Origin of the sequence: Streptomyces macrosporus (assembly GCF_039533145.1) — a bacterium.
In the GTDB taxonomy this organism is placed as follows: Bacteria; Actinomycetota; Actinomycetes; order Streptomycetales; family Streptomycetaceae; genus Streptomyces; species Streptomyces macrosporus.
The window spans coordinates 4,669-60,786 of record NZ_BAAASZ010000006.1; the positions used below are offsets into that span (position 1 = coordinate 4,669).

A 56,118-nucleotide genomic window follows, 5' to 3' on the forward strand; every position below is an offset into this window, starting at 1 on the left:
CAGGGCGCACACCAGCCTCCGCATGGCCCCAAGCCTGCCATCCGCCGGAGGCGCCCCGGACCGGCGACGGTCACCGTCACACGGCCGTCGGCGTCAGCCGACGTTCGGCACCAGGCGGGGCCGCTGCGAGGGCTCGGACTCGTCGGGCGGTCCGAACGTCCCGGACGTCCGGGAGTCGTCGCCCCGCTCGGGGGCCGTGCCGCAGAACTCCGCCTTCCACACGGTGTCCAGGGGCCCCCAGGTGGTGTTGGCGTTGAACGCCATCGTGTGGTCGCCGTCCCGGGTGGAGAGGACGAAGGAGAGCGAGCCGTGGACGGACCCGTTGTGGCCCCACACCTCTGTCCCACACGGCAGTTCGTCCTTCATGATGCCGAGCCCGTAGCGCTCGATCTCCTCCTGGCCGGTGGGGACGGTGGTGAGCATCTCCGCCATGCTCTCCTCGGAGAGCAGCCGGCCGTCCAGCAGCGCCCGCAGGAAGCGGTTGAGGTCGTCCACGGTGGAGATCATCTCGCCCGCCGCCCAGGCCCAGGAGGGGTTGACGTCGGTCACGTCGACCCACGTCACCTCCTCGCCCTCGGCCAGCAGGCCGTAGCCCCGGCCGTGCGGGCGCGGCATCGTCGCGCGGGTGCCCGGCAGCACCGTGGAGCGCAGGCCGAGCGGCTCGATCACGCGCCGCTCGACCTCGTCGGCGTAGGAGTTCCCGGTGACGGCCTCCACGACCATGCCCGCCAGGACGTAGTTGGTGTTGGAGTAGCTCCAGTCCGTGCCCGGCGCGAAGACCGGCTCGTGCTCCATGGCGATGCCGACCAACTCCTCCGGCGTGAAGGTGTCGTAGCGGTGTTCGAAGAAGCCCGGGCCGAACATCCTCTCGGACAGTTCCGCGTCCTCGGTGTAGTTGTGGATCCCGCTGGTGTGGTTGAGGAGTTGGCGGACGGTGACCTCCCGGCCGTCGTGCCCGTTGCCCCGCACCAGACCGGGCAGCCACCGCTCCACCGGATCGTCCAGATCCAGCCGTCCCTCCTCCTGGAGTTGCAGGAGGACGGCGGCGACGAACGTCTTGGTGATGCTGCCGATCCGGAACCGGTCCGGACGCAGCCGGGGGCGTTCCGTCTCCGCGTCCGCCACCCCGGACGCCCCGGTCCACGTGCCCCGCTCGTCCCTCACCTGCCCGAGGACGCCCGGGACGTACGCCTCCAGGAAGGCGTCCATGGCCTGCTGGGTCCGCGTGTGGTGCCTGTCGTGCCGCCGGTCGGTCTCGGTCGCGGCGCCGGCGGCGGGCGCGGTCGTCAGCACCACGGCGCCGACCGTCATCCCGACGACCATGCCGCGGAGTCTTCTCCGGCTCATGCGTGTGCCCCTCTCGTTGTCGGTGGTCCGTCCGTGCGGGTGGGCCGCACCCCTGAGGACCGCCGGGCGCCTCGAACCGTTGATCCACTCCCGTCCGGACGGATCGAATCCGGCCATGCGCCGCCCGTCGAGCCGGGTGACGGGCATCACGTCGCAGGTCACGACCGCCGTCCGAGAGGATGTGCGAATGCGTTTCCTCTTCGTCGGCGACTCCATGACCATCGGCGGTGCCGGTGAGCACACCTGGCGCCACCGGATGTGGCGGCACCTGGAGCGGACGTGCGGGCCCCTGGGCGAGGCGTACGAGATCGTCGGCCCGCGCGACGCGCTGTACGACAAGGCGGCCGACGCGCCCGTCTCCCACGCCTACGCCGACCCGGCCTTCCCCGCGCCCGCCCGCCGCCACCTCGCGGGGTGGGGCGAGGGCTGGCTGCACATGGCGCCGCTGATATCCGAGGCGGTGCGGGAGCACCGCGCCGACACGCTGCTGATCTTCCTGGGCCTGATCGACCTGGGCTTCTACACCGACTCCGGGGCCACGGCGGCCACCGTCCGCCGCTTCTTCGCCGAGGCCCGCTCCGCCGACCCGCGGCTGCGGGCGGTGGTGCTGCCGGTGGTCCCCAACGTCCGGGCCCGGCACGACGCCTTCTTCGCCGCCGAGTGCGAGCGCTTCAACGAACTGTTGGCCAAGGCAGTGGCCGAGCTGTCCACGCCCGCCTCACCGCTGCTGTTGGCCTCCCCGCCGCGCGACTGGGACCTCGACCGCGACACCTACGACGGCACCCACCCCACCGCCTCCGGCGAGCACCGCATCGCCGCGGCCTTCGCGGAGGCGATGCACCAGGCGTGGGGGGTCGGCGGTCCGTACGCGGCGGCCGACGCGGCGTGACCCGCCGCCGTGCGCCCTTGCCTTGAGCGCACTCCACCGCGTTGGCTGGGACCATGAAGTACACGCAGCTCGGACGCACGGGTCTCAAGGTCAGCCGGCTGGTTCTCGGCACGATGAACTTCGGCCCCCAGACCGACGAGGCCGACAGCCACACCATCATGGACGCCGCGCTCGACGCGGGCGTCAACTTCTTCGACACCGCCAACGTCTACGGCTGGGGCGAGAACAAGGGACGCACCGAGGAGATCATCGGCACCTGGTTCGCCAAGGGCGGCGGCCGTCGGGACAAGGTGGTGCTGGCCACCAAGGTGTACGGCAACATGGGGCCCGACGGCGAGGTCTGGCCCAACCACGACAAGCTGTCGGCGGTGAACATCCGCCGGGCCGTGGACGCCAGCCTCAAGCGGCTCCGGACGGACCACATCGACCTCTACCAGTTCCACCACGTGGACCGGGACACCCCGTGGGAGGAGATCTGGCAGGCCATGGACGTCCTGGTCCAGCAGGGCAAGATCGTCTACGCCGGGTCGTCGAACTTCGCGGGCTGGCACATCGCCCAGGCCAACGAGGCCGCCGCCCGCCGCGGCAGCCTGGGGCTGGTCAGCGAGCAGTGCCTGTACAACCTGGTCGAGCGCCGCGCGGAGATGGAGGTCGTCCCGGCCGCGCAGGGGTACGGCCTGGGAGTCATCCCGTGGTCGCCGCTGCACGGCGGTCTGCTGGGCGGCGCGATCCGCAAGGAGAGGGAGGGCGGCGGCGCGCGCACGACCTCCGGACGCTCGGCCGACGCGCTGGCGAACACCAAGGTCCGCGAGCAGATCCAGGCGTACGAGGACCTGCTGGACAAGCACGGCCTGGAGCCGGGCGAGGTGGCCCTGGCCTGGCTGCTCACCCGGCCGGGCGTGACGGGCCCGATCACCGGCCCGCGCACGCTGGAGCAGCTCTCGTCCGCGCTGCGCGCGGTGGAGCTGGAGCTGAGCGAGGAGCTGCTGGCGTCGCTGGAGGAGATCTTCCCCGGCCCGGGTCCGTCCCCGGAGGCGTTCGCCTGGTGAGCCGGACGCGCCGGTGAGCCGGACGGACCGGCGGACCGGCGCGTCCCGGAGCCCGCGGGCTTCCGCGGGCAGGGTGAGGGTGAAGGGCGCCCGGCGACGGGCGCCCTCGCCGTCCTCCGGCGCCGGGCGCGGCGGTCGGTCAGCCGAACACGGCCGCCAGGACCACCACGGCGAGCATCAGCACGAGCGTGCCGCTCACGATGCGGGTACGGGTCTTCGGATCCACGTCCCCAACGGTAGCCCGCCCGCTCAGCCTCCCAGCGGCCAGGTCGCCAGCGTCTCGTACCGGGGGTGCTCGCCCGGTACCCCGGAGGAGGGCAGGAAGCTGCGGACGAGGACCACCTCGCGCGCCTGCCAGTCGCTGCCGGAGAAGTCGCCCAGGGCCGCCGCGTACGGGCGCAGGTCCACGCGGCGGGCCGTGCGGCCGGCGCGGGCGACGGTCAGGTGCGGCTTGTAGGGGCGGTCCTCGGTCGGCACCCCGGCGCGGCGGACCGCCGCGGTGACCGAGTCCGCCAGTCGGCGCAGGGCCGTGCGGTCGCCCTCGACCCCGATCCACAGGACCCGGTCGCCGAAACGTCCGCCTCCGGCCAGACGGAGGCCGAAGGCGGGATGGTGCCGGGCGGCGCGCGCCAGGCGTTCACGCAGGTCGGGCAGGAGCGCCTCGTCGACCTCGCCCAGGAAGGCGAGGGTGAGGTGCCGGCCCTCGGGTCCGACCCAGCGCAGTCGGTCCGCGTCGGGCAGGCCCCTCAGCCCGTCCACCGCCTCCGCCAGTTCGGTCAGGACGGGGGGCGGCGGCAGGACGGCCGTGAAGAGTCTCATGCCAGTACTTTCCTGCGATGGTCCCTGTCCTCACCGGGAACGGCGGACGGGGAGGCGGGTGGAGCGGACGCCGGGGCGGCGGCCGGGGCGGTGGGGGACGCGCAGGCCCGGGGCTTCCCGGCGCCCCCTATGCTCTCCTGCCCTTTCCCGCGCGTCACCGGCACGAACGCCACGACGCGCCGACCGCGCCGAAAGTCCACCCTCAGGCGCAGGCCGCTGATCCGGGCCAGGACCAGGCCGGTGGCGACGGCGGCCACGGCGGAGATCAGACCGCCCGACAGGAAGCCGATCCGGGCGCCGTGACTGTCGGTGATCCAGCCCATGAGCGGACCGCCGAGCGGGGTGCCGCCCATGAACACCATCATGTACAGGCTCATCACACGGCCGCGCATCGCCGGGTCGGAGGCGAGCTGGACGGTGGCGTTGGCCGTCACGTTGAACGTCAGGCCCATGGCTCCGATGGGCACCATCAGGGCGGCGAAGAGCCAGAACGTCGGGGAGACGGCCGCCGCCAGCTCCAGCACGCCGAAGATCAGCGCGGCGCCGACCATGACCCGCATCCGGCTCGTGCCGCGCCGGGCGGCGAGCAGCGCGCCGGTCACCGAACCGATGGCCATCAGGGTGTTGAGCAGGCCGTAGGTGCCCGCGCCCTCGTCGAAGACCTCGTCGGTGAAGGCGGTGAGCCAGATCGGGAAGTTGTAGGCGAAGGTGCCGACGAAGCCCACGAGCGTGATCGGCCAGATCAGGTCCGGCCTGCTCCTGACGTAGCGCAGACCCTCCCGGAGCTGCCCCTTGGCGCGCGGGGCGGTCTCGACGCCGTACAGCTCGGCGGGCCGCATCATCAGCAGGCCGACGATCGGCGCGATGAAGGACAGTCCGTTGAACAGGAACGCCCAGCCGCTGCCCACGGCCGTGATCAGCACACCGGCGACGGCCGGGCCGATCAGGCGGGCGGACTGGAAGTTGGCGCTGTTGAGCGAGACCGCGTTGGCGAGCTGGCGTGGACCGACCATCTCGGAGACGAAGGTCTGCCGGGCGGGGTTGTCCACGACGGTCGCCAGTCCCAGGGCGAAGGCGAGCGCGTAGACGTGCCAGACCTGGACGTGGCCGCTGAGGGTCAGCGCGGCGAGCGCGAGGCCGGTGAGGCCCATCGCCGACTGCGTGATCAGCAGCAGCTTGCGCTTCGAGTAGCGGTCGGCGATGACGCCGCCGTACAGCCCGAAGAGCAGCATGGGGAGAAACTGCAGCGCGGTGGTGATGCCGACGGCCGTCGCCGACCCGGTGAGGCTGAGCACCAGCCAGTCCTGGGCGATGCGCTGCATCCAGGTGCCGGTGTTGGAGACGAGCTGCCCCATCGCGAACAACCGGTAGTTGCGGATGCGCAGCGAGCTGAACGTCGAGGGCTTGGGTTCGGCGGCCTCGACGGCGTTGTCGGTGTCGGTGTGGTTCGTGTTCTCGTCAGGTGCGGGTGCGGAGTGTGCTCCGGGTCCCGAACTCAAAACGCTTTCGCCTCCTTGCCGGTGCGACTCCTTGTTCACCGTTGTGTTCGTCGTTGCGTCTGCCTTTGCGTCTGCCGTTGCGTCTACAGTTGCGCGAGCTTCTCCAGGACGGGTGCCGCGGCGCGCAGCCGCGCCCACTCGTCCTCGTCGAGCCGGCCGACGAGTTCCGCCAGCCAGGCGTTCCGCTTGCGGCGGCTCGCCTCGAGCACTTCTTCGGCCAGCTCTGTCTGGGTCACCACCTTCTGGCGGCGGTCGCCCGGGTGAGGCTCCAGTCGGACGAGGCCCTTGGCCTCCAGCATCGCCACGATGCGCGTCATCGACGGCGGCTGTACGTGCTCCTTGCGCGCCAGCTCGCCAGGGGTGGCCGAGCCACAGCGGGCGAGGGTGCCGAGGACCGACATCTCGGTCGGGCTCAGCGACTCGTCGACGCGCTGGTGCTTGATGCGGCGTGCGAGACGCATCGTGGCGGAGCGGAGGGCGTTCACCGCTGCGGCGTCCTCACTCCGGGACAGATCCGGCATGATTATTAGCCTAACTCATTACTTTGCCTAAGAACAGGCCCGAGGAAGGCATACGAGGGTGTCCTTCGTCACCCGTATGAGTGAGTCCGTACGGAAAACCGACACGCTGCCCCTCCTTCCCCGTGGACCGTGCCCTCATGGAACCGACAGGATCGAAAGTGCTCAGCCTACGGATGGACGGTACGCCGCTCGACAGGCCCGCCCGTCATGCCGCGCAAAGCGGAACGAGCGTCCGGGACCACGTGGTCCGGACGCTCGTCCGAGTCGACTTCGACGAGCGCTCCACCTCGTCCGTGGACGAGGTGGAGCGCTTCTGCGCGGGCGAATCCGCCTGACCGGTCCCGGCCGCCGGCGGACCGCCCGCCGGCTCACCCGATGCCCAGCACCTGCTCGATCGGGTCGAGCAGGAAGTACACCAGGAAGCAGGCCCCGACGACGTTCAGCAGCCACGGGATCTCGCGGAACCGGCCGGTGGCGGTGCGCAGCAGGATGTAGGACAGCACACCGATGCCGATGCCGTTGGTGATGCTGTACGTGAACGGCATCGAGATCAGCGTCAGGAACGCCGGCACCGCGATGGTGTGGTCGCTCCAGTCGATCTGCCGCACGTTCGACGCCATGATCATGAAGCCCACCACGACCAGCGCGGGGGTCGCCGCGTGGGACGGCACCACGGTGGCCAGCGGGGTGAAGACCAGGGCCAGCAGGAACAGACCGCCGGTCATGACGTTGGCCAGACCCGTACGGGCGCCCTCGCCGACACCGGCGGTGGACTCCACGAAGCAGGTGTTGGCCGAGCAGGAACCGAAGCCGCCGCCCGCGACGCCGAGGCCGTCCACCATCAGGATGCGGCCCATGCGGGGCATCCGGCCCCGCTCGTCGGTCAGCTTCGCCTCCTGGCCGACGCCGATGATCGTGCCCATCGCGTCGAAGAAGCCGGACAGCAGCACGGTGAAGACGAACAGGCAGCCGGTCAGCAGGCCGACCTCCTCGAAGCCGCCGAAGAGGCTGACCTGGCCCAGCAGCGAGAAGTCGGGGGTGCTGACGATCTTCTCGGGCACGTTCGGCACGGCCAGGCCCCACGCCGCGTCGGGGATCTCGGCGACGGCGTTGATCACGACGGCCACGACGGTCATCGCGACGATGCTGATGAGGATCGCGCCCTTGACCCCGCGCGCGACGAGGACGAACGTCAGCGCCAGGCCGAGCACGAAGACCAGCACCGGCCAGCCCTGGAGCTGGCCGCCCTGGCCGAGACCGAGCGGGACGGTGGTGTGCGCGGCGTCGGGGTTGCGGGTGACGAACCCGGAGTCCACCAGGCCGATGAGGGTGATGAACAGGCCGATGCCGATCGCGATGGCCTGCCGCAGCCCGTTGGGTATGGCGTCCATGACGCGCTCGCGCAGGCCGGAGGCGACCAGGAGCATCAGCACGAAGCCCGCCAGGACCACCATGCCCATGGCGTCGGGCCAGCTCATCTGGGGCGCGAGCTGGAGGGAGACCACCGCGTTGATGCCCAGGCCCGCGGCCAGGGCGATGGGGACGTTGCCGATGATCCCCATCAGGAGGGTGGTCAGGCCGGCCATCAGCGCGGTGGCGGTGACGAGCTGGGCGTTGTCGAGCTGGTGGCCGAACTTGTCCTGGCCGGCGCCGAGGATGATCGGGTTCAGCACGACGATGTAGGCCATCGCGAAGAAGGTGGCCAGTCCGCCGCGCAGCTCGCGGCCCACTGTCGAGCCTCGCTCGGAGATCTTGAAGAACCGGTCGACGCCGCTTCCGGGCGGCGGCGTTCCGGTGTCCTTGCCGGGGGAGTCGGGCGTGGCCGTGGTGTCGGTGACCGGAGCGGACATGCGTGACCTTCGATGAGCGGTTCGGGATGCGGTTTGGAGGTTCGCACAAACAGAACCAGCCAAGCCAAGGTGTATTCAGTATGAACGCACCATCGCGGGAAAGGCGATCTCCGCGCGTAGACATTCCGCGGCCCCGTCGTGACCCTCCCCACATCCGCCCCCTGGTTACGCTGGTGCGAGCACCGTGGGACGGCAGGCGGCGCGAGGTGGGAGAGAACCGAAGAAGGGGCCGGACGATGAACCTGAGCAGGTGGACGAACGGCGAGCGCGAGGCTCCCGAACCCCTGGAGGGCAACGTCGTCGCCACGATCGTGGGCGGCACGATCATCTGGTTCGTGCTCTTCCTGGTCCAGCTCCCCTTCTACGGCTGGTTCGCCGACCGCGACCGCACCTGGTGGCTGTGGACCTGCCTGGTCGGCGGCCTCCTGGGCCTGGTCGGCATCTGGTACGTCCGCCGCCGCGAGGAGGCCATCCGCCGCGCCAAGGAGCGGCCGGCCCCCGACGGCGCCACCGGCCCCGACCCCGCCCCGGACGGCACCGCCCTCCCCGACTGACGGCCCGGCCGGGTTCCCCTGATTTCTCCCTCGGGAAACCCGCACGTGGCGCAGAACACGCCCACCGCGCCGCGTTCGCCCGTACTGTCTTGGGCCATGACCGAACGGGCTGAGACCACACGCGGCGCCGTGGAGCCGCACGACGGCACGGCGCCGGCCGTGACGACCCTCGACGCGGACGCGAGAGGCGGGACCGGACGGGACACCGCCCCGCGGTCCTCCGGCCTCACCGCCGCCGAGGTCGCCGAACGCGTCGCCCGCGGCGAGGTCAACGACGTTCCCGTCCGGTCCTCCCGCTCCACCGCCGACATCGTCCGCGCCAACGTCTTCACCCGCTTCAACGCCATCATCGGCGTGCTGTTCGCGATCATCCTGGTCGTCGGCCCCATCCAGGACGGCCTGTTCGGCTTCGTCATCCTCGCCAACACCCTCATCGGCATCGTCCAGGAGCTGCGCGCCAAGCGGACGCTGGACAACCTCGCCGTCATCGGCGAGGCCAAGCCCACCGTCCGCCGCGACGGCGCGAGCGCCGAGGTCCGCACCAACGAGATCGTCCTGGGCGACCTGGTGGAGCTCCGCCCCGGCGACAAGGTCGTCGTGGACGGCACCGTCACCGAGTCCGACGGCCTGGAGGTGGACGAGTCCCTGCTCACCGGCGAGGCCGACCCCGTCCACAAGCGGCCCGGCGACACGGTGATGTCCGGCAGCTTCGTCGTCGCCGGCAGCGGCGCCTTCACCACCACCAAAGTCGGCCGCGAGGCCTACGCCGCCCAGCTCGCCGAGGAGGCGTCCCGCTTCACGCTCGTCCACTCCGAACTGCGCAGCGGCATCAGCCAGATCCTCAAGTACATCACCTGGATGATCGTTCCGGCCGCGATCGGCCTGGTGCTCAGCCAGCTGCTGGTGGAGGACAACGACCCCGACGAGGCGATCCGCCGCATGGTCGGCGGCATCGTGCCGATGGTCCCGGAGGGCCTGGTCCTGCTGACCTCCATCGCCTTCGCGATCGGCGTCATCCGGCTGGGCCGCAAGCAGTGCCTGGTCCAGGAACTGCCCGCCATCGAGGGCCTGGCCCGCGTCGACACCGTCTGCCTGGACAAGACCGGCACCCTCACCGAGGGCGGCATGGACGTGGCCGAGGTCCGCCCGCTGAACGGCGCCGATCCGGCGCGCGTGCAGCGGGTCCTCGCCGCCCTCGGCGGCAGCGACCCGCACCCCAACGCCAGCCTGAAGGCCATCGCCGACGCCCACCCCGCCGACGGCGCGGCCGGCTGGGAGTGCACCGGCACCCTGCCGTTCTCCTCCGCCCGCAAGTACAGCGGCGCGGCCTTCGCCGAGCCCGACGGCACCCGCGGCACGTGGCTGCTGGGCGCCCCGGACGTGCTGCTGACCCCCGACGACCCCGCCCTGGCCGAGACCGACCGGCTCAACCGGGAGGGCCTGCGCGTCCTGCTGCTGGCCCGCACCTCCCACGCCCTGGACGACCCCGCCCTGGCCGCGGACCCCACCGCCACCGACCCCGTGGCCCTGGTCGTCCTGGAGCAGCGGCTGCGTCCCGACGCCTCCGACACCCTGCGCTACTTCGCCGACCAGGACGTCTCGGCGAAGGTCATCTCCGGCGACAACGCCGTCTCCGTCGGCGCCGTCGCCGCCAAGCTGGACCTGCCCGGAGCGGAGTCCGCCGTGGACGCCCGCACCCTCCCCGCCGACCGCGACGAGCTGGCGGCGGCCCTGGAGGACGGCACGGTCTTCGGCCGCGTCACCCCGCAGCAGAAGCGCGACATGGTCGGCGCCCTCCAGTCTCGCGGCCACACCGTCGCCATGACCGGTGACGGCGTCAACGACGTCCTGGCGCTGAAGGACGCCGACATCGGCGTCTCGATGGGCTCGGGCTCGGAGGCGAGCAAGGCCGTGGCGCAGATCGTGCTGCTGAACAACTCCTTCGCCACGCTGCCGTCGGTGGTCGCCGAGGGACGGCGGGTCATCGGCAACATCGAGCGCGTCGCCAACCTCTTCCTCACCAAGACCGTCTACTCGGTGCTGCTGGCCCTGCTGGTCATCTGCTCCCAGGTGCCCTACCCGTTCCTGCCCCGGCACCTGACCCTGCTGGGCGGCCTGACCATCGGCATCCCCGCCTTCTTCCTGGCCCTGGCCCCCAACAAGGAGCGCGCCCGCCCGCACTTCGTGAGGCGCGTGATGCGGTACGCGATCCCCTCGGGCCTGATCGCGGCGACGGCCACCTTCACCGTCTACCTGCTGGCCCGCTCCCACTACACCGGCCCGGACGCGCTGGCGGCCGAGACCAGCGCGGCGACGCTGACGCTGTTCCTGGTGGCGCTGTGGGTGCTGGCGATCATCGCCCGCCCCTACACCTGGTGGCGGATCGGCCTGGTGCTCACCATGGCGGCGGCGTTCGTGGTCGTCCTGGTCACCCCGTTCCTCCAGGACTTCTTCGCCGTCCGCCTCGTCGGCACGGTGATGCCCTGGACGGCGGTGGGCGTCGCGGCCTGCTCGGCGGTGGTGCTGGAGTTCGCCTGGCGCTGGATCGGCCGCCGCTTCCCGGACTGACCCCCGCCCCGAGCGGCCCGCCGCCCCCGGACGACGTCGGCGTCCGGGGGCGGCGTGCGTAAAACCCTTCGCGCGCCCGCGGGGTGCGTTGTTACCGTCCGAGCCGCATCGCGCGGACCCTCCGGAGGAACACGAACGCCATGAGCACGCATCTGATCGGCGGCGGCTGGGACGAGAAGGCCGCCGCCGCCGTCTACGGACCGTTCCTCGCCGAGGCCGGCACCGCCCCCACCGTCGCCTGCCTGGTGCTCGACGAGGGCGACGGCCCGGGGAACGGCCCCGAGTGCTTCGCCCGCTTCGCGACGGTCCTGCGCGCCGTCGACCCCTCGTGCACGCCGGTGCCGGTCCTGGTGCCGCTGGGCGGCGCGTTCGACCCGGCCTCGCTGGACGGCGCGGACGCGCTGCTGGTCTGCGGCGGCCTCACCCCCGCCTACCACGACGCCCTGGCCGACTGCCTCGACGCCCTCACCCTGCGCGTCCTCCGGGGCCTGCCCTACGCGGGCTTCTCGGCGGGGGCGGCGGTCGCCGCCGAACACGCGGTGGTCGGCGGGTGGCTCTCCGACGGGGTGCCCGTCTGCCCGGACGACGCCGCCGAGGACCTGGACGAACTGGACGTCCGCCCGGGGCTCGGCCTGCTGCCGGGCGCCGTCGAGGCGCACGCCGCGCAGTGGGGGACGCTCTCCCGGCTGGTGGAGGTGGTCGCGCGGGGGCACGCCCGGCAGGGCGTGGCGCTCGACGAGAACACCCTGCTGACCGTGGACGGGGGCCTCGCCCGGGTCTCCGGCACCGGGCGGGCGCATCTGGTGCGCACCGGGAACGCGCACGGGGAAGCGGTGGTGCGCTCCTACCGGGCGGGCGAGGAGTTCCCCCTGTGACGCTCGCCCACGACGTGGCGGGGGACGGCCCGGCCCTGGTGCTGCTGCACTCCTCCGTCTGCGACCGCCGCATGTGGGACCCGCAGTGGACGCCCCTGGTCGAGGCCGGTCACCGGGTGGTGCGCTGCGACTTCCGCGGCTTCGGCGACACCCCCGCGGCGACGGCCCCCCACCGCGACGCCGACGACGTCCTCGCCCTGCTGGACTCCCTCGGCATCGGACGGACGGCGCTGGTCGGCTCCTCCTACGGCGGCCGGGTCGCGCTGGAGGTCGCCGCCCGCCGGCCGGGGCGGGTGACGGTCCTGGCGCTGCTCTGCGCCGGGCTGCCCGGCCACCGGCCCTCCGCCGAACTGGCGGCGTTCGACGAGCGCGAGGAGGCGCTGTTCGAGGCCGGCGACCTCGACGGGGCCGTCGAACTCAACGTGGCCACCTGGCTCGGCCCCGAAGCCGACGGGACGACCCGGGAGCGGGTGCGGCGGATGCAGCGGCGTGCCTTCGAACTCCAGTCGGCGGCCGAGGACTTCGAGCCGCCCGAGGCGGAGATCGACCTCACGGCGGTCCGGGCCGCCACCCTCGCCGTCTCCGGCGCCCACGACCTGCCGGACTTCCGCGACATCGCCGCCCGTCTGCCGTCCCTCCTCCCCGACGCCCGCCACGTCGAACTCCCCTGGGCGGGCCACCTCCCCGGTCTGGAGCGCCCCGCCGAGGTGACGGCCCTGCTGACGGACTTCCTGCGGGAGAACCGCCACCGGTAGCCGTCCGGAACCGCGACCGGGCCGCCCTCCGGCGCGCGGCGGGCGTCAGCGCGCGAGCACCCCGGCCAGGTACCGCCGCACCGGCTCGTGGAGTCCGTACGGCACCCGCTCCGCCACCTCGGCGTACGCGCACCACGCCACCTCGGCCACCTCGTCGGCGTCCCGCACCTCCGCCGTACCGGACGGCGCCTCGCACGCCCAGTACGTCACGGCCCGTCCCGTCACCGGGTGCGTCCGCTCCCCCAGCGGCGCGACGGCCCGCACCGCCAGGCCCGTCTCCTCGCCCACCTCCCGTACGGCGGCGTCCTCGGCCGACTCCCCCGGCTCGATCCCTCCGGCCGGGAACTGCCACGCCAACTCGCCCTCGGGCACCCGTCGTCGCACCATCAGCACCCGGCCTCCGCGCACGACGACCGCCACCGCGATCCCCGGCCTCTCCTCCGCCGCCACGGCTCTCCTCCTCACGACCCCGCACGACTCCGTCACGACCCCGCACGGCTCTTCACGGCCCCGCACGACGCACGGCCCGGACGGTCCCGCTCCGCCGCCGGCCCGTCGAGGGACCGGGCTCCCCCGACCCCCCGAATGTGGCCGGTTCTTCATGTTCACGGCTCTTTCGCCCGTCTGCCATCGGTCCCACACTGGCCCCATGCGGGGGAACACGAGGGACATCGTGACCGGATTGCTGGTCATCGGGGGGCTCGGCACCGGCTTCGGCTCCATCGGCTGGGCCGTCTTCACCGACGCACCGGCCTGGCACGGATGGGCCGGCGCGACCGCGGGCCTCGTCCTCTTCCTGGCCGGAGGGGCCGTCGCGCCCGAGGTCGAGGAGGAGGCGTCCCCGTCGAAGGACGGGGACGGATGGTGGGCCGACGGCGCGCACGGGCAACGGGCCGGGGGGAAGGACACGTCGGGCGGGTCCGGCTGCGGAGCCGTGACCGGCGGCGACGGAGGCGGCTGCGGAGCCGGTTGCGGAGGGTGCGGCTGCGGTGGCTGACGAACGATCACCCGAAGGGCTTCGCCGGCCGGAACGGGACACATCCGCGCGCGGCGCGGGATAGGACTGATCCCATGACCGCTACGAGTGACGAGCCCGCCGGCCTGCCGTTCCCGATGTCGCAGGCGGACTACCTGGCCACCCTGCCCAAGGCCACCGTCTACGCCTGCCTGTACTTCACCGACGTGCACGGACGTCCCCTCCAGATGCGCTCGGTGTTCAGGAGCCGGCCGTGGCAGCTCCCCGGCGGCAACCTGGACGCGGGCGAGGACCCGCACCGGACCGCCGTGCGGGAGACGTACGAGGAGACCGGTCTGCGGGTGGAGGGGCCGCATCCGCTGCTGCTGGTCCACTACATCCGCGACGATCGGGACAGGGCGCCGCTGGCCAAGATCGGATTCTGTTTCGACGGTGGCACCCTGGACGACGAGCAACTCGCGTCCATCCGGCTCGACCCGAACGAGCACGACCGCTGGGCCGTGGAGGACTGGGCCACCTGGGAGCGGCTGATGGGCCCCGAGGGCTACCGTCGCCTGGTCGCCCTCGCCGAGGCCCGCCGCACCGGACGCGCGGGCGTGCTGGTGAGCGAGCCGATCGTCTCGGACCACGCCTGACCGACGGGCGACCCGCCCGCGGGCCAGGGGCGTTCGGGGCGCGGCGGCGTCCGGACGCAGGGCGCGGCGGTGGTCGGGGCGGGCGGTCTCCCTCTCCTCGGGGACGGAGCCCGGGCGCGCGGAGTGGCGACGAGGCCGCGGTGCCGGCCTCCTCGCGGGGCGCAAAATCCCCTGCGCCGCCCGGGCGTCGAGGGGACAGACTGGCACGGTGGTCGACCTCGCGTACTCCGATCCGTCCCTCGCCGCCCTGTACGACGCCCTCAACCCGTGGGGTCCGGGCGACGACTTCCACCTGCCGTTGGTGATGTCCGCGCGGTCCGTCCTCGACGTCGGCTGCGGAACCGGCCAGTTGCTGCGCCGCGCCCGGGAGGCCGGACACCCCGGCCGGCTGTGCGGACTCGACCCGGCCGAGGCGATGCTCGCCCGGGCCCGGCGGCGGACGGACGTCGCATGGGTCCTCGGCGACCTCTCCACCACGGCCTGGGAGCGGGAGTTCGACCTGATCGTGATGACCGGCCACGCCTTCCAGGTGCTCCTCGGGGACGACGAGCTGCGGACCGCGCTCGCCGCCGTCCGCACCGCCCTCGCCGACGACGGCCGGTTCGTCTTCGAGACCCGCAACCCGGCGGCCCGCGCCTGGGAGACGTGGACCCCGGAGAACGCGGTGGAGGTGACGGACGCCGACGGAGCGGTGGTGCGGGTGGCGCACCGGGTCGAGACGCCGGTGACCGGGGACACCGTCCGCTTCACCACCACGTTCACCGGCCCCGGCTGGGAACGGGTCGGTGTCAGCGAGCTGCGCTTCCTCGACGTGGACCCGCTCGACGCCTTCCTGACCGAGGCCGGCCTGACCGTCGAGGAACGGTTCGGCGACTGGGACCGGAGTCCGCTCGCCGCCCACAGCCCGGAGATCGTCACCGTCGCGCGGAAAAGGTGATGCGGCGGCGTACGGACCGCGGTAAACGTTCGGGGCCGTTTCCGTTCCGCGTCGAAGGTGGAGGGCCCGTGTCGGACGTGTCGCAGGAGCCACGGGTGTACGAGGTCCGGGTCCACGGGTGCGCGACCGTCGAGGAGGCCGTCGCGCTCCAGGAGCCGATCGCGCGGCTGCTGTGCCCGGACGAGCACCACGCGGGGCCGTGCGAGGTGCCGTGGGGGTTCCTGCCGGAGAGTCCGGAAGGGGCCGAGGACGGTGAGGAGGACGGGGACGGTGAGGAGGACGGGGACGGTGGCGCCACCGTCGTGGTCCTCGGCATCTGCACCACCGCCGACCGGGCCGCGGAGGTGGCCGCGCGGGTGCGCTCCCTCGTGGGCGGGGCGCGGCCGGTGACGTGGGGCGAGGGCGACGACCCCGAGCGGTTCGAGGAGCTGGTGGAGCAGTACCGGATCGAGAACGCGCCCCGGACCCCCTGAAGACCTCCGCCGGAGCGGGCCGGGGCGCACGCGCCGGCGCGGCGGCCGGTGGGGCGGCGGTGACCGCCCCACCGGCGGGCGGGGTCAGTCGAACCAGCGGTCCCGGGCCAGTTCGTCCACCCGCGAGGGGTCTTCCAGCAGGGCGGCGGCCTCGAAGCGGCGCGGCCACAGGCCCGCCGCCCAGGACAGCCCCGCCGCCAGGCCCTCGACGGTGGCGGCGTGGAGGGTGCCGTCGGGGGTCAGCCGCCAGTCCAGCTCCACGCCGTCGACGACCAGCTCCTCGTGCTCGACGTACGTCTCCGGGGCGCCGGGCAGCAGGACGCGGACGGCCTCGGGCACCTCGTGGACCTCGCCGCCCTCCGGAGCCGGCGCGGGCAGCGCGTCGCTCAGGCGGCGTACGTCGAGGACGGCCGCCAGGTCGGCGGCGAGCGTCGGCCGCACCGGCAGCAGGGGGCGCCCCGAGGCCAGGGGCAGCAGGTCGGGGGCGTCGGCGACCAGGGCCTCGGCGGCGTCCACGACGCGGACCTCGCCGTCCACCACGGCCCGCAGCTCGTCGGGGAGCGTGACCTCCTCCGGGTCCAGGGTCGCCAACAGGCTGTAGAGGCCGTGGAGTTGGGCGGCGTCCACGGGCAGTTCGGGGTCGGCGAGGCGGCCGAGGAGTTCGGAGGCGCCGCCCGGCTCGGCCAGCAGGGCGGCGGCGGAGGTGCGGATGCCCAGGGCGCGCAGGACCTGCTCGTCCAGGTCGGCCGTGGTCGCGGACGCCTCCTCGTACAGGCCCGCCAGCAGCGGGTCGCCGCCCGCCGCGCGCAGCCCGGCGGGGCGACGGCCGTCCAGCACGGGGTGGCCGCGCAGCCACCAGGCGGTGTAGGGGCGGACGGACTCCACCGAGCCGTCCGGCAGCAGCACCCGCACCGGGGTGGTCAGCGCGTCGCGCAGCGGGGGCCGGGAGAGCATCCGCAGGGCCTGCGGCCAGCGGTCGTCGTCGACGAGGTCCAGGTCGCGGACGGCGAGCAGTTCGGAGGCGACGGGCGGGACCGGGGTCTCGGGGAGGCCGTCGAGGACGTCCTCGCACCACACGTCCACCGCGTCCAGCAGGCCCGCGTCGTCGGGCTCGGGGAAGTCGGAGTCGCGGGGCTCCAGTTCGTCCGGGTCGAGGACGACGTCGGTGGTGCGGACGAGGGCGAAGTCGGCGAGCACCCCGACCGCCGCGAGCGTCTCCTCGCCCCACTTCTCGGCCAACTCGGCGTCGCAGGCGGGCAGTTCGCCCTCGCGGATGACGTTGTCGAACTCGCTGCCGGGGAAGACCAGTTCGGCCGCCGGGACGAGTTCGCCGTCCTCGTCGGGGAGGGCCAGCGCGCCCAGCCAGGGCTCGTCGCCGGGGGCGAGCCGCGCCTCGCGGACGAGGGAGAGGACGATCTCGGCCAGCTCCTCGGGGTCGAGGGGGCCGCCCTCCTCGTCGTCGTACCAGGTCTCGTCGGCGTCCAGCGACGCGGCGACCGCCGCCCGCACCTGCGGGGTGGTGAGCACCGCGCGGGGCGTGGCCGGGGTGGCGCCCAGCTTCTCCAGCAGCGGGTGGGCGGCGTCGGGGTGGGCGACCTTCAGGCCCAGGCGGCCGAGGGACTCGACGCCGACCATGTCCGGCAGCGGCAGCAGCACCTGGCGCGGCCCGATGGCGGTGCGGCCGTCGGCGAGCGGGACGGGCAGGCCGGAGAGCCGGTCGGGGTCGACGCCCGCGAGGGAGTCGTACAGCCGCCACCACCAGCCCGCGTCCCGCTCGACGCCGGCGAGCCGGTCGATCAGCTCGCCCAGCGGCACGCGCGGGACGTCCAGGGTGCGCAGCTCGGCGCGGCGCTCCAGCCCCGCGGGCAGCAGGCTGTGGAACAGCTCGGCCAGCACCGCGACGGTCTCGGCCCCGGCGCCCTCGGCGACCTCCGCGTCGGTGGGGCGCAGCGCGTAGGGCTCGCCGTTCTCGTCCTTCGCGGCGCCGGCCAGGAACGCCACGCGCGGCAGCCGCCGGAGCACCAGGCGGCGCAGCTCGGCGTCGAGTTCGGCCTTCCCCAGCGGGCCGGGCACCAGGTCGAGGGTGCCGGTGGAGACCGGCTCCCAGTCGTGCAGCAGCGTCGCGTAGGTGTCGGCGACGCGCTCCAGCAGGAAGTCCGTCAGCGGGCCGGGCGCGATGTGGCGGCGGGACGGCTCCAGCGGGAAGGACGCGATCAGCAGCGCGGGCAGGCCCTGCGGTTCGTCGGTGGGGGTCGGCGCGTGGACGACGGGCACGGTGCGGGGGCGCACGGGCGCGCCGGAGTCGTCGACGGGAACGGCCCAGGTGACGGACCAGAACGGCCGCGCCCGCTCCTCCAGGGGGCGGTCGGCGAGCAGGGCCGCGTCGGCCCGCCCGGCGTCGGAGGCCACGCGCCAGCGGGTCGCGGCCCCCTCGCCGCCGACGCCGCTGTCCTCGATGACGACGTAGGCGCCGTCCTGGCGGCGGGTGAGGGTGCGCACGCCGCCGTCGGTCTCGATCACGACCTCGGTCAGGCCGGGGAGGGTCAGCAGCAGGGCGTCGTCGACCGCGGTGAGCAGTCGGACGGCCAGCTCCTGGGCGCCCGCGTCGCGCAACGGCAGCACGACGGCGGTGTCGTAGCCCCGCGGGGCGCCGCCCTGCGCGGGCAGCGGCAGCCGCAGCAGCGGCACGTGGCCCTCGCGGCGGCGCAGCTCGTCGGCGAGGTCGGGATGCCCCACGGCCGCCTCGGCGGCGAGCCGGCGCGCCTCGGCCAGGGACCAGCGGACGCCGCCGGCGCGGCTGACGATCGCCGGCTCGTCGCTGACGGCCAGGACGGCGGCGAAGCCGACGCCGAAGCGGCCCACGGGCCGTCCGGCGAACCGGCCTGTGTCCTCGCCGGCCTCGTCGCGCTTGGCGGAGGCGCGCAGGGTGGACAGGGACTCCACCCCGGCCGCGTCCAGGGACGCGCCGGTGTTGGCGGCGACGAGCGCCCCGTCGCGCAGGGTCAGCCGCAGCCTGCCGGGCACCCCGGCACGGGCGGCGGCGTCGGCCGCGTTCTGGGCCAGCTCCACGACCAGCCGGTCGCGGTAGCCGCCGAGGACGAGGTCCTCCTCGGCGTTGGCGTCCTCGCGGAACCGCGCGGCGGAGGCCGCCCAGGCGTCCAGTACGCCACGGCGCAGCCGTGCGGTGTTGAAGGGGTCCGCCCCGTCGTCCGCGCCCTGCACCAGCACCGTGCCGCTCACGTGTCCGTCTCCTCCACTGCCACCGGGTGAGCCTGTCTTCCCTCTATGCGGCGACGGTACTGCGTCCGGCACGCCGGACGCGCGCCGGCCCGCACTGCGGACCGGCGGGGCGACGGCCGGGCCCGCCGTGCCGGCCGTCCGGACGGCCGGCACGGGTCACCACGAGCGACGACCGGAGCGCGAGGCGTCCGAAGCGGGCCGGTCGGCCCGGCCCCGGCTCGCCGGGGAGGCTCTTCCCGACACCCGCGATCCGCGCCGTGCGGAAGGCGGCGACCGGGTTCGTCCGCCCCGGCGACGGTCTCGGAGTCCTCGGGGGCGGCTGCGGGGCGAGGCGGGGTCGCGCCGGATCGGGTCGGGAGTCCGCCGGGCCGGGGAAGCCGCGTGCCCTTCCGACGGCCGGTGGTCAGCCGTCCATGCGGCGGGAGTTCCGTCGCGCGTGCGTGCCGTGACGCGACGTCACATCGTCTCCTCCCGCCCGCGAGCACGGGGAGCACCGGGAGCGACAACGGGAGGACAAAGAAAAAGGAAAGGAGGTCACCCACTCCTTTCCATGCTCAACGTATAGCGCACCGGGGGGCTTGCGGCAAGGCCCCTGTCGTGCCGCAGAATCGCCGACCGAAGCCGAAATCCGGGGACAGGGGGGTCGCGAAATGCGTGTGGTGTTGTCGACGTACGGGTCGCGCGGGGACGTCGAGCCGCTGGTGGCGCTCGCGGTGCGGTTGCGGGAACTCGGCGCGGAGGTGCGGGTGTGCGCGCCGCCGGACGAGGACTTCGCGCAGCGGTTGGACGGTGTCGGCGTGCCGCTGGTGCCGGTCGGCCGGTCGGCGCGCGCACTGACGACCGGGGCGCCGCCGCCGTCGTCCCTGCCCGAGCGCGCGGCCGAGTTGATCGCCGGCCGGTTCGACGCGGTCACCGCGGCGGCCGAGGGATGCGACGTGTTGGTGGCGACCGGCATGACGCCGGCCGCGGCCGGCGCGCGGTCGGTGGCCGAGAAGCTGGGCATCCGCTCCGTGTCCGCGACCTTCCGGCAGCTCACCCTGCCGTCGCCGCACCGCCCACCGCCGGCGTATCCGGGCCGGCCGTTCCCGCCGGAGGTGACCGACAACCGGGTGCTGTGGGACCTGGACGCCCAGAGCATCGACGCGCTGTTCGGCGAGGCGCTCAACACGAACCGGGCGGCGATCGGCCTGCCCCCGGTGGACAACGTCCGCGGCCACGTCATCGGCGACCGGCCGTGGCCGGCGACGGACCCGGTCCTGGACCCGTGGCAGGAGACGCCGGATCTCGACGTCGTGCAGACCGGCGCGTGGATCCTGCCCGACGACCGCCCGCCCGGAACACGAAGCCCCGCACACCCTGGCGATCTGAACCGACAACGGCCACGGGCCCACGTCATGCGGAGCGTTGCCCGCCGTGGCCACCGGGTTCGTCACGCCGGTCCAGCCGCCTCGCCGCGCGCCATGGTCGCGAACGACCTCAGATCGGAGCCGATGCCGTGACCCCCCCGACCACCAGCGTGTTCGACCTTCCCGACCGCCTCTCCGCCAAGGCCGACCCGGCGCTGATCGCCGACGACGAACGGCACTTCGCGGCCATCGCGGAGAGCCTCGAGCAGACGATCGCCGAGGTGTCCGACCGCCTCGACGCCCAGCGCAGAGCGCCCGGCGGCGTGGGCCGGCAGGCGATGGACCGGGACGCGGAGATCCACCGGCTGACCGCTCGCCTGCGCACACTGCGCCGCTTCGGCCTGGACCTGTGCCTGGGACGCATGGTCGGCGCGGACGACCCCGAGCCGTTGTACATCGGACGGCTCGGCCTCACCGACAGCACGGGGCGCCGGCTGCTGGTCGACTGGCGCTCCCCCGCGGCCGAGCCGTTCTTCGGAGCCACCCACGCCAACCCGATGGGCCTGGCAAGCCGCCGCAGGTACCGCTGGACCCACGGCCGGATCGGCGACTACTGGGACGAGGTGTTCACCCCGGACGGGCTCGCCGGGCACGCCGCGCTCGACGACCAGTCCGCCTTCATCGCCGACCTGGGCAGCAGCAGGTCGGCACGGATGCGGGACGTGCTCGGCACCATCCAGGCCGACCAGGACGCCATCATCCGCGCGGGGTCCCGCGGCGCTCTCGTCGTCGACGGCGGTCCGGGGACGGGGAAGACCGTCGTCGCCCTGCACCGCTGCGCCTACCTCCTCCACTCCGACCCCCGCCTCGGTCACCGTCGGGGCGGTGTGCTGTTCGTCGGTCCGCACCGGCCCTACCTGGCCTACGTCGCCGACGTCCTCCCCAGCCTCGGGGAGGAGGGCGTGCAGACCTGCACCCTGCGGGACCTCGTCGCCGAGGGAGCCGCGGCGACGGTCGAGGCCGACCCGGACGTGGCCCGCCTGAAGTCGTCCGCGCAGCTGGTGAAGGCGATCGAGACGGCCGTCGGGATCTACGAGGAGCCGCCCGCCGAGGGGATGACGGTCACCACCGACTGGTTCGACGTCCGGCTGAGCGCCGACGACTGGGCCGAGGCGTTCGACGCGGTGGAACCGGGCACTCCGCACAACGAGGCGCGCGAGCAGATCCGGGAGGAACTGGTCACGATCCTGCTGGACAAGTGCGAGGACGACGTCCCGCCCGACCTCTTCCGCAGGTCGCTGCTCCAGGACGAGGAGCTGGTCACCACCCTCGACCGCGCGTGGCCGCTGCTGGAGGCGGCCGACCTCGTCTCGGACCTGTGGTCGGTCCCCGCCTACCTGCGGATGTGCGCTCCCTGGCTCGGTCCCGACGAGGTTCGGAAGCTCCAACGCGAGGACCCCCGGGCCTGGACGGTGTCCGACCTGCCGCTCCTGGACGCGGCGCGGCAGCGGCTCGGCGACCCGGAGGCGGCGCGGCGCAGGCGCCGGCACGAGGCCGCCGTCGCCGCCGAACGCGAGCGCATGGCCGGTGTGATCGACAACCTGCTCGAAGCCGATCCCGACGGTGAGGGCGCGGTGACGATGCTGCGCGGGCAGGACCTGCGGGACGCCCTGGTCGACGAGACCGCCCTGCCCGGCGCCGACCCGGACCGGCTCGCCGGCCCGTTCGCGCACATCGTCGTGGACGAGGCCCAGGAACTGACCGACGCGGAGTGGCACATGCTGCTGCTGCGCTGCCCGTCCCGGAGCCTCACCATCGTCGGGGACCGCGCCCAGGCCAGGCACGGGTTCACGGAGTCGTGGCGGGAACGGCTGGAGCGGATCGGGCTCGACCGGATCACCCTGGCCTCCCTGAGCATCAACTATCGGACGCCGGAAGAGGTCATGGCGGAAGCCGAGCCGGTCATCCGGTCCGTGCTCCCGGACGCCAACGTGCCGACCTCCATCCGCGGCAGCGGCGTCCCCGTCGTCCACGGGTCCGTTTCGGACCTGGACTCGATCCTCGACACCTGGCTCGCCGCACACGCCGACGGGACCGCCTGCGTCATCGGCGATCCCACGTTCCGGGCGACGTCCCGCGTCCGGTCGCTGACCCCGGAGCTGTCGAAGGGGCTCGAATTCGACCTGGTCGTCCTCGTCGACCCGGAGGAGTTCGGCGAGGGCATCGAAGGAGCGGTCGACCGCTATGTCGCGATGACCCGTGCGACCCGGCAGCTCGTCGTCCTCACCGGCTCCTGACGTCGGTCGGACGAGCGTCCGCCGCCGCCCTCCGGCGCGGCCTCCGCTCCGTGTCCCGCCCGGTCACGCCAGGCCGTTCTCCCGCAGGGCCAGCCACAGACGGCTGGCGACGTCCGGGTCGTCGAGGTCCGCCTCCAGCAGGCGGGTCGCGGTGGCGATGCGGTGGCGGAGGGTGTTGCGGTGGACGCCGAGGTCGGCGGCGGCGCGCTCCCAGTGGCCCCGGTGGCGCAGGTAGGCGGCGACCGCGCCGACCAGGTCCGTGCGGCGGTAGGCCAGGAGCGCGTCCAGCCGGGGGGCGTCGGGCGCGCCGGGAGCGGCCAGGTCGCGCAGGGTGCCGGCGGGGACGTCGGCCAGGGCGCGGCGGAGCGCCGGCATGCGGTGGGGGAGCTCGCCCGGTCCGGCCTCGGGGCCGAGGACGGCCCGCAGGCCCGGGAGGCGTTCGGCGGTCAGGCGGCGCAGCGCGTCCCGCACGGCCTCGGCGTCGCGCGGTGCGACCAGGGCCCAGACCTCGTCCGGTTCGGAGACGGCCAGGGGTTGACGGGCACCGTGGACGGCGGCGGGTTCGAGGACGTCGAGCACGTCGTCGGGGGTGCCGTCCGTCCATCCGGTCAGGCCCAGGGGCCGGACGCGGGGGGCGACGGGGGGCAGGCCGAGGTCGGCGGCCAGGGCGCGGGCCGCGTCGAGGTGGCCGGCCAGCAGCAGCCGGGCCACGCAGCCCCGTGCGGTGCGGGCGCCGGCGGTGTCGCGCCGCCGCTGTTCGCTCTGGAGGGCGAGCAGGGCGCACGCGGTGAGGACGAGCTGCCGGTCGGGGGCCTTCATGGGGCGGGGGCAGCCGGTGGCGACGAAACCGCTCAGCCGTCCCCGTCCGGCCAGCGGCTGGAGGACGACGTCGTCCGCGCCGAGCGGGAACGTCGCCGAGGAGTGGGGGCCGGCGACGCGCAGTCGGGCGACCTCGGCCGCGATCGTCCGGGCGCTGTCCCGGTGTGCGCGGGGCCAGACCTCCACCACCTCGCCCTGGGGGGTGAGGTGGGCCGCCCAGCCCTCGACGGCGCCGGCCAGGGTGCGGACCACGGCGCGCACGGGGTCGGGTCCGGCGGCCGAGCGGACCAGTTCGCGGTGGGCGCCGAGCGCCGCGCTGAGTTCCTCCTGCCCGGCCGCGGCGGTCAGCGACCAGTAGGTGCGCGCGATGGTGAGGAACGGAGTGGGCGCGGGCACGGCCAGCAGCGGCAGCCCGGCGCTCTCGCAGGCACGGACCAGGGTCTCGGGGACGACGCGGTGGACGGGCCCCAGGCCGATGCCGAGCGCGGTGACGCCGTGGGCGGCCAGCCGGGCGGCGTACGCCCGTGCCTGTGCCGTCTGGCCGGTCAGCCCCATGCCGGTGGTGAGCAGCAGTTCGCCGCCCGCGAGGTAGGGGGTGGGGTCGGTCAGTTCGCTGACGTGGACGCCGGTGACCTCGCGCGCGGGCGGTTCGGCGGGCGCGACGGGTTCGAGGTCGGCGCCCAGGAGGCGGACGAGGTCGTCGAGTGCGGGCACGGGCCCTCCCTCGGTGCGAGGCCCGGAGATCCGGAGATTGTGCGGTCCGTACGAGGAGTGAGATTACCGGGCGGTTCGTCCAAGGACTTCCGGGCCCGGGGACTCCTAGCGTCGGGTGGCACCCGGAAACGCCACCCGGAAGGACGCCCCTGATGTCCCCTGATGTCTCTCCCGTCGAGGTGAGCCGCGATCCGCGCACCGGCCTCTCGACCCCCGGGCCGCGGGCCACCGCCCCGGCGGTGCGCACCGAGGAACTCGCCGCGTTCGCCGACTCCGAGACCGCGCTGCCCGAGGCCCCGCACGACGGCACCCCCCGGGGCGTGCCCCGACGGGTGAACGGCGTCCTCGAAGGCGTCGGCGAGGGGTGTCGGGCATGAGCGGCGGACCGCTGGAGGGCGTTCTGGTCGCCGACTTCAGCCGCGTGCTGGCCGGGCCGCTGTGCACGATGACGCTGGCGGACCTGGGGGCGACGGTCGTCAAGGTGGAGCGTCCCGGCTCCGGCGACGACACCCGCTCGTGGGGGCCGCCCTGGTCGGAGAGGTCCACGACGTACTTCGAGAGCGTCAACCGCTCCAAGCTGGGCGTCACCCTGGACCTGGCCGACGAGCGCGACCGCGCCCTGGCCCGGGAGCTGGCCCGCCGCGCCGACGTGCTGGTGGAGAACTTCCGCACCGGCACGCTGGAGCGGATGGGCCTGGGCCACGAGCAGGTCTCCGCCGACAACCCCGGAATCGTGTACTGCTCGATCACCGGATTCGGCGGCGGAGCGGGCGCGGACCTGCTGGGCTACGACTTCGTCGTCCAGGCCGTCGGCGGCCTGATGAGCATCACCGGCGAGGCCGACGGCGACCCGACCAAGGTCGGGGTGGCCCTGGTCGACGTGCTCACCGGCAAGGACGCCGTGATCGGCGTGCTGGCCGCGCTGGCGGACCGGGCCCGTACCGGACGCGGCTGCCGGGTGGAGGTCAACCTGCTCTCCAGCCTGCTGGGTTCCCTGGTCAACCAGGCCCAGGGCTATCTGGAGACCGGCCGCCCGCCGGGCCGGATGGGCAACCGTCACCCGTCCATCGCCCCCTACGAGACCCTGCGCTGCCGCGACGGGCTGCTGGCCGTCGCCTGCGGCAACGACGGCCAGTTCGCGAGGCTGACGGCCGTGCTGGGCGCGCCGGAGCTGGCCGAGGACGAGCGGTTCGCCACGAACGCCGCCCGGGTCGGCCGGCGCGAGGAGCTGGTGGCCGCGCTGGAGGAGCGGTTGGCGGCCGACGACTGCGCCGTGTGGCAGGAGCGGCTGACCGAGGCGGGCGTGCCCGCCGGGAAGGTCGGCACGGTCGCCGACGGCTTCGCCCTCGCCGAGCGGCTGGGGCTGTCCCCCACGGTCGTCCCGGACTCGGGCGGCACGCCCACCGTCCGGCACCCGGTGACCTACTCCACCGGCCTGGTCCGCGAGGCGCAGCCGCCGCCGGGGCTGGGCGAGCACGACGCGGCGGTACGGGCCTGGCTGTCCGATCCCAAGGCCCCGCCCCTCCCCGAGTCCCGAACACCCCCGCGTCCCTGATCCGCGCGATTCCCCGAACGACCCCGTCCCGAGAGGCACACCCCCATGAGCACCGCAACCGAGAAGCCCGGGAAGACCGAGAAGCCCGGGAAGACCCGCCCCAAGGTCGACCCGCTGGACCTGGCGGGCATCGACGACCTGCTCAGCCCCGAGGAGAAGGCGGTCCGGGCGGCCGTCCGCCAGGTCTGCGACGCCTCGGTCGACCCCTACGTCGCCGAGTGGTTCGAGAAGGGCGAGCTGCCCGTCGTCCGCGAACTGGCCCGGGAGCTCGGCGGCCTGGGCCTGCTGGGCATGCACCTGGAGGGCTACGGCTGCGCGGGCATGAGCGCGGTCGACTACGGCCTGGCCTGCCTGGAGCTGGAGGCGTCCGACTCCGGCATCCGCTCCCTGGTCTCGGTCCAGGGCTCGTTGGCGATGTACGCCGTCCACCGCTACGGCTCGGAGGAGCAGAAGCGGCAGTGGCTGCCGCGGATGGCGGCCGGCGAGGCCATCGGCTGCTTCGGGCTCACCGAGCCCGACCACGGCTCCGACCCGGGCTCCCTGCGCACCCGCGCCCGCCGCGACGGGAGCGACTGGGTCCTCGACGGCCGCAAGATGTGGATCACCAACGGCTCCGTCGCCGACGTCGCCGTGGTCTGGGCCCGGACCGACGAGGGCGTCCGCGGCTTCGTGGTGCCCACCGACACCCCCGGCTTCTCCGCCCCGCCGATCAAGCACAAGTTGTCGCTGCGGGCCTCGGTCACCAGCGAACTCGTCCTGGACGGGGTGCGGCTGCCGGCCGACGCCGTCCTGCCGGAGGTCGTCGGGCTGCGCGGCCCGCTGTCCTGCCTCAACGAGGCCCGCTACGGCATCGTCTGGGGCGCCATGGGCGCGGCGCGCAGCGCCCTGGGGACGGCCCTGGAGTACGCCGGGCAGCGCGAGCAGTTCGGCCGGCCGATCGCGGGCTTCCAGATGACCCAGGAGAAGCTGGCGAACATGGCCGTCGAACTGACCAACGGCACCCTGCTCGCCCTCCACCTGGGCCGCCGCAAGGACGGCGTGGGCCTGCGCCCCGAGCAGGTGAGCATCGGCAAGCTCAACAACGTCGCCAAGGCGCTGGAGATCTGCCGCACCGCCCGCACGATCCTGGGCGCCAACGGGATCTCGCTGGAGTACCCGGTGATCCGGCACATGACCAACCTGGAGTCCGTGCTGACCTACGAGGGCACCCCGGAGATGCACACCCTGGTCATCGGCCAGGCCATGACCGGAATCCCCGCCTTCCGCTGATCCCCGGGGACGCGTCCGGGAAGGGGCGCCGCGGCACGTCGTCGCCGCGGCGCCCCTTCCCGTCCCCGCGCCGGTCCGTGGGCTGCCTCACCGCGATCATGGGCTGTTCCGCGTGGTGGGCGTCCCTCGTCCGGCGCCGCGGGGTGGCCGGTGCGGCCGTCCGCGCGGCCCCGGCACCCTACGAGGAGGCGTTCCGGGTGACCTCCCACGCGTCCCACCACGAGATCCGGGCGCAGGCCGAGCGCGGGATGCCGGTGGTGTCGCCCGACGGTCCGTGGCGGCCGGCCGGGACGGACACGGGACGGGCCCGGCGCGTCGTCCGCGTCGGGCCCGTCCCGTGTGTGGCGAGCGGTCGCCTCCGCCGTCAGGCGTTGGCCGGCTCCGGCTCGTCGGTCCGGTCGGTCTCCGCGGCGACCGTCCCCTTCTTCGGGTTCTTCGGGTTCTTCGGGATGGCGTCGTCGTACGGGGCGTCGCTGCGCCCGTGGGTGGGGTGCACCGCCATGTAGATCAGGCCGGCGCCGACGACGACCGCGCCGGACAGCAGCACGATGTAGTTGTCGTACCAGGGGGCCTCGGGCGTGCGCGGCCAGGCGAGGGTGACCATGGCGGTGATGCCGTAGACCAGGGCCGCGATGTTGACCGGCAGGCCCCACTTGCCGAGCCGGTACGGACCGCTGGGCCTCCAGCCCTTCAGCCGGGCGCGCAGCGCGGCGAACACCACCATCTGGAAGCCCAGGTAGATGCCGAGGGAGGCGAAGCTGACGATCTTCGTCAGGGCGTCCTCGGAGAACTTGGAGGCCAGCACGGTGGCGGCCGGGACGGCGAAGGCCAGCGCCAGGGCGTAGGGCGGGATGCGGCGGGTCCGGGAGAACTTCCGCAGCAGCCCGCTGCCCACGATCATGTCGTCGCGGCCGTAGCTGTAGGCCAGCCGGCTGGCCGCGGCCTGGAGGCTCATGGCGCAGGAGAGGAAGGACAGCACCACGACGGACAGGATCACCTTGGAGCCCGCGGTGCCGAAGGCCGTCTGGAGCACTCCGGAGACCGGGTCGGTGTCCTCGCCGGCGACGACCGCGGAGATGTCGGAGACCGACAGCACCAGGGAGACGGTGACGAAGGTGGCCGCCGCGCCGCCGACGTAGATGGTGCGGCGCATCGCCTTGGGGATCGTCAGCCCCGGGTTGCGGACCTCCTCGGCCACGTCGCCGCAGGCCTCGAAGCCGTAGTAGTTGTAGATGCCGATCAAGGAGGCGGCGGCGAACGCCCACAGGTAGTTGCTGCCGTCCCCGGCGCCGAAGCTGTCGAAGAGCACGCCGAGGCCGTGGTGCCGCTCGGTGGCCAGCAGCCACACGCCCACCGCGAGGGCGCCCAGCAGCTCGGCGCCGAATCCGATGATGGCGGCGATGGCCAGGACCCGGGTGCCCAGGTAGTTGATCACCGTGGCCAGCGCGAGGATCGCCAGCGAGCAGACGATGACGGTGTCGACCGTGGGGTCGAACCCGAGCATCGAGGCGAAGTACAGGCCCGCGCCGGAGACCACGCCGGCGATGGTCACGAACAGCGCGATCATGTAGACCCAGCCGGTCAGCCAGGCGTACCGGCGACCCCACAACCGTCGCGCCCAGGGGTAGACACCGCCGGCGACGGGGTACTGGGCCACCACCTCGCTGAACACCAGGGCGACCAGCAGCTGGCCGACACCGGCGATGACCAGCGCCCAGATCATCGGCGGCCCGCCCACGGCCAGGCTCACGGCGAACATCGTGTAGACGGCGGTCACGGGCGACAGATAGGTGAAGCCGAGCGAGAAGTTCGCCCAGGGGCTCATGTCCCGTTTGAATTCCGAGGTGTAGCCCAGCGAGGCGAGGTGCGCCGCGTCGCTGTCGTGGTGTCCCGCTGTGGCGTTGGGACTCATGCGGACTCCCGTTGTCTCGAACCGGAGGGGATGGAGGACATGCGGATGTACGGGAAGTGGGGTCGCTGCAGCGTCGAGGAGCGTGGGGGCGGAATGCGTCTTCCGCGCCTTGATCGGGACGGCCGGGGTGGAGGTGGCCCTAAGATGCTCCCTGGTATGGCGCGAAAAACTACAAGCCCATTTTTTATTGCACAAGACTCTGTGCTGTTACGCGTGGATGACGGCACCCTCGGTGACGGGCGGGTGACATCGGGGTGACGGCCCGGAACGGCAGCGCAGGCGACGGAGGACGAGGAGCACGGATGACCGCGAGCGGCGCACCGGTGATGCGCACCTCGCTGATCTCCCCCCTGAACGTGGGAGGCCGCGCGGAGGAGGTGGTGGAGCGCATCAGCAGGGCGATCCTGCTGGGCCTCGTGGTCGACGGCGAGCAGCTCCCCACCGAGGTGGAGTTCGCCGGCCAGTTGGGGGTCTCCCCCATGACGCTGCGGGAGGCGCTGGCGATCCTGCGGCAGCAGGGGCTGGTGGAGACCCGCCGGGGCCGCAACGGCGGCACCTTCGTGCGGCGACCGGTGAACCCGCCGCGCGGCCCCCTGGAGGAGCGGCTGCGCTCCACCACCGTCTCCAAGCTCCGCGATCTGGTCGACGAGCAGTTCGCCGTCTCCGGCGCCTCCGCCTTCTTCGCCGCGGAGCGGGCCTCGGCGGCGAGCGTGCGGAAGCTGCTCCAGCTCGTCGAGCAACTGGCGGCGGCCGAGGAGTACGGCGACCGGATACGGGCCGACAGCCGGTTCCACATCGAGGTGGCGATGGCCTCCCAGTCCGAGCGGCTCACCCGGCTGGAGGTGAACCTCCAGGCCGAGCTGACGTCCCTGCTCTGGCTGCCGATCGAACCCCTGGCCGTGTTGGAGGAGGCGGTCGCCGACCACCACGCCATCGCCACGGCCATCGCCGAGGAGGACGGCGAACGGGCCCGGGCGCTGTCCGAGCGCCATGTCCAGCGCAACCTGCGCCGACTGATCGAGCTGCACCTGGTGGTGGCGGAACATTGAAGGGGGAGGCGCCCGATGTATCCCTATGAGGCCGCACCGGAAGGCGGGCCGCCCATGGCGGCGAAGGCGGAACTGGACACGCTCCTGGAGCGGGTCAGGGGCCTGCTCCGGGAGGTCTTCGACCATCTGGAGATCGTGGCGGGCGAGGTCGTCGCACGCCGCCGCGCCGCACTGGCCGAGGGCGGCTCCTTCGGGGTGCGGGAGACGGCCGCCCTCAGGCCGGTCCTCGTCGAGCGGATCGGCGAGCAGCCCGCGGCGGACGGCTTCGGCTTCTTCGCCGCGGCCGGGCTGCTGCCGGACCGCGACCGGCACTTCGAGTGGTGGCAGCGCGGCGGCACGGGCTTCGTCCGGCTCAGGCTCAACCTGGACCCGAGCAGCGTGGACGTCTACGACTACTTCGAGATGGACTGGTTCGCCGCCGGACGCGACCGCTCCCGCCGTTCGGTCTTCGGCCCGTACGTGGACTACTTCGGCGCCGACCGCTACGTCTTCACCCTCACCGCCCCCGTCGTCGACGAGGTCTTCCTGGGCGTGGTCGGGGCCGACCTGCGGGTGAACGAGTTCGAGCCCCGCCTGCTGGGCGCGCTGCGCGGAGGCGCCCACGACGCGGTGCTCGTCGGCCCGGAGCGGCGGGTGATAGCCGCGAACACCTCGCGCTGGGTGATCGGCTCCCGGCTGCCGAGGACGCCCCGGGCCGGGGAGGACGGCTTCACCGCGGTGGGGGAGGTCGGTCTGGACAGCGACTGGGTGGTGGCCCTGGCGCCCCGCGAGTAGCCGACGCCCCCGGAACCACACGGACACGACAGAGCAGGACAGAGCAGAGCAGAACGCAACAGAGCACGACAGATCACATCGGAATCGACCAGGAACACGGGACCGCCGCGGCCGGATCGGCCGCGGCGGTCCCGCTTTCTTCCTGTCCACACCCTCCCGAAAGAGGCGATTTCACGGGCTTTTTCCGTACGCCGCGGCGGCTCCGGTGAACGAGGCGGAACTTTTTCCCGACGGACCCTTGACTCACAAACTCTGAGTTTAGAGTATTTGGCCACTCGCAAAGCTCGCCCCGAGAGTTGGAGAGTTCCATGACGGGCACAGCAATCGACGCCGCCCCGTACTTCGACGTCGCAGACCCGGGTTTCTCGATCACCTCCCCCGCCGTGCACGAAGCGCGGGAACGCAGCTGGTACGCCCGGACCAACTACGGCCTGGCCGTGCTGCGGTACGAGGAGGTCAGCCGACTGCTCAAGCACCCCAGACTCCGTCAGGGCAGCGTGGCCTGGCCCGCCCACAACGGCGTGACCGAGGGGCCGTTCGCCCGCTGGTGGGACAGCTGGATCCTCAACAAGGAGGGCGAGGAGCACCACCGGCTGCGCCGGCTGATGAACCCGGCCTTCTCCCCCAAGCTGATCAAGGGCCTGGTGCCGCGCTTCCAGGCGCTGGCCGGCGAGCTGATCGACAACTTCGCCGAGCCCGACCGGTGCGAGTTCGTCTCGGAGTTCGCCGAGCCCTACGCGGCCCGCGTGATCGCCATCATGCTCGGCATCCCCGAGGAGGAGTGGAAGGTCGTCTCCACCGACGCCGCCACCATCGGCCTGGCCATGGGCGTGACCCTCCGCCAGGACCTGCCGAAGATCGAGGAGGCGCTGGACAGGCTCTACCGGTACTCCGACGACCTGATCGCCGACCGTCGCCGCAACCCCCGCGAGGACTTCGTCACCCGGCTCGTGGAGGCCAACCGGGACTCCGACAAGCTCGGCGACGCCGAGCTGAGGGACGGCCTGGTGCTGCTGATCTTCGGCGGCTTCGACACCACCCGCAACCAGCTCGGCCTGGCCGTGCAGACCTTCGTCGACCACCCCGACCAGTGGCGCCTGCTCGCCGAGCGGCCCGAGCTGGGCGGCAAGGCGGTCGAGGAGGTCATGCGCGTCAACCCGACCACCCGCTGGGTGACCCGCGAGGCCGTGGAGGACTTCACCTTCCAGGACCTGGAGATCAAGGCCGGCACCACGATCCACCTGTGGACCGAGTCGGCCGGCACCGACCCCCGGGTCTTCGGCGAGAACTCCTTCGACATCACCGCCGAGCGCAAGCCCCACTTCGGCTTCGGCGGCGGCGCCCACCACTGCCTGGGCCACTTCGTCGCCCGCAGCGACATGAGCGAGGCCCTGCCCCTGCTGGCCAGGCGCCTGCGCGACCCGCGGATCGCCGAGGGCGCCGAGTGGCTGCCCGACTCGGGCAACACCGGCCCGGTCCGCCTGCCCCTCACCTTCACCCCGGCCTCCTGACCGGTTCACGAACGGCTTTCCCCCAACGGCTCGCAGAGCGAGAGGAACACCCCCATGAAGGTCACCGTCGACATGTCCCTGTGCCAGGACCACGGCCAGTGCGCCATCGCCTCGCCCGCCGTCTTCCGGATGAACGACGAGGGCCGGCTCGTCTACGAGGGCGAGCCCGACGAGTCGCTGCGCGACGAGGTCGAGGAGGCCGCCGACGTCTGCCCCGTCCAGGCCATCCTCGTCGAGGGCTGACGGAGACCGGCCATGACCGCACACGTCGCCGTCGTCGGAGCGTCGCTCGCGGGCCTGCGAGCGGCCGAACAGCTCCGGGCCGCCGGGCACACCGGGCCCATCACGGTCCTCGGCGAGGAACCCCACCTCCCCTACAACCGGCCCCCGCTCTCCAAGGAGCTGCTGTCCGCGCCGGGCGCCCCCTCGCCCGCCGACCTCCACGCCAAGGTGGCCTTCCGCCGCCGGGCGTCGGTCGCCGACGTCGACTTCCGGCTCGGCCTGCCGGTGGTGGAGGCCGACCTCGCCCGGGGCCGGCTGACCCTGGAGGACGGCTCCACCGTCGCCTTCGACGGGCTCGTCGCCGCCACCGGACTGCGCCCCCGCCGTCTGGACCTCCCCGGCCCGTCGGCCGGACGCCACGTGCTGCGCACCCTCGACGACTGCGTCGGACTGCGCGGCGCGCTGCGGCCGGGCGCCGACGTCGTGGTGATCGGCGCCGGGTTCATCGGCTGCGAGGTCGCCGCGACCGCCCTGGGGCTGGGCTGCCGGGTCACCGTGGTGGACCCCGTCGGGGCGCCGATGCAGCGCGTCCTCGGACCGTCGCCGGCCGCCGCCGTCCAGCGGCACCACGAGGCCGCGGGCATCCGGTTCGCCATCGGCCGGTCCGTCGTCGGCCTCCTCGGCACCACCGCCGTCACCGGGGTCGAACTCGACGACGGGCGCATCCTCGACGCCGACGTCGTCGTCGAGGCCGTCGGCTCGATCCCCAACACCGAGTGGCTGACGGGGAACGAGGGGCCGGACCTGAGCGACGGCATCCTGTGCGACAACCTGCTCAGGGTCCGGGGCGCCGAGCGGTTCGTCGCCGTCGGGGACGTCGCCCGGTTCCCCAACCCCCTGTTCGACGAGGTGCCCCGCCGCGTCGAGCACTGGTCCATCCCCACCGACACCGCCAAGCGCGCGGCGGCCACCCTCACCGCCGACCTGGCCGGCGTCGAGCCCGACCCGTCCCCGTTCGCGCCGATCCCCTCCTTCTGGAGCGACCAACTGGACCTGCGGTTCCAGAGCTTCGGCTCCCCCGCCCTCGCCGACGAGGCGCGCGTGGAGGAGGGCGACCTCGAACGGCCGGCGGACGGCGTGCTCGTCACCTACCACCGGCAGTCGACGCACGTGGGCACCGTCGCGATCAATCTGCCGCCCGCCCGTCAGCGCGCGCTGCGCCAGGCGTTCGACGCCCTCGTGGCCGCCTGACCCGCGCCCGCCTCCCGCCTTCCCGCCACCGGAAACCTCGGAACCCGCCGTCGGACACGGCCGTCAAGAACCGCCGCGAGACCCCCTTGAGGTACACATGACCATCGACACTGCCGGCACCACCACGGCGCTGGACCAGCACCGCGAGCGCAACGCCGACCGGGACGCGATCGAGGCGGTGCAGAAGCGCATCGCCAACGCCGGCGTGGAGTACATCTACTACCAGGCCGTGACCGTCAACGGCCGCGTCATCGGCAAGGTGGTGCCCGCCGAACACCTGCTCCGCAACGTGGAGAAGGGTGTCAACATGCACCGCACGGTGATGGCGGACTTCCAGGTCGACCGCGCCGGCAACCTCCTCGGCGGAGGCACCGAGGCCGCCGAGTTCACCGCGATCCCCGACCTCGACACCTTCGCCGTCCTGCCCTGGGACCCGAGCGTCGGCCGCTTCTTCTGCCGCCTCTACGAGCCCGAGCACCGGCCCGAGGTCGGCGGCCGGCCGCTCGCCACCGACGTGCGCGGCAACCTCGTCCGGCTGCACGAGGACTTCACCGCCCGCACCGGCCTGACGCTGCGCACCGGCTGCGAGCCCGAGATGACCTGGTCCGGCCCCGGGCTGGAGGTCCACCACCGCCCCGACGACAGCCCCGCCTACCGGGTGGACCTGCTGGAGCGCAGCCGCCCGATCTACCAGAAGGTCATCTCCTACGCCAAGGCTCTCGGCCTCGACATGATCGAGGGCGACTACGAGGACCCGGGCCAGATCGAACTCAACTGGATGTTCGACCACGCCGACCTGACCGCCGACCGGCTCGTCACCTACCGGCAGCTGTGCCGCCAGGTCGCCCGCGAGCTCGGCATCAAGGCCAGCTTCATGCCCAAGCCGGCCACCGGCATGATGGGCAACGGCTGCCACCACAACCTCAGCCTGTGGCGCGGCGAGGAGAACGTCCTGGAGGAGCCCGGCCGCCGGGAACTGCACCTCACCGAGACCGGTCTCCACGCCCTGGGCGGCATCCTCACCCACGCCGCCGCCTCCATGGCCGTCATGGGCCCGACCGTCAACTCCTACAAGCGGTACTGGGACTCCGGCCAGTTCGCCCCGTCGCAGATCAACTGGGGCAAGGACAACAAGACCTGCACCGTGCGCCTGTCGGCCAACGGGCGGCTGGAGTTCAAGCTCCCCGACGCCATGGTCAACCCCTACCTCTCGCACGCCGTCCTGATCGCCGCGATCTCGGACGGCCTGGAGAACAGGATCGACCCGGGGCCGCCCCAGCAGGGCTCCAGCTACAGCAGCGGCTCCGACGCCCCCCGGTTCACGCCGCTGCCGCTGAACCTGGGCGAGGCGCTGCAGGTCTTCAACACCGACCCGGTCGTCAAGGCCGCCATCGGCGAGGAGACCGCGGAGCTGTACTACGCCTACAAGTGGGACGAGTGGGCCCGGTTCTGCGGCGTCGTCACCGACTGGGAGCACACGATGTACGCGGAGGACACCCCGTGACCGCGCCTCTCCGGCTGGCCTGCATCGACTCCGACGCCGCGCCGCTGTTCCTCCCCGACGACCCGGAGAAGGGGCGGCGCGGCTACGAGCCGGCCGTCGGCGAACTGATCGCCGCCGAGCTCGGCCGCCCGCTGGAGTGGGTCTTCCTGCCCTGGGCCGAGATGATCCCCGCCGTGCGGCGCGGCGACGCCGACGGCGTGCTGTGCGGCCAGGGCATCACCGAATCCCGCCTGCGGGAGGTGGACTTCACCCGCCCGTACGCGGTCTTCCACGAGTCGGTGCTCGTCCGCCGCGGCGATCCGGCGCGCTCCGCGGAGGACCTGCGCGGCCGGAAGGTCGCCGCCATCGCCGGCAGCACCAACATGGCGCTGGCCGAGACCTTCGACGGCGCGGTCACCGTGCCCTTCGGCGGGGACTCCGACGACGTGTTCGGGGACATGCTGAAGGCGCTCAGGGCCGGCGAGGTGGACGCGGTCGTCGACGACGACGTCGTGTTCGTACCGCTGGGCGACCACCCGGACTTCGAGTTGGCCTTCACCGTCCGCACCGGCAACCGCTGGGCCGTCGGCGTCGCCAAGGACCGCCCGGAGGACCTGGCGGCGCTGGACGGCGCGCTCGGCCGGATCATCGCCGACGGCCGGCTGGCCAGGGCCTGGGCCGAGTGGCTGCCGGCGCTGGAGTACCCCTTCGGCGACGCGCCCGACGGTGGGGACGACGGCGGGACGGAGGGCCGGGCATGAGACCGCTCATCGCCGTGGTCGGCCGCCGCGCCGCCTCCGTCTCCGGTCTGCGGTTCGCCGCCACCGTCGCCGCCGAGGCCCTGGGCGACGCGGTGTTCGCGGCCGGCGGCGAACCGCTGATCCTGCACGGCGGCCCCCGCGACGAACTGTCCGAACTGCCGGAGCGGCTGGCCCGGTTCGACGGTGTGCTGCTGCCGGGCGGACCGGACCTCGATCCGGCCCGCTACGGGCAGTCGCCGCACCCCGAGACCAGGCCCGACCACCCCGACCAGGACGAACTCGACCTCGCGGTGGCCCGGACCGTGATCGACCTGAACCTCCCCACCCTGGCCGTCTGCCGCGGCCTCCAGGTGCTCAACACCGTCTGCGGCGGAACCCTCGACCAGCACGTGGCGAAGGGCCTCGTGGAGCACCACGACGCCCACCACACCGTCACGGTCGCGCCCGGCTCGCGCCTGGCCTCCGTGGTGGGGACCGAGCCCTTCGAGGTCTCCTCCTACCACCACCAGGCCGTCGACCGGCTCGGCCGCTCCCTCACCGTGGTGGCGCAGGCCCCCGACGGCTGCGTCGAGGCGGTGGAGCACGCGTCCGCGGACGTGCTCGCCGTCCAGTGGCACCCGGAGGACCTGTTCGACACCTCCAAGCAGGACGGCGCCCTCTTCCGCGACCTCGTCGAACGCGCCGCGACCCGGCGTGCCGCACACCGAAAGGAGCGCGCAGCATGACAGCGATCCCGGAGGACCGGGCCCTGGCCACCCGTGCGGAGCTGGAGAAGCGCTTCGCCGGGCTGTCCCTCCCCAACCGGCTGTACATCGACGGGAAGCCGGTCGACGCCGCCGACGGCGCCACGTTCGACCGGATCTCCCCGCGCGACGGCAGGACGATCACGTCGGTCGCCGCGGGCGACGCCGCGGACGTCGACCGCGCCGTGGCCGCCGCCCGGAAGGCGTTCGAGAGCGGCGTCTGGTCCCACCTGGCGCCCCGCAAGCGGCGCGCGGTGCTCCAGAAGCTGGCCCGGCTGGTCGAGGAGCACGCCGAGGAGCTGGCGCTCCTGGAGAGCGTCGACATGGGCAAGCCCTACCGGGACGCCCTCGCCGTCGACATCCGGGTGACCGTCCAGACCCTGGACTTCTACGCCGAGGCCGTCGACAAGCTCTGCGACGAGGTGGCCCCCACCGACCGGGACACCCTGGCCACCATCACCCGCGAACCCCTGGGGGTCGTCGGCGCGGTGGTCCCGTGGAACTTCCCGCTGATGATGGCCGTGTGGAAGATCGCGCCGGCGCTGGCCACGGGCAACACCATGGTCCTCAAACCGGCCGAGCAGTCCCCGCTGACGGCCCTGCGCTTCGCCGAGCTGGCCGGCGAGGCGGGCGTGCCCGACGGCGTCCTCAACGTCGTCCCCGGCTTCGGGCCGACCGCCGGCGCCGCCCTGGGGCGCCACCCCGACGTCGACGCCGTCACCTTCACCGGCTCGGGACCGGTGGGCCGGCTGTTCCTGACGTACGCGGCCGAGTCCAACCTCAAGGAGGTCTCCCTCGAACTCGGCGGCAAGTCCCCGCACGTCGTCATGGAGGACGCCCCGGACCTGAGGACGGTCGCCAGGTGCGTCGCGGGCGGCATCTTCTTCAACCAGGGAGAGGTCTGCTCCGCCGGATCGCGGCTGCTGGTCCACCGGAACGTCAAGGACGAACTGCTGGAACTGGTCCTGGAGGAGAGCCGCGGGACCGTCGTCGGCGACCCGCTCGACCCGCGCACCGACGTGGGCGCGCTGGTGGAGGCCGAGCACCTGGAACGGGTCCTGGACCACGTGAACGGCGCCGTGGAGGAGGGCGCCCGGCTGGCCCTGGGCGGCGACCGGATCCTCGAGGAGACCGGCGGCTACTACCTGGAGCCCACCGTCTTCGAGGTCGAACCGGGGATGCGGATCGCCCGCGAGGAGGTCTTCGGCCCGGTGCTCTCCGTCCTGACCTTCGACGACGCCGACGAGGCGGTGCGCCTGGCCAACGGCACCGACTACGGCCTGGCCGCCGCGGTGTGGTCGAGGGACCTGTCCACCGCGCACCGCCTGGCGCGGGCCATCCGGGCGGGCACCGTGTGGGTCAACAACTACGACGAGAGCGACGTCACCGTGCCGTTCGGCGGCTACGGCCAGTCCGGCTTCGGCGGTCGCGACAAGTCCCTGCACGCCCTGGAGAAGTACACCCAGCTCAAGTCGACCTGGATCAAGCTGTGAGCGCGCCCCGAACCACCGGAGGGAAGCTCCCCGGCGCCCCCGTCGTCCTCCGCTCCGAGGTGGAGCCGGAGGGCGTCGCGGCCGGGGACGGCCCGCGGATCGCGGTCCTGGTGTCGCTGACCTTCCCGAACATGACCGAGGAGGTCGCCGATCTGGTCCGGCGCTTCACCCGGACCGCCCTGACCGCCCTGACCGACCTGGGCGCCCGCTGCGAACTCGTCGAGACCTCCACTCCCTTGGAAGACCTCGGCGACCCGGGGCGCGTCGCCGGGTACGACGGGCTGTTCCTGCTGGGCGGCGGCGACGTGGACTCCGCGCTGTACGGCGTCGTCGGCCCGGTGCCCAACTCCTACGGCGTCGACCGCCGGGCCGACGAGTTCGCCCTCGCCGCGATCCGGGCGGCGGTGGACGCCGACCGACCGGTGCTGGGCATCTGCCGGGGCTCGCAACTGGTCAACGTCGCCTTCGGCGGCACGCTCGTGCCGGACCTGGAGGACCACCGGCTGCACCGGGGCGGGCCGGGGCAGCCGATGTTCCTCGACGAGAAGGTGACCGTCGTCGAGGGCACCCGCCTGGCCGGCCTCGTCCAGGGCCCCCGCCTCACCGTCCGCTCCGGGCACCACCAGGCCGTCGACCGGGTCGGCGACGGCCTGGTGACGGCGGCGCGCGCCGACGACGGGGTGGTCGAGGCGACCGAGCACCCCGACCGGTGGGTGGTCGGCGTCCAGTGGCACCCGGAGGACCCGGCCGGCTCGGCGGCCCACCGGACCCGGCTCTTCCGGGGCTTCCTCGACGCCTGCGCGCGGTAGGGGCCGCGCACCGGACCACGTCCCTCCCCCGAAGAAGGCTCCCGGCGGACACCGCGTCCCGTCCGCCGGGAGCCTTCCGCACGTCGCGGGCCGGTCGCGGCCGGCGGCGGGGTGACGGGGGTGACGGGGGCGCCGTCCCCCGGGTAAGGGCGACAGTACGGGGAAGGAAGGCCGACGGCTCGCCGTCCGGCCCCGCCCACACCGGAAGGACCCCTCATGACCACCGAACCCCGCCCCACCGCCGAGGCACCGCGCGTCGCGATCGTCACCGGCGGCTCGCGCGGCATCGGCCGCGAGAGCGTGCGCCGACTGGCCGCCGACGGCTGGTCCGTCGTGGTGAACTACGCCGGCAGCGCCAAGGAGGCCGAGGCCGCCGTCGCCGAGGCCGCCGACGCGGGCGGCCGGGCGATCGCCGTGCGGGCGGACGTGGCGGACGAGAAGGCCGTCGCCACGCTGTTCGACGTGGCCGAGGAGGAGTTCGACGGCGTCGACGCCGTCGTGCACGCGGCGGGCCGGATGTACCTGGCCCCGGTCGCCGACGTGGATCTGGACGCCCTGGACGCGCTGCACCGCACCAACATCCGCGGCACCTTCGTGGTCGCGCGGGAGGCGGCCCGCCGGGTGCGCGCCGGCGGCGCGATCCTGCTGTTCTCCACCTCCGCGATCGGCCTGGCCTTCCCCAACTACGCCCCCTACGTCGCGAGCAAGGGGGCCGTGGAGGCCATCACCCTGATCCTCGCCCGCGAGATGCGCGGCCGGGACGTCACCGTCAACGCCGTCGCGCCCGGCCCCACCGCCACCGCCCTGTTCCTGGACGGCAAGGACGAGGAGACCGTCGCCCGGCTGGCCTCCCAACCCCCGCTGGAGCGCCTGGGCACGCCGGCCGACATCGCCGAGGTCGTCGCCTTCCTCGCCTCCCCGCGGGGCCACTGGGTCAACGGCCAGGTGGTCCGGGCCAACGGCGGCATCGTCTGACCGGTCCGCGGGCCGGCCACCGGAACGGGCCGGCCGGGGCTACGCCTCCGCGTTCCCGCCCGCGTTCCCGCCGTCGGCGCCGCCGCCCGGCGTCCCGGTGCCGCCGTCCAGCGGCAGTTCGTCCACCCGGGTCTCGTCGACCACCGGCGGGGCCGGACGGGGCGTCCTGGGCATGACGGCCGCCTCCGAGTGGGCGCCGCACCCGTAGGCGAAGGAGACCACGCGGCCGTCCGCAGGGGAGAACTCGTTGGCGCACACCCCGAACGCCTGCCGCAGCGAGCCCGCCATCGGGACGAGGAAGCCGCAGGTCATGCATGTCGCGGGAGCCGCCTGGGCCATCGGGGTCCGGGGACCGTACGCCTCCTCCCAGCGGTCGGCGGCGGTGCTCAGGCCGTGGCGGGAGAGGACCCGGGGACGGCCCATGCCGATCTCCTCGGCGACCGCGGCGATGCTGCCGCGCGCCGGGGTGCCCGGCAGCGCTCCGGGCTCGTTCGTGGAGACCTCGGCGTCCTCGGCCTCCGCGAGACTGTCGGTCTCCTCGGACTCCTCCCGCGACAGAACGGAGTTCGGGGGCGGGGCGTCCGCGTCGGTGTAGCCCGGCTCCAGACGCGGGTCGTCGGCCGTGGTGGGCAGCAGGTCGCCGGGCCCGAGGTCACCCGGACGGAGGCGTTCGCTCCAGGGCACCCATTCGGGGGCGAGGAGCGCGTCCGGGCCGGGCAGCAGGACGGTCTCGTCCACCGTCACCGTCCGCGCCCGCGAGGCCCGCGCGACGGTGACGGCCCACCGCCAGCCGCGGTAGCCCGGCTCCAGGCAGTCGAAGAAGTGCGTGACGACGCGGTCCCCGTCGGCGACGGCACCCAGATGGTCGCCGACCTTGCTCGGGAACGCGGCCTCCTCCGCCGCTTCCCGAGCCAGTTCAACCGCCCCGGCGCACAGGCGATCAGGGGCCCGGCCTCGCATCGCAGCACTCACAAGAATCGATTCTCTCCTACGCCGTTTCGCGAGCGCGCCTCCCGTACGCCCAGGTCAAAGCGGGTGCGAACGGAGCGGACCCAAGGACCGCTGCGACGTCCGGACCCATCCGATCCCGCCGGGCGGAGCGCACTGTCCCTCCACGCTACCCCACGCGCGTCCGCCCCTGACCGTCGCACCTTCAACCAAAAGGCCAACCCGAGGCACCGGGCCGGGCGGCGGCCCTTGGGGCACACTGGCGACGTGGCAGCCTTCAGGACGCCCCGGCGAGGCACGGGGCGGTTCCGTCGTACGGCGCGGGTCATCGCCCGCGCCGTACACGCGCCTCCCCGAGCACTCGCCCGGCGGATCCGCCGGGCGACACACGCGCAGGGCGCGGGCGAATCGGGCCTGGGCAAACTCATCGAACTGCACGCCGTGAACTCCGCGGGCGACATGCTGATCACCGTCGCCCTGGCCTCCACCATCTTCTTCTCCGTGCCCACGGGCGAGGCGCGCGGTCGCGTCGCGCTCTACCTGGCCGTCACCCTGGCCCCCTTCGCGCTGCTGGCGCCGATCATCGGGCCGCTGCTGGACCGCATCCCGCACGGCCGGCGCGCCGCGATGGCCGGGGCGATGCTGACCCGCGCGCTGCTGGCGCTGAGCATGGCGGGCGCGGTGGCCACCGGCAGCCTGGAGCTCTACCCGGCGGCGCTGGGGGTCCTGGTCGCCTCCAAGGCGTACGGGGTGGTCAGATCGGCGGTCGTGCCCAGGCTGCTGCCGCACCGGATCTCGCTGGTCAAGGCGAACTCGCGGGTGACGCTGGCCGGGTTGCTGGCCACCGGCGCCGCCGCGCCGATCGGGGCGGGGCTCCACGGGATCGGGCCGTCCTGGCCGCTGTACGGGGCCTTCGTGGTCTTCGTCGTCGGGACGTTCCTGTCCTTCTCTCTCCCCCACACGGTGGACTCCGCCAAGGGCGAGCGGAAGGCGCTGCTGTCCGCCTACGAGGCGGCGGCCGGCGACGGGTTCGACAAGGGGGCCGACAAGAGGGCCGACAAGGAACTCGGCCAGGAGCTCGGCAGCGGGGTCGGGAGGGAACGGAGCGGCCGGGACGTCCCCGGGGCCCTGGAGGCCGAGAAGGCCGCCGGCGCCGAGGGGACCGCGTCCGGCGCGGCGGGCGGCCCGGACGCGGACGGGAGAACCGACGTCGAGGGGGCCGGGAACGACGGCGCCACCGCGACCGCCACCGGAACCGGAAGCGGCAACGGAAACGGGAACGGCAACGGCAGGCCGAAGCGGCCGGGCCTGCGGACGGTCGGCGCGTCCGTGCTCAACGCCCTGATCGCCAACTCCTCCCTGCGCGCCCTCTCCGGCTTCCTCACCTTCTTCCTCGCCTTCATGCTCCGCGAGCACCCCCTGGCCGGCCTGGACCCCGTGGTCTCGCTGGGCGTCGTGGCCGTGGCCGCCGGCGGCGGCAACGCGCTGGGCACGGCGCTGGGCGCCTGGCTGCGGGACCGCGGGCCGGAGCTGATCATCGCCTCCGTGCTGGCGCTGGCGCTGACCGCGACCGTCGTCGCGGCGGTGCTGTACGGCACGGTCACCGTGCCCGTCGTCGCGGCCGTCGCCGGGCTGGCGCAGGCGCTGGGCAAGCTCTCCCTGGACGCCCTCATCCAGCGGGACGTCCCGGAGGTGGTGCGGACCTCCGCCTTCGCCCGCTCCGAGACGCTGATGCAGATGTCGTGGGTGGTCGGCGGCGCCGTCGGGATCGCGCTGCCGCTGATCGGACCGGTCGGCATGGGCGTGGCCGGAGTGCTCGTCGCCGCGGGATCGTTCGCGACTCTTCGCCCGCTGTTGTCCGCCGCGCGTCACGGCACGCCCCACCCGCGCGTCGTCTGACGGGAACCGCCGGGTAGCCTGCGGGTTATGACGCACACGATCTCCCGGGGCAAGGGCAGCCGCACCGTTCGCACTGCCGTAGCCATCGGTGCGGCCACCCTCGGGCTCGTCGCCCTCTCCGCCTGCGAGAAGCCGACCCCCCGAGCGACCGTGACCGTCGGCTCGGACAGCGTGTCCACGGAAGCGACCTGCTACGAGGACGGCAAGAACCTGTCGCAGGACAGGGTGCTCTCCTGTGTCCAGAAGAAGACCGACACCTCCATCACGGTCGGCGAGGGCGACATGCTGCGCATCGGCGTCGACCCCGAGATCGCCGAGACCGGCTGGGTGGTCTTCCTCGGCGAGCGGCCCGTGGTCTCCGAGCCGATCGGCAAGACCTACCGCAGCTTCTCCAGCGACGGCCTGTTCGCCCAGGCCAACGGCACCTCCGCGGACACGGTGGAGCTCAGCATCGTCGGGTACGACGGCACCCGGTACCGCGACGGCGTGTGGCGCGTCGACCTCGACCGCGAGGAAGACTGACCCCGTCCGGGCCCGTGTCCACCCTCGTCGTCACCGCCGTGTCCGCGGAACGTGACGCCGTGGCGGCCGCGTGCGCCCCGGCGGGCATCGACGTGCTCGCCGTGGGCGCCGGCCCCGCCGCCGCGGCGGCCCGCACCAGCGCGGCGCTGGCGCGCGGGACGGCGGACCGACGCCCCTACGGGCTGGTGGTCTCGGCGGGCATCGCCGGCGGCTTCCCGCCCTTGGCGCCGGTCGGCTCGGTGGTCGTCGCCTCCGAGATCGTCGCCGCGGACCTGGGCTCGGAGACGCCCGACGGGCCCGAGCCCTTCACCTCCGTGGCCGATCTGGGCTTCGGCACGACCGTCCACCATCCGCACGGACCGCTGGCGCGGGCCGTCGCCGAGGCGGCCGGAGCGGCGCTGGGTCCGGTGCTGACGGTCTCCACGGCCACCGGCACCGCCGACCGGGCGGCCCGGTTGGCGCGGCGCCATCCGGGGGCGCTGGCCGAGGCGATGGAGGGCTTCGGGGCCGCCGAGGCGGCGGCGGTCTGGGGCGTCCCCGTGCTGGAGGTCCGCGCCGTGTCCAACCCCGTGGGCCCGCGCGACCGCTCCGCCTGGCGGATCGCGGAGGCGCTCGACGCCCTGACGGCCGCCTTCGGCAGGATCGTTCCCGTACTCGACGGTTGGAGGGACCGTGTCCCAGGTGATCTCTGAGCGGCAGTCCGAGCGGAACCCCGAGGAGGGCGGACCGCTGCGGATCGCGTACTCCCCGTGCCCCAACGACACCTTCGTCTTCCACGCCTGGGCGCACGGCCTGGTCCCGGGCGCCCCGCCGCTGGACGTGACGTTCGCGGACATCGACGTCACCAACGGCATGGCCGAGCGCGGCGAGCTGGACGTCCTCAAGGTCTCCTACGCCGTCCTGCCGTGGGTGCTGGAGGAGTACGCGCTGCTGCCCTGCGGCGGCGCGCTCGGACGCGGCTGCGGGCCGCTGGTGCTCACCCGCGAGCCCGGCGCCGACCTGCGCGGCGCGACGGTCGCGGTGCCCGGCGAGCGCTCCACGGCCTACCTGCTGTTCCGGCTCTGGGCGGCCGAGACGGTGCCCGGCGGGGTCGGGCGGATCGTCGTCATGCCCTTCCACGAGATCATGCCCGCCGTCCGCGACGGCCGGGTGGACGCCGGTCTGGTCATCCACGAGGCGCGCTTCACCTACGGGAAGTACGGCCTGCACCGCCTGGCCGACATGGGCGAGCACTGGGAGACCACCACGGGCCTGCCGATCCCGCTCGGCGCGATCATCGCCCGGCGCTCGCTGGGCGCGGAGCGGCTGCGCGCGCTCGCCGAGGCCGCGCGCGCCTCGGTGCGGATGGCGTGGGCCGATCCGGAGGCGTCGCGCGGCTACGTGCTGGAGCACGCCCAGGAGATGGACCCGGCGGTCGCCGACCAGCACATCGGGCTGTACGTCAACGAGTTCACCGCCGATCTCGGCGAGAGCGGCTACGCGGCCGTGCGCGCGCTGCTCACGCGCGCCGCGGCCGAGGGACTCGTCCCGCCCCTCGGCCACGGTGCCCTGGACTTCGTCTGAGCCGTTCGGAACGGTCCGCCCGGTGCCGGGTGTCGGGCGGACCTCAGACGTCGAGCTGGTCGGCCACCGCGCGGAGCATGCCCGCGATCTTGCGGCCCTGCTGGCGGTCCGGGTAGCGGCCGCGTTCGAGCTGCTGCGCCACCCGGTCCAGCACGTTGGTGAGGTCCTGCACGATCGACGCCAGTTCGTCGGGCTTGAGCCGCTGGGCCGCCGCCACGGAGGGCGTGGGGTCCAGCAGGGTCAGCGAGAGCGCCTGGTCACCGCGCTGGCCCGCGACGACGCCGAATTCCACCCGCTGGCCGGGCCGCAGGGTGGTCACCCCTTCCGGAAGCACCGACGAGTGCACGAAGACGTCACCGCCGTCGTCGCGGGAGAGGAAGCCGAAACCCTTCTCGCTGTTGAACCACTTGACCTTGCCGGTAGGCACGTCTGTCCTCGTCCTCGTACTCGTCCGGTTGTCCGGGCCACGGCTTCTTGAAAAAGCAACGGCTCCGAATAAGACTTCAGCGGGCCGAACGACCCGCCGTCAACAAGATTAATGATCCCCGTCCCGGTGACAAGACGCCCCGGGGCCGCCTCCCCGCGTGCCGCGCACTCTCGCCCACCGAACTACCCTGTCCCGGTGACCAGTGAAACGTCCCACGCGGGAGATCTGCTCGTCCGCATCGGTGCCGTCGTCTTCTTCGTCGGCGCGGTGGCCACGCTCGTGACCCTGCTGCCGCTCTTCCTCGGCTCCGATCCGCTGCCCACGGCCGCGTACCTCGTCAGCATGTTGATGGGCGTCGGTTTCGCCATCGCCGGAGCCGGAGTGCTGCGGTCCATCGCGGTGCAGCGGCGCCGGGCCCGCTCGTCGTCCTCGCCGTCCTCGCCGTCCTCGCCGTCCGGACGGTAGCGGCCCGGGCCGGGCGGCGGGCTCAGCCCGCCGCGTACGACTCCAGCCAGGCGGGGAACGCCGTCAGGTCCTCCAGCACCACGTCGGCCCCCGCCGCCCGCAGTTCCTCCGCGTCGCACGGGCCCGTCGGCACGGCCACCGACAGGGCGCCGGCCGCCCGCGCGCCGCGCACGTCGCCCAAGTGGTCGCCGACGTAGACGCCCGCCCCGTGCTCGACCAGCGCCTCGGCCTTGGCCTCCGCCCACAGCCAGCCGATCACCGCGTCCGGCTCGATGCCCAGGTGCTCCAGGTGGAGCTTGGCGTTGGGCTCGTGCTTGGCGGTGACCACGATCGCCGTGCCGCCCGCCCGCCGCACCGCGTCCACCGCCTCCCGGGCGCCGGGCATGGCGCGGGTGGGCTCGATGGCGTGTCGTACGTACAGCTCGCGGTAGCGCGCGCCGACCTCCTCGAGCGCCTCCTCCGGGAACCAGTGCGCCAACTCGACCTCCAGCGGTGGCCCGAGGCGGGTGACGGCCAGGTCGGCGTCGATGTACGTGCCGGTCTCGGCGGAGAGGGCCAGGTAGGTGGCCCGGATGCCGGGGCGGGAGTCGATCAGCGTCATGTCCAGGTCGAAGCCGACCGTCACCGCGCGAGAAGTCATGCCGTCCATTGTGCAGATGCGCGAATGCGCGGGGGTGTGCGGATGCGCGAACCGTGCCCGTAAGCTTAGGGTCGCCTAACCTAAGCGGGGCCGGTCCGCCGGTCCGTCCCGCCCGTACGCGCCGCGGCACCGCCGAGACGCCGGGCACACGCCGAGACACAGAGGTGCCGATGCCAGTCGCCCCACCGCTCGCCGCGCGCGAAGGCGGTCCGCGGCGCGCGCGGACGGCACGCCGGGTGGCGTGGACGGCGGCCGCCGCGGTCCTCCTCGCGATCGCCGTGGTGCTGAGCCTGGCCGTGGGCAGCCGGGCGCTGGCGCCGTCGGCGGTGTACGACGCCCTGGTGCACGGCGGCGACGGCACCGCCGCCCAGGTGGTGCGGACCCTGCGCGTGCCGCGCACCGTCCTGGCGCTGCTGGTCGGCGCCGCGCTGGGGATGGCCGGGTGCGTGATGCAGGGCCTCACCCGCAATCCGATCGCCGAGCCCGGCATCCTCGGCGTCAGCCAGGGCGCCGCGCTGGGCGTGGTCCTGGCCATCGCCTTCGCCGGGGTCCACACGCTCGCCAGCTACGTCTGGTTCGCCTTCGTGGGCGCGGGCGCCGCGGGCGTCGCCGTCTACGCCGTCGCCGCCCGCGGACGCGACGGGGCGACCCCGGTGAAGCTGGCGCTGGCCGGGGCCGCCGTCAACGCCCTGCTGTACTCGGTGGTGGCGGGCGTGTTGACCACGAAGGCCGCCACCCTGGACGAGTTCCGCTTCTGGCAGGTCGGCTCGGTCGCCGGGCGCGACGCGGAGGTGATCGGGCAGGTCTGGCCGTTCCTGCTGGTGGGCGCCGTGCTGGTGCTGGCCTCGGCGCGCGGTCTGGACGCCCTGGCGCTGGGGGAGGACGTGGCGCGGGGCCTGGGACGGAACGTGGCGGCCGTGCGGATCGTCGGCGGGCTGGGCGCCACCGTGCTCACCGGCGCGGGCGTCGCCGCGGCCGGGCCCATCGCCTTCGTCGGCCTGGCCGTCCCCCACATGGCCCGCGCCCTCGTCGGCCCCGACCACCGCCTGCTGCTGCCGATGTCCGCCCTGCTGGGCCCGGTGGTGCTGCTGGTGGCGGACGTCGTCGGCCGCGTCGTGGTGCCGCCGGGCGAGGTCCCGGCGGGCGTGACGACGGCGCTGATCGGCGTGCCGTTCCTGATCGCCCTCGTCCGCGGGAAGGCGGTGGGCTCGTGACCTCCACCGACACTCCGACCGACACCTCGACCGGCGCTCGGGCCGACGCCCCGACCGGCTCCCGCGCGGCGGAGGGGACGCGGCCGACGGCCAGACCCGCCGGGTACGCCCTGCTGCGCCGCGGACGCGCCTCGTTCCTCGTCCACCGCCGGTCCCTGGCGGTCACCGCCGCCCTCGCCACGGCGCTCGCCGCGGCCGTCGTCGCCGCGCTCTCCCTCGGCGAGACCGCCACCGCGCCCGCCGAGGTGGTGAAGGTGCTGCTGGGCCTGCCCTCCCCCGACGAGCTGGTGGTCGGGACGCTGCGGCTGCCGCGCCTGGTCGTCGGGGTGCTGGTCGGCGCCGCGCTCGGCGTCGCGGGCGGGCTGATCCAGACCGTCGCCCGCAACCCCCTGGCCAGCCCGGAGATCATCGGCGTCACGCACGGCGCCGCGGCCGTGACCGTCGGCGCGATGACCTTCGGCCTGACCGCCCACGCCCTGCTGCCCTGGCTCTCCGTGGCGGGCGGCGTGCTCGCCGCCGCGCTGATCTACGTCTTCGCCTGGCGGCGCGGCATCCAGGCGGCCCGCTTCGTCCTCGTCGGCCTGGGCTTCTCGATCGCGCTGCGCTCGGTCACGCAACTCTTCATGACCAAGGGCGACTTCCTCGCCGCCCAGCAGGCCCAGGTGTGGATGACCGGCTCCCTCAACGGCCGCGGCTGGGAGCAGGCCGAACCGCTGGGTTGGGCGCTGCTGCTCCTGCTGCCCGCCGTCCTGTGGTGCGCCCGCGCCCAGCGCGACGCGGCCCTGGACGACGACACCGCCACCGCGCTCGGCGTGCGCCTGGGCCGCACCCGGCTGGGGTTGACCGCCACCGGCGTCGCCCTGGCCTCGGTGGCCACCGGCGCCGCCGGGCCCGTGGACTTCGTCGCGCTGCTCTCCCCGCAGATCGCCCGCAGGCTGACCCGCACCGCGCAGATCCCGCTGCTCGCCACGGCGCTGCTGGGCGCGTTCACCGTCACCCTCGGCGACCTGCTGGCCCGCAGGATGTTCGCCCCCGTCGAGCTGCCGGTCGGAGTGTTGACGGCGGCGATCGGGGCGCCGTATCTGATCTGGCTGATCGCCCGTAGCCGCACCGGAGGCAGAGCATGAGGCAGGGCACGAGGCAGGGCACGGGACAGGGCCCGACGCCCCCCGACCGGTCCGAGGAGTCCCCCGGGCGCGCGAGCAGGCTCGCCGCCCGCGACCTCACCCTCGCCTACGAGGACCGCACCGTCGTCGACGGCCTCGACCTCGACGTCCCGGACGGCCGCGTCACCGTCATCGTCGGCCCCAACGCCTGCGGCAAGTCCACCACCCTGCGCGCCCTGGGTCGGCTGCTGAGGCCGCGGCGCGGCGCGGTGCTGCTGGACGGCCGGGAGCTGGCGAGCATCCCCACGCGCCGGATCGCCCGGTCCCTCGGGCTGCTCCCCCAGGCCCCGGTGGCGCCGGAGGCGATCACCGTCGCGGATCTGGTCGCCCGGGGCCGCGGACCCCACCAGCGCTGGTGGCGGCAGTGGTCGGAGGCCGACGAGGCGGCCGTCGCCGACGCCATGGCCCGCACCCGCGTGACCGACCTGGCCGCGCGCCCCGTCGACGAACTCTCCGGCGGGCAGCGGCAGCGCGTGTGGATCGCGATGGCGCTCGCCCAGGACACCGAGCTGCTGCTGCTCGACGAGCCGACGACGTACCTCGACATCGCCCACCAGGTCGAGGTGCTCGACCTGGTGCGGCAGCTCAACCACGACCGGGGCCGCACGGTCGTGATGGTCCTCCACGACCTCAACCAGGCCGCCCGCTACGCCGATCACCTCGTCGCCATGCGCGAGGGCCGGATCGTCGCGCAGGGGCCGCCCGCCGAGACCGTCACCGCGGAGCTGGTCCGCGAGGTCTTCGGCCTCGACTCCGTGGTCGTCCCCGACCCCGTGACGGGCAGCCCGCTCGTCGTCCCGGGAGCGCCATGGCAGCCCCCCACGGAATCCCCGGCGGACCCCACCGCCGTTCCCGTCAGCACACGAAAGGCAGGGCCATGACACCCACCCGCCGCCGTACGCTCGCCGCCACCGCCGTGGTGCTGGCCGCCTCGCTGGGGCTGTCCGCCTGCGGGGCGGACTCGGGCTCCGGCACGGAGAAGGGCTCCGCGGACCGGGGCACCCACGTCGTGAAGACCGCCCACGGCGACGTCGAGGTGCCCGACGACCCCCAGCGCGTGGTGGTGCTCGACACCGCCGAGCTGGACTCGGCCATCACCCTGGGCGTGAAGCCGGTCGGCTCCACCCGCTCCGACGTGGCCTCCGGCTTCCTGAAGTACCTGCCGAAGGAGAAGGTCGAGGGCATCGAGAACGTCGGCACCATCATGGCGCCCAACCTGGAGAAGATCGCGGCGCTCAAGCCGGACCTGATCCTGGGCAGCGACGTCCGCGACAAGGACCGCTACGACGAGCTGTCCGAGATCGCCCCGACCGTCTTCACCGAGACCACCGGCCACCCGTGGAAGGAGAACTTCCTGGTCCACGCCGACGCCCTGGGGAAGAAGGAGGAGGCCCGGAAGGTCGTCGAGGCGTACGAGAAGCGGGTCGACGAGGTCACCGAGGCCCTCGGGGGCCCGGAGAAGGCCGCGGAGACGACGGTGAGCGTGATCCGCTTCGTCGAGGGCGCCGACACCCGCGTCTACGGCGAGAAGAACTACATCGGCACGATCCTCGCCGACATCGGCGTCGGCCGCCCGGCCATCGCGAAGAAGGCCCCCGACGGCTTCGCCCTCGACGTCAGCCCGGAGAAGGTCGACCAGGGCGACGCCGACGTCGTCTTCTACACCTCCTACGGCGACCCGGCCGAGTCCGGCGAGGAGAAGGCCGTCGGCGGCGCGCTGTGGAAGGGCATGGAGGCGGTGGAGAACGGCCGGGCCTTCCGCGTGGACGACGAGACCTGGATCCAGGGCATCGGCTACACGGCGGCCGGGACGATCCTGGACGAGATGGAGGAGTTCCTCACCACGGACTGACGCCCCCGCCTCCGGCGGTCGGCCGCTCCCCCGGTCCCCGGGCCGGGGCGGCGGCCGGTCGCCGAGGGGCCCGCGGGACGGCTCACAGGGCGGCGGCCAGTTCGGACCGGTGGGCGGCGACCCAGCGGTACGCCTCGCGGACCTCCGCCGGCGCGCCGGCCTCGCGCAGCCGGACCATGGCCGGCTCGCCGCGCAGGGCACCGGCCTCGATCCCCCTCCAACACCGGTCCTGCCACCACAGGATCGTGTTCACGAGCCTGCCGGAGTCGACCGCGCCGTAGGCGTCGCGGATCAGCCGGATGCGGCGGGCGGCCTCCGGGACGTCCGTCACCGTCGGGCCGAGGTCCAGGTACTGCCAACAGACGTGGGCCACGTCGTGGACGCGCTCCCCGGGGGCCGCGATGTCCCAGTCGACGAAGGCCACCGGCCGCCGATCCGGCTCCCCGACGGCGTGGACGGTGTTCCGCGGGGAGAGGTCGTTGTGGCACACGACCTCCATGCCGCCGGCCAGGGCGGAGCCCGCCGACAGGTCGTGGAACTCCCGGACGAGTTCGGCCACCCGCACCAGGGCGGCGTCCGTGCGCGCGGCCCGCCGCTCCTCGGGGGTGAGGGCCGCCCGCCCCTCGACGTACTCGAAGACCTCGCGTCCCCGCTCGTCCGTGCCCAGGAAACGCGGCGCGCCACGCCACCCCCGCTCCTCGAACAGGGCGAGGAGGTCCCGGACGAACGCCGAACGGGCCGATCGCGGACGCCGGACCGTCGCCCCCACCCGCACCACGTCGTTGACGAAGCCGCCGGACAGCGGGTGCTCCTCCGGGTGCTCCACGGCTCAGCCCCTCGGCCGTCGTGCGCGCCAGACCAGGTACAGGGCGCCGGCGACGGCCGCGGCGCGCAGCGTCCAGGGCCAGGCGTCGCCGACCGCCTCGCCCAGTCCGCCCTCGGCGATCGGCTCGCCCCAGCGGCCCTCCGCGCGGCCCCACAGCCACACCAGCGCGGCGGCGGCGACCGTGCCGGGCACGATCAGCACCGCCCGCTTGGCCTCGACGCGGCTCAGCCGCGGCGACCACCAGGCGGCCAGCCAGCCCAGGCCCAGCGGGACCAGCGAGCCCATGACCGCGCCCGCCACCAGCAGGGCGGCGGCCAGCAGTTCGACCACGCCGCCCGCGCGCGGGCCGCCCGCGCCCTTCGCCGCGCGGGCGCGCCACAGCCGTGCCAGGAGCCCGCCGGGCTCGGCCGGGGCCGCCGCGGCGGCCGGTGCGGCCGGGGGTGCCGCGGCCTCCGCGCCCCCGCCGGCCCCCGGGACCTTCTCGGTCCTCCCCGGCTTGCCCGGCTTCCCCGTCTTCTCCGGCTCCTGCGGGGGATCGAGCAGTTCCGGCAGCTCTATCCCGCCGACGAAGCCGCCGACGGACATCCGGCCGCCCTCGGCGTACCGGGGGGTGCCGAGGCCCTTGCGCCACCAGTCCGGGTCGCTCTCCTCGGGCCCCAGCTCGTCGATGCCCGCCAGGTGCGGCGGCGCGGCGGCCGTCGGCGGAACCGTCCGCCCCTGCTCCTCGGCGGGCTTCGGCTCCCTGGGCAGCGGGACGGACACGCCCTCCTGCGCGACGACCTCCTCCGGCCGGCCGAGGGCGGCCAGGATCTTCCGCGTCCCGGCCACGGTGTCCGCCCCGCCGGACTCGGCGCGGCGCCGGTCAATGTCGGCCCGCACCCGGTTGACCAGACGCGCCCGCTCGGCCGCCGTCATGCTCGTGCTGTGCGCCAGATCGCCGATCCGGCTCAGATAGTCGAAGACGAGCTGTTCGCTCTCGATCCCCACCGAACCCCCAGCGGCCACCGGCACTTGGCTCTCGTACGTCCACGACCGTACCGCGCGCGACGCCGGACGGGACCGATCGTCACAGGGGGCCGGTACGGTGGTGAGGATGACGACAGAGCCCGACGCACGCCGACGAGCAGTTCCCCGCACGCTCGCCGACGAGTTGCGCTCGCGTCCCGACGAGGCGCTCGCCGAGCTGCTGCGGGCCCGTCCGGACCTGCTCTCTCCCATCCCCTCCGACCTGACCCAGCTCGCCACCCGCGCGGGCGCCCGCACCTCGGTGCTGCGGGCGTTGGAGCGGCTCGACCGGTTCGCCCTCCAGGTCGCCGAGGCGCTGGCCGTCGCCCCCGACCCCTGCCCGTACGAGACGCTGGCCGGTCTGCTGCCCGGCGGCGAGGGCGAGTTGCCGCGCGCGCTGGACCTGTTGCGCGAGCGGGCCCTGGTGTGGGGCGGCGACGACCGGCTGCGTCTGGTGCGCACCGCCCGCGAGCTGCTCACCCCGAGCGCCGACCGCCCCTCCCCCACGGGCCTGGGCCCGACGCTGGCCGAGGCCACCTCGGGCATGTCGCCCGGCCGCCTCCAGGAGATCCTGACCGCCGCCGGGCTGCCCACCACCCACGACCCGGTGAGCGCGCTGGCCGCCCTAACCGCCCTGTTCACCGACCGCGAGCGGATGGCGGCCCTGGTGGAGGAGGCGCCCGAGGAGGCGCGGGCGACGCTCGCCAAGCTGACCTGGGGCCCGCCCTACGGGGAGGTCTCCGAGCGTCCCTCGCCCCCGATCCGCTGGCTGCTGGACCGCGGGCTGCTGCTGCCGGTGGGGTCCCGGACGGTCGTCCTGCCCCGCGAGGTCGCCCTGCACCTGCGCGAGGGCCGCGCCCACCGCCGGCTGGAGCCGCTGCCGCCCGCCCTGGAGCCGGCCCGTACGCACACCCGGCGGTCGGTGGACGCCGCGGCGGCGGGGCAGGCGCTGGCCGCGCTCACGGTCGTCGAGGAACTGCTGACGTCCTGGGGGACGGCGTCCGGCGCCCCGCCCGTGCTGCGCGCCGGCGGCCTGGGCGTGCGGGACCTCAAGCGCACCGCCGTCGCGCTGGACGTGCCCGAACCGGTCGCGGCCTTCTGGATCGAACTCGCCTACGCCGCCGGGCTGCTGGCCTCCGACGGCGAGGCGGACGAGCGTTACGCGCCCACCCCGGCGTACGACGAGTGGCTGGAGCGGCCGCCCGAACGCCGGTGGGCGCGGCTCGCCGGCGCCTGGCTGGCGGCCACCCGGCTGGCCGGGCTGGTCGGCGAACGCGACACCAGGGGCCGTGCCCTCAACGCGCTCGGTCCGGGCCTGGACCGCGGTCCCGCGCCCGAGCTGCGCCGCCGCGTCCTGCGTCTGCTGGCCGAGTGCGCGCGGGGCGACGGGCAGGACGGCGAGGACGGCGAGGTCGCCGCGCCGGACGCCGACGCGGTGGTGGCCCGGCTGGACTGGGAGTGCCCGCTGCGCGCCGGCGGGGAGGCGCGCGCTCGGATCGTGCGGTGGACGCTCCGGGAGGCGGAGCTGCTGGGCGTCACCGGACGCGGCGCGCTGGCCTCGCACGCGCGCCCCCTGCTGGAGGCGGGCGCCGGGGCGGAGACCGCGCTGGAGCACGGCGCGCGGGAGGCTCTGGGCGCCGACGTTCCGGACGCCGATGTCCCGAGCGCCGCCGAAGAGGCCGCCGCGTCCCGGCTGGCCCCGCTCCTCCCCGAGCCGCTGGACCACGTCCTGCTCCAGGCCGACCTGACGGCCGTGGCGCCCGGTCCCCTCCGGCGTCCCCTGGCCGAGACGCTGCACGTGCTCGCCGACGTGGAGTCCAAGGGCGGCGCGACGGTCTACCGCTTCACCCCGCAGTCCGTGCGCCGCGCCCTGGACGCGGGCCGCACCGCCTCCGACCTGCACGCCTTCCTGGCCGCCCACTCCCGCACGCCCGTCCCGCAGCCGCTGACGTACCTGATCGACGACGTGGCGCGGCGGCACGGACGGCTGCGGGTGGGCGCGGCCGGCTCGTACGTCCGCTGCGACGACGAGACGCTGCCGGCCGAGATCGCGGCCGACCGCCGCGCCGCCGGCCTGGGGCTGCGGCTGCTGGCCCCGACGGTGCTGGCCGCCCAGGTGGACCCGGGCACCCTGCTGGAGCGGCTGCGCTCGATGGGGTACGCCCCGGCCGCCGAGTCGGCCGACGGCGACGTGGTGATCCACCGCTCCGACACCCTGCGCACCCCGCCGCGCACGGCCCCCGAGCCGGTGCCGGACGGTCCGCCGCGGCCCGACCGGCCGCTGCTGGCCGCCGCCGTCCGCGCCATCCGCGCGGGCGACCTGGCGGCCGGCGCCCCGGACCGTCCCGGCCGGTCCGTCCCGGTCGTCCCCGAGGGCCGCCCGCCGCGCACCACCGCGGCCGACACCCTGGCCGTCCTGCGGGCGGCGGTCCGGACGGGGACGCCGGTGTGGATCGGCCACGTCGACGCCGACGGGACGGCCGACCACCGCGTCATCGAGCCCGTCCGCGTCGAGGGCGGCCTCGTCACGGCGTACGACCACGCCGCCGAAGAGGTCCGCGCCTACCCCCTGCACCGCATCACGGGCGCGGCGGAACTGGCGGACGCGGACGGCGACTGAGGTCCGGTCGGTCCCGGTCGAGGCCCGACCGGGACCGACGGTCGAGACCGACGGCACCGTCGGACACCGTCCGCACGCCGGCCCGATGGGGCACACTGGACGGTCGGCCCCGCGCCGTAGGCAGTCGAAGGCAGGAGGATCCCACGTGACCGGACCGCTCATCGTCCAGAGCGACAAGACCCTGCTGCTGGAGGTCGACCACGAGCAGGCCGAGGAGTGCCGCCGCGCCATCGCGCCCTTCGCCGAGCTGGAGCGCGCCCCGGAGCACATCCACACCTACCGGGTGACGCCGCTGGGCCTGTGGAACGCCCGCGCCGCCGGGCACGACGCCGAGCAGGTCGTGGACGCGCTGGTCACCCACTCCCGCTACCCGGTGCCGCACGCGCTGCTGGTGGACGTGGCCGAGACGATGGACCGCTACGGGCGGCTGCGGCTGCTCAAGCACCCCACGCACGGTCTGGTGCTGGAGACGTCCGACCGGCCGGTGCTGGAGGAGATCCTGCGGTCCAAGCGGATCCAGCCGCTGGTCGGCGCCCGCATCGACCCCGACACCGTCGTCGTGCACCCCTCCGAGCGCGGCCAGATCAAGCAGGCGCTGCTCAAGCTGGGCTGGCCCGCCGAGGACCTGGCCGGCTACGTGGACGGCGAGGCGCACCCGATCGAGCTTCAGGAGGACGGCTGGGCGCTGCGCCCGTACCAGAAGCAGGCCGTGGAGAACTTCTGGCACGGCGGCTCCGGTGTCGTCGTCCTGCCCTGCGGCGCGGGGAAGACGCTGGTGGGCGCGGGGGCGATGGCCACGGCGAAGTCCACCACGCTGATCCTGGTCACCAACACCGTCTCGGCTCGGCAGTGGAAGCACGAGCTGATGCGGCGCACCTCGCTGACGGAGGGCGAGATCGGCGAGTACAGCGGCGCGAAGAAGGAGATCCGGCCGGTCACCATCGCCACGTACCAGGTGCTGACCACCAAGCGGAAGGGCGTCTACCCCCATCTGGAGCTGT

51 protein-coding genes and 1 pseudogene (1 of these 52 only partly in view) are annotated in these 56,118 nt (G+C 74.1%); 38 read left to right on the top strand and 14 right to left on the bottom strand.

Going from position 1 to position 56,118, the window contains the following annotated elements:
- Positions 1-93 precede the first annotated feature (93 nt).
- Entirely contained in the window at positions 94-1,347 is a 1,254-nt protein-coding gene (locus tag ABD335_RS02945) for a serine hydrolase domain-containing protein (RefSeq protein WP_344320441.1), read from the bottom strand.
- Positions 1,348-1,534: 187 nt separating this feature from the next.
- Between ABD335_RS02945 and ABD335_RS02950 the strand changes: the two genes are divergently transcribed.
- Together ABD335_RS02950 and ABD335_RS02955 are read left to right on the top strand one after the other, a co-directional pair.
- The gene (locus ABD335_RS02950; RefSeq protein ID WP_344320442.1) at positions 1,535-2,236 is read left to right on the top strand and encodes a GDSL-type esterase/lipase family protein; all 702 of its coding nucleotides are present in this window, start codon (positions 1,535-1,537) and stop codon (positions 2,234-2,236) included.
- A gap of 53 nt (positions 2,237-2,289) precedes the next feature.
- Positions 2,290-3,285, top strand: a complete 996-nt coding sequence (locus tag ABD335_RS02955) for an aldo/keto reductase (RefSeq protein WP_344320443.1) — start codon at positions 2,290-2,292, stop codon at positions 3,283-3,285.
- Positions 3,286-3,534: 249 nt separating this feature from the next.
- On the opposite strand, the gene thpR is transcribed toward ABD335_RS02955, so the two are convergent.
- The 3 genes from thpR to ABD335_RS02970 all read right to left on the bottom strand — a co-directional run bounded on the left by thpR (position 3,535) and on the right by ABD335_RS02970 (position 6,124).
- Positions 3,535-4,104: an RNA 2',3'-cyclic phosphodiesterase gene (gene thpR / locus ABD335_RS02960; RefSeq protein WP_344320444.1), complete on the bottom strand. Its 570-nt coding sequence runs from the start codon at positions 4,102-4,104 to the stop codon at positions 3,535-3,537.
- Positions 4,101-5,603, bottom strand: coding sequence for an MFS transporter (locus ABD335_RS02965; RefSeq protein ID WP_344320445.1), 1,503 nt, complete (start codon positions 5,601-5,603; stop codon positions 4,101-4,103). Before ABD335_RS02965 ends, thpR begins: the two co-directional genes overlap by 4 nt.
- A gap of 83 nt (positions 5,604-5,686) precedes the next feature.
- Complete coding sequence (locus ABD335_RS02970; RefSeq protein WP_344320446.1) at positions 5,687-6,124, bottom strand: MarR family winged helix-turn-helix transcriptional regulator; 438 nt, start codon at positions 6,122-6,124, stop codon at positions 5,687-5,689.
- 173 nt (positions 6,125-6,297) lie between these two features.
- On the opposite strand from ABD335_RS02970, the gene ABD335_RS02975 reads away from it, so the two are divergent.
- Positions 6,298-6,459 (top strand): ribbon-helix-helix protein, CopG family, encoded by a 162-nt coding sequence (locus ABD335_RS02975; RefSeq protein ID WP_344320447.1) that lies wholly within the window; start codon positions 6,298-6,300, stop codon positions 6,457-6,459.
- A gap of 33 nt (positions 6,460-6,492) precedes the next feature.
- Here the strand turns inward: ABD335_RS02975 and ABD335_RS02980 are convergent, their stop codons facing one another.
- Positions 6,493-7,974, bottom strand: coding sequence for an NCS2 family permease (locus ABD335_RS02980; protein ID WP_344320448.1), 1,482 nt, complete (start codon positions 7,972-7,974; stop codon positions 6,493-6,495).
- A 236-nt stretch (positions 7,975-8,210) separates the two neighbouring features.
- Between ABD335_RS02980 and ABD335_RS02985 the strand changes: the two genes are divergently transcribed.
- From ABD335_RS02985 to ABD335_RS03000, 4 genes are all read left to right on the top strand, one after another.
- Positions 8,211-8,528: a DUF2530 domain-containing protein gene (locus ABD335_RS02985; protein WP_344320449.1), complete on the top strand. Its 318-nt coding sequence runs from the start codon at positions 8,211-8,213 to the stop codon at positions 8,526-8,528.
- A gap of 96 nt (positions 8,529-8,624) precedes the next feature.
- Positions 8,625-11,096, top strand: coding sequence for a cation-translocating P-type ATPase (locus ABD335_RS02990; protein ID WP_344320450.1), 2,472 nt, complete (start codon positions 8,625-8,627; stop codon positions 11,094-11,096).
- Positions 11,097-11,236: 140 nt separating this feature from the next.
- Positions 11,237-11,971 (top strand): Type 1 glutamine amidotransferase-like domain-containing protein, encoded by a 735-nt coding sequence (locus ABD335_RS02995; RefSeq protein WP_344320451.1) that lies wholly within the window; start codon positions 11,237-11,239, stop codon positions 11,969-11,971.
- Positions 11,968-12,726, top strand: a complete 759-nt coding sequence (locus ABD335_RS03000; RefSeq protein WP_344320452.1) for an alpha/beta fold hydrolase — start codon at positions 11,968-11,970, stop codon at positions 12,724-12,726. Before ABD335_RS02995 ends, ABD335_RS03000 begins: the two co-directional genes overlap by 4 nt.
- A 45-nt stretch (positions 12,727-12,771) precedes the next feature.
- Here ABD335_RS03000 and ABD335_RS03005 read toward each other — a convergent pair whose 3' ends face one another.
- On the bottom strand, positions 12,772-13,176 hold the full coding sequence (locus ABD335_RS03005) for an NUDIX domain-containing protein (protein ID WP_344320453.1): 405 nt from the start codon (positions 13,174-13,176) through the stop codon (positions 12,772-12,774).
- Between the two features lie 199 nt (positions 13,177-13,375).
- On the opposite strand from ABD335_RS03005, the gene ABD335_RS03010 reads away from it, so the two are divergent.
- The 4 genes from ABD335_RS03010 (at position 13,376) to ABD335_RS03025 (ending at position 15,747) form a co-directional block, all read left to right on the top strand.
- Positions 13,376-13,723 (top strand): hypothetical protein, encoded by a 348-nt coding sequence (locus ABD335_RS03010; protein ID WP_344320454.1) that lies wholly within the window; start codon positions 13,376-13,378, stop codon positions 13,721-13,723.
- Positions 13,724-13,797: 74 nt separating this feature from the next.
- Positions 13,798-14,337, top strand: a complete 540-nt coding sequence (locus ABD335_RS03015) for an NUDIX domain-containing protein (RefSeq protein ID WP_344320455.1) — start codon at positions 13,798-13,800, stop codon at positions 14,335-14,337.
- Between the two features lie 208 nt (positions 14,338-14,545).
- A complete protein-coding gene (locus ABD335_RS03020; RefSeq protein ID WP_344320456.1) occupies positions 14,546-15,274 on the top strand; it encodes a class I SAM-dependent methyltransferase in 729 nt (242 codons plus the stop codon).
- Positions 15,275-15,342: 68 nt separating this feature from the next.
- On the top strand, positions 15,343-15,747 hold the full coding sequence (locus tag ABD335_RS03025; RefSeq protein ID WP_344320457.1) for a hypothetical protein: 405 nt from the start codon (positions 15,343-15,345) through the stop codon (positions 15,745-15,747).
- Positions 15,748-15,831: 84 nt separating this feature from the next.
- On the opposite strand, the gene ABD335_RS03030 is transcribed toward ABD335_RS03025, so the two are convergent.
- Positions 15,832-18,987 carry a sacsin N-terminal ATP-binding-like domain-containing protein gene (locus ABD335_RS03030; protein WP_344320458.1) on the bottom strand — a complete coding sequence of 1,052 codons (3,156 nt, stop codon included), beginning with the start codon at positions 18,985-18,987 and terminating at the stop codon, positions 15,832-15,834.
- A 650-nt stretch (positions 18,988-19,637) separates the two neighbouring features.
- Between ABD335_RS03030 and ABD335_RS03035 the strand changes: the two are divergent.
- Both ABD335_RS03035 and helR read left to right on the top strand, forming a co-directional pair.
- Positions 19,638-20,318: pseudogene (locus ABD335_RS03035) on the top strand (glycosyltransferase); the annotation flags it as partial.
- A gap of 164 nt (positions 20,319-20,482) precedes the next feature.
- The gene (gene helR / locus ABD335_RS03040; protein WP_344320459.1) at positions 20,483-22,630 is read left to right on the top strand and encodes an RNA polymerase recycling motor ATPase HelR; all 2,148 of its coding nucleotides are present in this window, start codon (positions 20,483-20,485) and stop codon (positions 22,628-22,630) included.
- 63 nt (positions 22,631-22,693) lie between these two features.
- On the opposite strand, the gene ABD335_RS03045 is transcribed toward helR, so the two are convergent.
- A complete protein-coding gene (locus tag ABD335_RS03045) occupies positions 22,694-24,163 on the bottom strand; it encodes a PucR family transcriptional regulator (protein ID WP_344320460.1) in 1,470 nt (489 codons plus the stop codon).
- Positions 24,164-24,315: 152 nt separating this feature from the next.
- Here ABD335_RS03045 and ABD335_RS03050 point away from each other — a divergent pair, with 152 nt between their 5' ends.
- From ABD335_RS03050 to ABD335_RS03060, 3 genes are read left to right on the top strand one after another with little or no spacing between them, the layout of a single operon-like run.
- Positions 24,316-24,540: a hypothetical protein gene (locus ABD335_RS03050; protein ID WP_344320461.1), complete on the top strand. Its 225-nt coding sequence runs from the start codon at positions 24,316-24,318 to the stop codon at positions 24,538-24,540.
- Positions 24,537-25,718 carry a CaiB/BaiF CoA transferase family protein gene (locus ABD335_RS03055; RefSeq protein WP_344320462.1) on the top strand — a complete coding sequence of 394 codons (1,182 nt, stop codon included), beginning with the start codon at positions 24,537-24,539 and terminating at the stop codon, positions 25,716-25,718. Before ABD335_RS03050 ends, ABD335_RS03055 begins: the two co-directional genes overlap by 4 nt.
- A gap of 45 nt (positions 25,719-25,763) precedes the next feature.
- Positions 25,764-26,987 (top strand): acyl-CoA dehydrogenase family protein, encoded by a 1,224-nt coding sequence (locus ABD335_RS03060; protein WP_344320463.1) that lies wholly within the window; start codon positions 25,764-25,766, stop codon positions 26,985-26,987.
- Positions 26,988-27,351: 364 nt separating this feature from the next.
- Here ABD335_RS03060 and ABD335_RS03065 read toward each other — a convergent pair whose 3' ends face one another.
- Positions 27,352-28,899 carry an APC family permease gene (locus ABD335_RS03065; RefSeq protein ID WP_344320464.1) on the bottom strand — a complete coding sequence of 516 codons (1,548 nt, stop codon included), beginning with the start codon at positions 28,897-28,899 and terminating at the stop codon, positions 27,352-27,354.
- Positions 28,900-29,201: 302 nt separating this feature from the next.
- On the opposite strand from ABD335_RS03065, the gene ABD335_RS03070 reads away from it, so the two are divergent.
- The 11 genes from ABD335_RS03070 (at position 29,202) to ABD335_RS03120 (ending at position 39,970) form a co-directional block, all read left to right on the top strand.
- The gene (locus ABD335_RS03070; protein WP_344320465.1) at positions 29,202-29,948 is read left to right on the top strand and encodes a FadR/GntR family transcriptional regulator; all 747 of its coding nucleotides are present in this window, start codon (positions 29,202-29,204) and stop codon (positions 29,946-29,948) included.
- 54 nt (positions 29,949-30,002) lie between these two features.
- The gene (locus ABD335_RS03075; RefSeq protein WP_344320466.1) at positions 30,003-30,722 is read left to right on the top strand and encodes a PDC sensor domain-containing protein; all 720 of its coding nucleotides are present in this window, start codon (positions 30,003-30,005) and stop codon (positions 30,720-30,722) included.
- A 308-nt stretch (positions 30,723-31,030) separates the two neighbouring features.
- The gene (locus tag ABD335_RS03080) at positions 31,031-32,233 is read left to right on the top strand and encodes a cytochrome P450 (protein WP_344320467.1); all 1,203 of its coding nucleotides are present in this window, start codon (positions 31,031-31,033) and stop codon (positions 32,231-32,233) included.
- A 54-nt stretch (positions 32,234-32,287) separates the two neighbouring features.
- Positions 32,288-32,476, top strand: coding sequence for a ferredoxin (locus ABD335_RS03085; protein ID WP_344320468.1), 189 nt, complete (start codon positions 32,288-32,290; stop codon positions 32,474-32,476).
- Positions 32,477-32,488: 12 nt separating this feature from the next.
- Positions 32,489-33,706 (top strand): NAD(P)/FAD-dependent oxidoreductase, encoded by a 1,218-nt coding sequence (locus ABD335_RS03090; RefSeq protein ID WP_344320469.1) that lies wholly within the window; start codon positions 32,489-32,491, stop codon positions 33,704-33,706.
- A gap of 97 nt (positions 33,707-33,803) precedes the next feature.
- Positions 33,804-35,210, top strand: coding sequence for a glutamine synthetase family protein (locus ABD335_RS03095; protein WP_344320470.1), 1,407 nt, complete (start codon positions 33,804-33,806; stop codon positions 35,208-35,210).
- Entirely contained in the window at positions 35,207-35,950 is a 744-nt protein-coding gene (locus ABD335_RS03100) for a substrate-binding periplasmic protein (protein ID WP_344320471.1), read from the top strand. The genes ABD335_RS03095 and ABD335_RS03100 overlap by 4 nt, the downstream gene beginning before the upstream one ends.
- On the top strand, positions 35,947-36,675 hold the full coding sequence (locus tag ABD335_RS03105; RefSeq protein WP_344320472.1) for a gamma-glutamyl-gamma-aminobutyrate hydrolase family protein: 729 nt from the start codon (positions 35,947-35,949) through the stop codon (positions 36,673-36,675). Before ABD335_RS03100 ends, ABD335_RS03105 begins: the two co-directional genes overlap by 4 nt.
- A complete protein-coding gene (locus ABD335_RS03110) occupies positions 36,672-38,186 on the top strand; it encodes an aldehyde dehydrogenase (protein WP_344320473.1) in 1,515 nt (504 codons plus the stop codon). Before ABD335_RS03105 ends, ABD335_RS03110 begins: the two co-directional genes overlap by 4 nt.
- Positions 38,183-38,995, top strand: coding sequence for a gamma-glutamyl-gamma-aminobutyrate hydrolase family protein (locus ABD335_RS03115; protein WP_344320474.1), 813 nt, complete (start codon positions 38,183-38,185; stop codon positions 38,993-38,995). The genes ABD335_RS03110 and ABD335_RS03115 overlap by 4 nt, the downstream gene beginning before the upstream one ends.
- Positions 38,996-39,211: 216 nt before the next feature.
- Complete coding sequence (locus tag ABD335_RS03120) at positions 39,212-39,970, top strand: SDR family oxidoreductase (RefSeq protein ID WP_344320475.1); 759 nt, start codon at positions 39,212-39,214, stop codon at positions 39,968-39,970.
- Positions 39,971-40,009: 39 nt separating this feature from the next.
- On the opposite strand, the gene ABD335_RS03125 is transcribed toward ABD335_RS03120, so the two are convergent.
- Entirely contained in the window at positions 40,010-40,930 is a 921-nt protein-coding gene (locus ABD335_RS03125) for a DUF3027 domain-containing protein (protein WP_344320700.1), read from the bottom strand.
- Between the two features lie 255 nt (positions 40,931-41,185).
- On the opposite strand from ABD335_RS03125, the gene ABD335_RS03130 reads away from it, so the two are divergent.
- The 4 genes from ABD335_RS03130 to ABD335_RS03145 are packed head-to-tail and all read left to right on the top strand — an operon-like array spanning position 41,186 to position 44,902.
- On the top strand, positions 41,186-42,817 hold the full coding sequence (locus ABD335_RS03130) for an MFS transporter (RefSeq protein ID WP_425583530.1): 1,632 nt from the start codon (positions 41,186-41,188) through the stop codon (positions 42,815-42,817).
- Positions 42,818-42,844: 27 nt separating this feature from the next.
- Positions 42,845-43,339: a DUF2771 domain-containing protein gene (locus ABD335_RS03135; protein ID WP_344320476.1), complete on the top strand. Its 495-nt coding sequence runs from the start codon at positions 42,845-42,847 to the stop codon at positions 43,337-43,339.
- Positions 43,340-43,353: 14 nt separating this feature from the next.
- The gene (locus tag ABD335_RS03140; RefSeq protein ID WP_344320477.1) at positions 43,354-44,031 is read left to right on the top strand and encodes a futalosine hydrolase; all 678 of its coding nucleotides are present in this window, start codon (positions 43,354-43,356) and stop codon (positions 44,029-44,031) included.
- Positions 44,021-44,902, top strand: a complete 882-nt coding sequence (locus ABD335_RS03145; protein WP_344320478.1) for a 1,4-dihydroxy-6-naphtoate synthase — start codon at positions 44,021-44,023, stop codon at positions 44,900-44,902. Before ABD335_RS03140 ends, ABD335_RS03145 begins: the two co-directional genes overlap by 11 nt.
- A gap of 43 nt (positions 44,903-44,945) precedes the next feature.
- Here ABD335_RS03145 and ABD335_RS03150 read toward each other — a convergent pair whose 3' ends face one another.
- On the bottom strand, positions 44,946-45,329 hold the full coding sequence (locus ABD335_RS03150; RefSeq protein ID WP_344320479.1) for a cold-shock protein: 384 nt from the start codon (positions 45,327-45,329) through the stop codon (positions 44,946-44,948).
- A gap of 195 nt (positions 45,330-45,524) precedes the next feature.
- On the opposite strand from ABD335_RS03150, the gene ABD335_RS03155 reads away from it, so the two are divergent.
- The gene (locus ABD335_RS03155; RefSeq protein WP_344320480.1) at positions 45,525-45,794 is read left to right on the top strand and encodes a hypothetical protein; all 270 of its coding nucleotides are present in this window, start codon (positions 45,525-45,527) and stop codon (positions 45,792-45,794) included.
- Positions 45,795-45,816: 22 nt separating this feature from the next.
- Here the strand turns inward: ABD335_RS03155 and ABD335_RS03160 are convergent, their stop codons facing one another.
- The gene (locus ABD335_RS03160; RefSeq protein WP_344320481.1) at positions 45,817-46,443 is read right to left on the bottom strand and encodes an HAD family hydrolase; all 627 of its coding nucleotides are present in this window, start codon (positions 46,441-46,443) and stop codon (positions 45,817-45,819) included.
- 161 nt (positions 46,444-46,604) lie between these two features.
- Here ABD335_RS03160 and ABD335_RS03165 point away from each other — a divergent pair, with 161 nt between their 5' ends.
- Genes ABD335_RS03165 through ABD335_RS03180 form a run of 4 tightly spaced genes read left to right on the top strand, consistent with a single transcriptional unit; the run spans position 46,605 to position 50,666 of the window.
- Positions 46,605-47,648, top strand: coding sequence for a FecCD family ABC transporter permease (locus ABD335_RS03165; RefSeq protein ID WP_344320482.1), 1,044 nt, complete (start codon positions 46,605-46,607; stop codon positions 47,646-47,648).
- Entirely contained in the window at positions 47,645-48,775 is a 1,131-nt protein-coding gene (locus tag ABD335_RS03170) for a FecCD family ABC transporter permease (RefSeq protein WP_425583531.1), read from the top strand. The genes ABD335_RS03165 and ABD335_RS03170 overlap by 4 nt, the downstream gene beginning before the upstream one ends.
- Complete coding sequence (locus ABD335_RS03175; protein ID WP_344320483.1) at positions 48,772-49,695, top strand: ABC transporter ATP-binding protein; 924 nt, start codon at positions 48,772-48,774, stop codon at positions 49,693-49,695. Before ABD335_RS03170 ends, ABD335_RS03175 begins: the two co-directional genes overlap by 4 nt.
- Positions 49,692-50,666 carry an ABC transporter substrate-binding protein gene (locus ABD335_RS03180; RefSeq protein WP_344320484.1) on the top strand — a complete coding sequence of 325 codons (975 nt, stop codon included), beginning with the start codon at positions 49,692-49,694 and terminating at the stop codon, positions 50,664-50,666. Before ABD335_RS03175 ends, ABD335_RS03180 begins: the two co-directional genes overlap by 4 nt.
- A gap of 82 nt (positions 50,667-50,748) precedes the next feature.
- Here ABD335_RS03180 and ABD335_RS03185 read toward each other — a convergent pair whose 3' ends face one another.
- Together ABD335_RS03185 and ABD335_RS03190 are read right to left on the bottom strand one after the other, a co-directional pair.
- Entirely contained in the window at positions 50,749-51,492 is a 744-nt protein-coding gene (locus ABD335_RS03185) for a phosphotransferase (RefSeq protein WP_344320485.1), read from the bottom strand.
- A 3-nt stretch (positions 51,493-51,495) separates the two neighbouring features.
- A complete protein-coding gene (locus ABD335_RS03190; RefSeq protein ID WP_344320486.1) occupies positions 51,496-52,479 on the bottom strand; it encodes a hypothetical protein in 984 nt (327 codons plus the stop codon).
- A 106-nt stretch (positions 52,480-52,585) separates the two neighbouring features.
- On the opposite strand from ABD335_RS03190, the gene ABD335_RS03195 reads away from it, so the two are divergent.
- Both ABD335_RS03195 and ABD335_RS03200 read left to right on the top strand, forming a co-directional pair.
- Positions 52,586-55,117, top strand: coding sequence for a helicase-associated domain-containing protein (locus ABD335_RS03195; RefSeq protein WP_344320487.1), 2,532 nt, complete (start codon positions 52,586-52,588; stop codon positions 55,115-55,117).
- A gap of 145 nt (positions 55,118-55,262) precedes the next feature.
- A protein-coding gene (locus ABD335_RS03200; RefSeq protein WP_344320488.1) for a DNA repair helicase XPB crosses the window boundary here: on the top strand, positions 55,263-56,118 show its 5' portion. The gene runs 794 nt beyond the window's last position; 856 of the gene's 1,650 nt are visible here — the first part of the coding sequence; it begins with the start codon at positions 55,263-55,265; its stop codon lies off the right edge, out of view.

Excerpts from the sequence above, each read along its gene's own strand:
- ABD335_RS02975 (WP_344320447.1), top strand. The coding sequence starts at position 6,298 with ATGGACGGTACGCCGCTCGACAGGCCCGCCCGTCATGCCGCGCAAAGC.
- ABD335_RS03080 (WP_344320467.1), top strand. The coding sequence starts at position 31,031 with ATGACGGGCACAGCAATCGACGCCGCCCCGTACTTCGACGTCGCAGAC.
- ABD335_RS03055 (WP_344320462.1), top strand. The coding sequence starts at position 24,537 with ATGAGCGGCGGACCGCTGGAGGGCGTTCTGGTCGCCGACTTCAGCCGC.
- thpR (WP_344320444.1), bottom strand. The coding sequence starts at position 4,104 with ATGAGACTCTTCACGGCCGTCCTGCCGCCGCCCCCCGTCCTGACCGAA.
- ABD335_RS03195 (WP_344320487.1), top strand. The coding sequence starts at position 52,586 with ATGACGACAGAGCCCGACGCACGCCGACGAGCAGTTCCCCGCACGCTC.
- ABD335_RS03075 (WP_344320466.1), top strand. The coding sequence starts at position 30,003 with ATGGCGGCGAAGGCGGAACTGGACACGCTCCTGGAGCGGGTCAGGGGC.
- ABD335_RS03105 (WP_344320472.1), top strand. The coding sequence starts at position 35,947 with ATGAGACCGCTCATCGCCGTGGTCGGCCGCCGCGCCGCCTCCGTCTCC.
- ABD335_RS03085 (WP_344320468.1), top strand. The coding sequence starts at position 32,288 with ATGAAGGTCACCGTCGACATGTCCCTGTGCCAGGACCACGGCCAGTGC.
- ABD335_RS02995 (WP_344320451.1), top strand. The coding sequence starts at position 11,237 with ATGAGCACGCATCTGATCGGCGGCGGCTGGGACGAGAAGGCCGCCGCC.
- ABD335_RS02945 (WP_344320441.1), bottom strand. The coding sequence starts at position 1,347 with ATGAGCCGGAGAAGACTCCGCGGCATGGTCGTCGGGATGACGGTCGGC.
- ABD335_RS03165 (WP_344320482.1), top strand. The coding sequence starts at position 46,605 with ATGCCAGTCGCCCCACCGCTCGCCGCGCGCGAAGGCGGTCCGCGGCGC.
- ABD335_RS03070 (WP_344320465.1), top strand. The coding sequence starts at position 29,202 with ATGACCGCGAGCGGCGCACCGGTGATGCGCACCTCGCTGATCTCCCCC.
- ABD335_RS03060 (WP_344320463.1), top strand. The coding sequence starts at position 25,764 with ATGAGCACCGCAACCGAGAAGCCCGGGAAGACCGAGAAGCCCGGGAAG.
- ABD335_RS03090 (WP_344320469.1), top strand. The coding sequence starts at position 32,489 with ATGACCGCACACGTCGCCGTCGTCGGAGCGTCGCTCGCGGGCCTGCGA.
- ABD335_RS03180 (WP_344320484.1), top strand. The coding sequence starts at position 49,692 with ATGACACCCACCCGCCGCCGTACGCTCGCCGCCACCGCCGTGGTGCTG.
- ABD335_RS03015 (WP_344320455.1), top strand. The coding sequence starts at position 13,798 with ATGACCGCTACGAGTGACGAGCCCGCCGGCCTGCCGTTCCCGATGTCG.
- ABD335_RS02970 (WP_344320446.1), bottom strand. The coding sequence starts at position 6,124 with ATGCCGGATCTGTCCCGGAGTGAGGACGCCGCAGCGGTGAACGCCCTC.
- ABD335_RS03095 (WP_344320470.1), top strand. The coding sequence starts at position 33,804 with ATGACCATCGACACTGCCGGCACCACCACGGCGCTGGACCAGCACCGC.
- ABD335_RS02980 (WP_344320448.1), bottom strand. The coding sequence starts at position 7,974 with ATGTCCGCTCCGGTCACCGACACCACGGCCACGCCCGACTCCCCCGGC.
- ABD335_RS03160 (WP_344320481.1), bottom strand. The coding sequence starts at position 46,443 with ATGGACGGCATGACTTCTCGCGCGGTGACGGTCGGCTTCGACCTGGAC.
- ABD335_RS02950 (WP_344320442.1), top strand. The coding sequence starts at position 1,535 with ATGCGTTTCCTCTTCGTCGGCGACTCCATGACCATCGGCGGTGCCGGT.
- ABD335_RS03065 (WP_344320464.1), bottom strand. The coding sequence starts at position 28,899 with ATGAGTCCCAACGCCACAGCGGGACACCACGACAGCGACGCGGCGCAC.
- ABD335_RS02990 (WP_344320450.1), top strand. The coding sequence starts at position 8,625 with ATGACCGAACGGGCTGAGACCACACGCGGCGCCGTGGAGCCGCACGAC.
- ABD335_RS03050 (WP_344320461.1), top strand. The coding sequence starts at position 24,316 with ATGTCCCCTGATGTCTCTCCCGTCGAGGTGAGCCGCGATCCGCGCACC.
- ABD335_RS02985 (WP_344320449.1), top strand. The coding sequence starts at position 8,211 with ATGAACCTGAGCAGGTGGACGAACGGCGAGCGCGAGGCTCCCGAACCC.
- ABD335_RS03120 (WP_344320475.1), top strand. The coding sequence starts at position 39,212 with ATGACCACCGAACCCCGCCCCACCGCCGAGGCACCGCGCGTCGCGATC.
- ABD335_RS03125 (WP_344320700.1), bottom strand. The coding sequence starts at position 40,930 with ATGCGAGGCCGGGCCCCTGATCGCCTGTGCGCCGGGGCGGTTGAACTG.
- ABD335_RS03110 (WP_344320473.1), top strand. The coding sequence starts at position 36,672 with ATGACAGCGATCCCGGAGGACCGGGCCCTGGCCACCCGTGCGGAGCTG.
- ABD335_RS02955 (WP_344320443.1), top strand. The coding sequence starts at position 2,290 with ATGAAGTACACGCAGCTCGGACGCACGGGTCTCAAGGTCAGCCGGCTG.
- ABD335_RS03135 (WP_344320476.1), top strand. The coding sequence starts at position 42,845 with ATGACGCACACGATCTCCCGGGGCAAGGGCAGCCGCACCGTTCGCACT.
- ABD335_RS03175 (WP_344320483.1), top strand. The coding sequence starts at position 48,772 with ATGAGGCAGGGCACGAGGCAGGGCACGGGACAGGGCCCGACGCCCCCC.
- ABD335_RS03010 (WP_344320454.1), top strand. The coding sequence starts at position 13,376 with ATGCGGGGGAACACGAGGGACATCGTGACCGGATTGCTGGTCATCGGG.